Consider the following 55,612-nt stretch of genomic DNA (forward strand, 5'->3'; position numbering starts at 1 on the left):
CAGCTCGGCGATCACCGAGAACCCGGCGAGCAGGTCGCGCTCGATGATCAGCGGGCGCAGCTCCTCGGGCAGCCCGTGGTCCAGGTAGTGCACCCGGAGCAGCTCCTCGTTCACCTCGATCCGCGCACCGCCGAAGGCGTAGCTGAGCTCCCAGTACTCCACCGCGACGCGCAGCGCCGCCCCCACCGTCGCGCTGGTCAAGCAGGCGTAGCCGTACACCCCGAGCGTGCTCACCCCGTGGTAGCGGCCGAGCGCGAGGCCGAGCGCGGGCGGGTTGCCCAACCCGGTCGCCAGGTTGCGCAGCGCCGTCAGCTCCTGCCTGGCCGAGACCACCGAATCCGGCCCGAGCAGCTCCGGGGTGCGCACCCCGGTGCCCGCCAGCACCACGGCCGGCGAAAGCCCGCGCTCCAGCGCGAACTCGACGATAATGGCGATACCGAGCCCGGCGCGCGGGGTCTCGGCGGCGATCTCGCCGGTCGCCCGGTACGGCCGCGGTCTTCCGGTGGGCATGAATCGCACCCTAGCGACTCTTCCGCAACCGAATGGCCGGTTTAATCAATTCGTTGTCCGGCACTATCCTTCTGCCCGGCTCCGGACCGGCTTAGGTTCACCTGAGGTTCGTGGTGTCCCCGAGGAGCAATCGTATGCAGCCCACCAAGGTCGCCGTCATCGGCTCCGGTGCCGTCGGCACCGATCTGCTGATGAAGGTGCTGCACGGCGCCCCCGGCCTGGAGATGGCGGCCCTGATCGGCATCGACCCCGACTCCCCCGGACTCGCGCAGGCCGCCGAGCTCGGCATCCCCACCTCGTCGCGCGGGCTGGCCGGGCTGCTCGCCATGCCGCACTTCGCCGAGATCGAGCTGGTCTTCGACGCCACCACCACGGGGGCGCACCGCGCCAATGTCATCGCGCTGGCCGAGCGCGGCAAGCGGATCGTGCACCTGACCCAGTCCGCGCTCGGTGTCCGGGTGGTGCCGGGGGTCAATCTGGACGCGCATGTCGGCGCGGGCAATATCAACGTGCTGACCGGCAGTGCCCAGGCCACCGTTCCCCTGGTCGCCGCCATCGTCACGGTGACTCCGGTGCTGGAGGCGGTGGTCGACGCCGTGGTCGCCGGGGCAGGCGCCCGGTCCATTACCAGGGACCGGATCGCCGCGGTCACCGATACCACCGCGCACGCGCTCACTGCCGTCGGCGGCGCGCGGAGCGGCCGCGCCTCGGTCAGCCCGGACCGCAGCGACCCGCCGCGCGCCCCCGTGACCACGTTGCGCGCCGCCGTCGGCGAGCTCGACCGGCGCGGCCGGGCCGCGGTCACCGCCGCCGTCCGGGAGGCCGCGAGCCGGGTCGCCTGCTACTCTCCCGGCTTCCGTCTCACCGGGGAGGTCGCGATCGAGCAGGTCCGGGCGCGCACCGACGAGGTGACCGTGGGGCTGGAGCTCACCGGCGCAGGCGCGCACCTGCCCGTGCACGCGGGCAACCTCGACCTCATGACCGCGGCGGCCGTCCGGATCGCGGAGCGGGTCGCGGTCAGCGCGGCGCGCTGAACGTCACGGTGACGGGAACGTCGTCCTGCCAGGGCTGGCGCGTCACCATGTCGGCCACGTTCACCTCGCCGCGCTCGAACTCGCCGGTGGCGGCGTCGACCAGCCGGTAGCTCTGGGTCTGCCGCTGAATCGGCTGCGCGTCCAGCAGCACCACCCGCACCTCGCCCGGCTCGAACCCGCAGCGCTCCTGCAGCGCCGCGATGAGCTGTTCACTGTGCATGTGCCCGTCGCCGAAGTTCCAGCCGAGCGCGGTGCTGCAGATGCGCTCGCCGTCGGTGATCACGTACTCGCCCTGCCGCCCCTCCGGCATGGCCCGGTGCACCAGCGTGAAGAGCGCGCGGCCGTGCGTGTTCATGGCACGGAAGGCGTAGCCGAGATATTGCAGGATCTCCGCCCTTCCCTCGCCGTAGAACTTCTCCAGCTGCGCCTGCGGCATGGCCGCGATGGCGACCACGTGCTTCCCGATCTTCGCCGCCCCCGACGGCTTCACGCACCACACCGTGGTGTCCCAGTTCCCGGCGTAGTACCGCATCCCCGGCAGGAACGAGACCCGCCGCGGGAACAGATTCCCGGTGATCACCACCGCCGCGCTCACCGCGGGGAGCAGCAGCACCGCCGGATGCTCCAGATCACCGAGCCCGACCTCGGCGTTCCCCACGAACAGCGTCACGATCCCGATGATCATGAACACGTTCCACTCCAGCGGCACCCCCATCGGGATAGCCGTCAGGATCACCAGGTGGAAGCTCACCATGATGGCCGCCGCGACCGCGGTGACCCAGCTGCCCGTCGCGAAGAAGAGCACCACCGGCACCAGCAGCTCCACCGCCGTCCCGCCGTGCGCGAAGAACCGCGCCCGGCGCCCCGGCCGCAGATCGTCCGGGAAGTCCTCGAAGAACGAGCGCTTGAGCCGCTTGGAGCGGACCATCGGGCTGTTCGACATCATGGTCGCCACCACGAACGGGAAGTGCTTGTTCAGCTTCGAGGTGGCGGCGCCCATCCAGATCACCACGAAGATCAGCTTGGCCGCCACGATCAGGTCGGCGCCGGTGAAAAGGAATGTGACGGTGAGGGTTCCGTACACCTCGCCGCGGGCGGCGAGGAAGATCACCTTGTCGCGCAGCGCGAGCACCGCGAGCAGGGCGAGGACAAGCGCGATCTGCCAGACCGGCAGCAGGCCGACGCCGTACCCCGGATTCGGGCGCGTGCCATCGCTGCACAGCGCGATCACCACCGCGATCAGCAGCGCCGCGTACAGCGCCACATCCACCGGCGTCCGCGCGGTGCCCTCGGTCAACGGGATCCGCGGCCACGGCGGCAGCCGGATCGTGCGCGGCCGCAGCCAGTACAGGATCGACCCCATGGGCGGGTTGTACCGATTGTTCAGCGGTCCGAACCCGCAGCCCAGCCCGACCACCTCGAACAGCAGGGTGAACAGGACGACCTTCTGGAAGACGATCGGCTCGGTCCACCACTGCGAGATCGGGCCGTCGATGCCCTCCGTGGACAGCGCGATCAGGTACAGGGCCAGCAGGTAGGCCAGGATCTTGCCGACGTAGAACAGGTGCAGCACCACCGGCGTGCCGAATCCGACCTCGGCCCAGTGCCTGGCCATGGGGCGGATGCGCTCGGCCCTGGTGCCCGCGCGCCAGCTCTCCAGGTCGACGACCGGCAGGTCTGGGGTGCGAAAACCCATCGGGAACCTCCGCGTCGCGCATCCGGGCCGGGTGGCCCCGGTCACGGTGACACGTGTTGCAGTTTGCTGTCAATCGTTTGATTGGATTCCGGTCGGCCGTGACCGAGATGCGCCAGACCCGGGAGCGTGTTCAGCGGGTACAGGGCGGCATCGGCGAAGACCTCCGCGCGCGGACGTGGGCGCACGCTCTGTGCTCAGAGTGCACGCGGGCCGCCGAGGGCTCCGGCACGATCTACATTCGGGAACCGAACGGTTGGAAACAGGTGAGGAGGCAGCGATGGCCGTCGTGTTCCGATCGAGCGACTACGCGCCGGAGGATCGAGCGGACGCCACGCGCGTCGCGATGCAGGAGCAGTCGGTGCCGTCCTGGGTGATACTGCCCGACCCGGACGCCGTCGACTCGCTCATGCAGGTCTGGATGTACGGTCAGGCCTGCATCTTCCGGGCCGAGGTGACCGGGTTCCGGCTGCTGCGCTCGCCACGGCAGGTGCGGACCGGGCCCGCCGAGATGCTGTCGATGACCGTGCAGGATGCCAGCACCGGCCTGCTCGGGCAGTACGGAAACCAGCAGGTGCTGCGCCCCGGCGAGCTGTTCCTCACCGACCTGAACGCGCCCTACGACTACGGGCAGCCCACCTACGGCAGCTCCTCCTGCCTGCAGGTGCCGATCGAATCGCTCGGGCTGCCGCACGAGGTGGTGCGCGACGCCGCGACCCGGCTGACCGCCAGCCCGCTGTACACGCTGGTCACGACCCATATCGGCGAGCTGACCCGGCGCGCGGAGGAGCTCTCCGCCGAGCCGGCCGCCGCCGCGCTCGGCACCACCGCGACCGACCTGGTCCGCACCCTGCTCGCCTCCGCCTACGACATGGCCTACGCGCGCGGGCTGATGGCGGAGATGCTGCTGCCGCGCATCCGCGGCTACGTCCGCGGGCACCTGGGCGACCCGGAGCTGACCCCGGCCCGGATCGCGCGGGCGCACGACATCTCGGTGCGCAGGCTGTTCCAGCTCTGCGCGGAGGCCGGGTTCAGCCTGGAGCAGTGGATCATCGAGGAGCGGCTGGCCCGCGCCCGCGACGACTTGCTGCGCGATCCGAACGCGCCGGTCGCCGCCGTCGCCCGCCGCTGGGGCTTCGTGAACCACGCGCACTTCAGCCGACGCTTCCGAGCCGCCTACGCGTTCTCCCCCGGGAGGCGCGCCGCGCCGCGCGTGACGCCGAGGGCACAGAACCGTGCGCTGGGAGTCGGCCAGGGCAGCCGCACCCGGCTTAGCGTGTGCGCGTCGCCCCCTTCGAACCGGAGAACCCGCCATGAGCAACAGCCCCGACACCATCGTCCTCGTGCACGGCCTGTGGATGACCCCGCGCAGCTGGGAACACTGGGTGGAGTACTACGGAGCCAAGGGCTTCACCGTCCTCACCCCCGGCTACCCTGGGTTCGAGATCGAGGTGGAGGCGCTGCGCGCCAACCCGGAGCTGATCGCCGAGCTCACCGTCCGCGACACCGTCGACCACCTGGCCGCGGTGATCGAGGCGCTGCCCGCGGCGCCGATCATCATGGGCCACTCCTTCGGCGGCACGCTCACCCAGCTGCTGGTCGACCGCGGGCTCGGCGTGGCCGCGGTGGCGATCGACTCCGCGCCGACCGAAGGTGTCCGGGTAACGCCGCCCTCGCAGGCCAGGTCGCTGTTCCCGGTGCTCAAGAGCCTGTCCAACCGGCACAGGGCGGTGGGGTTCACCGCGGAGGAGTTCCACTACGCCTTCACCAACACCATCGACGAGGCGGCCTCGCGCGCGGCCTGGGAGCGCTACCACATCCCCGCGCCGGGCAACTGGGTGTGGACCTACGGCGTCTTCGAGAACTTCCGGCCAGGTCATCACGAGACCTGGGTCGACTACGCGCGCGAAGACCGGGCGCCGCTGCTCTTCATCGCCGGCTCCGAGGACCACATCATGCCGCCCTCGGTGAACCGGTCGAACGCCAAGCTCTACCACAAGTCGAAGGCGGTGACCGACTTCCACGAGTTCCCCGGCCGCTCGCACTGGATCTGCGCGGAGCCCGGCTGGCAGGAGGTCGCCGACCACGCGCTGGAGTGGGCGCTCGCGCAGGCGGCCCGGCCCGCTCCCGCCGCCGACTGACCCGCGGCACCGGGGGTAGAATTCCTACTCCGCGATCATGGTCTGCCCCGGGACGTCCCGCACCGGGCGGTGCGGCGGCTGCGGCCCGGCCACGCGCTCACCGACGTGGTGCGTATGTACCTGCTGCAGCTTGCCGCCGTCGCAGGCACCGCCCCCGAACTATCGCGGTGCGCCAGCTGTACAAGGTGTGGGCGGGCACCGGGACCGGGCTGGCGGATCACATCATCGCGCTCCGCCTCGCCCGGGCCAGGGAGACCCTGCGCACCCACCGCCACCTCACCATCACCGCCGTCGCGCACCGCCACGGCTTCACCGACGCCACGCACTTCGCCCGCTGCTTCCGCGCCGCCTACGCCATGAGCCCGACGGAGTGGCGCAGGGCTCCCGCCTCGGCGGGCGGGTGATCAGGGCAGGCCGGTGACGAAGGCGTGGAGCGCGGCGACGAACTCCGGCCCGCCCATGATCGAGCCGCCCACGGCGCCGCCGATCAGCACGCCGAGCGGAATGCTGACGCCCCAGATCAGGAACAGGCAGGCGCCGAGCAGGCCGCCGAGTATGGCGCCGCCGACCACGCCGGGCAGATTCCTGTTGATCTGTTCCACGAGCCGGTCGTAGGAGCTGATGTCCTGCGCCCGCGCGACGTCCGCCGGTGGTGTCAGCGTCAGGGTGCGGCCGTCGGCGCCGATGTGGTGGGCCAGGGTGATCTCGCGGCCGTCGGCGGCGTACCGGCGTGGCACCTCGAGCACCGGCGCGCCGTCGCTCGTCGCCAGGAGTACCGCGCCGGTGTCGGCGAGCTGGAACCGGCCGTTCTCGACGGTCGCGGTGACGGCATCGCCGATCGGTGACACGGCGATCCGGTAGCCGATCCCGTGGTCGATTCCCGTTGTGCTGCTTGCTGTTCCACTCGGAATGTCCGCGTGGGCGGTCGCCGAGGTAATGGCCAAGGCCGAGGCTGTCATGAGAACAGCGGCGGTCGTCTTCCCGAACGTCATGCTTCGAACCCCTCTACGCGGTGTGCCCTGATAGGTGGATCGAGTCGGACCGTGAGCGGTCGTCGGCGTGCAGGAGTGTACCCAGGGGGTCGCTGTTCCCCGGCGTGCAGGGTCGTACCGCTCCCGGCGGTATCCGGGGTGGTCGTGGCTCTCCGGGGCGCCGTCCAGGAAGCGGCGTGCACCCGCAGCGGATCAGGCGGCGATGGCGGCGCCGCAGATCCCGCAGGACTCGAACTGCTTGCTACCCCAGCGCAGCACCGGGATGAAGAAGATGGTGAGCTGGGTGTACTCACGCAGCCGGGTCCACTGGGTGGTGTTGTGGCAGCGCGGGCAGGTCCGGGTGGCGCCCGGGCCGATGGGCTTCTGTTTGCGGCCGTATCCGAAGAGGAGGAACACCCCTCTCAGCGTAGCCGGGCGTGGCAGGCGGCCACGGGCACGGCGACGAGGATGCGGCGCGGGCCGGTGCGGAAGCGGCGGGCGTGCGCGGTCGCGACATCGTCGACCGGGGTCGGCACTGCGCCTCACCGGACAGCTGCCCGCGGCCGCTGCGGGAGATCTGCCCGCTAGAAGCCGAGCCGCTCGGCGACCTCGGCGACGCCGGCGTCGGTGAGCGAGCGGAGCAGGAGGTCGGCGCCGGAGAAGTCGAGTTCCGCGGTCATGGCATTGGGCACAGCGACGACACGCAGCCCGGCCGCCCCGGCGGCGGCGATGCCGTTGGCCGAATCCTCGACGGCGATGGCATCGGCCGGGTCGATGTCGAGGCTGTCCAGGGCGAGCCGGTACACGGCTGGGTCCGGCTTCGGTCGCGTGACCCGGTCCCCGGTGGCGAGCACGGCGAAGCGCTCGAGCAGCCCGAGCCGCTCCAGGTGCTCGCCGACCCACTTCCGGCCCGAGCTGGAGGCCAGCCCGACGGCGAGCCCGAGCGCCTCGGCCTCGTCCAGCCACCCGACCACGCCCGGACGCACCACCTCGTCCGCGACGAGCGCGAGGTGCCTGGCCAGCCGCGCGGCGCGCAGTTCCTCGTGGTCGACGGGGTGGCCGACGAGCTCCTCCAGGTGCCGGGCGGCGTCCCAGCCGTGGGTGCCGATATTCGCGGTCCAGAGCGTCCGGTCGAGCTCGGCGCCGAGGCCGGTGTAGGTCTCCTGCCAGGAGGTGTAGGCGGGGGTCTCGGTATCCAGGATCAGGCCGTCGAAGTCGAAGATCACCGCACGGAGTGCCACCGCTTCACCGTACGCGGGCGACCCGGTCTTCCGCGCGCATCGCGTGCCGACGCAGGCTGCCCGACGGCGCTACAGGCCGAACTGCCGGACCAGCCCCGGGAGCTGATCGGGAGTCAGCCCGGCGGCCACCACGATCCCGGCGTCGTCGAAGATCGTCCTGGCGCGGGCGATATGGTCGGCGGAGGTCACCACGACGGCATCGCGGGCGCCGATATCGCGCAGGATCTGTGCGGTGTATTCGGCGTTCTGCACGGTGGATGCGGCCTCGGATTCGATATATATGCGCCCCGGCGCGATTCCGTGTGCGATCAGCCAGTCGGCCATCGCCGCGGCCTCGGTGACGCCCTGCTGCGGATTGCCGCCGGTGACCACGACCGGCGAGGCGGGCGCGAGCAGCGCCTGGACATAGCCGGCCTGCAACCGCTCCACCAATTCCGGCCGCATGGTGCCGTCCGGAAGTAGCCCGTAGCCGAGAATAACCACCGCGGTCTCCGGTCCGCGCACCGCGGGCGGCCCGGCCACCGCCGTCGCCCCGCTCGGAATCACCGCGCTGAGCAGCGATTCCAGCCCGGCGGAGCCGGAACTGGCGCCGGCGGTGGCCGGAATGGCGACCGCGGCGGCCAGCCCGGCGAGCGCGCCGCCCGCCTTGCGTAGCGGACGAGGTGCGGGTTTGCGATGCCTACCGGCCATGGAATTCCCCTGAACTGCGCGCGGACGAATACCTCCATGGTCGGGTGCGGGCACCGCGGAATTCACGGATCGCCGCGTTGTCTGGACGGATCACGAACTCCGCACCCCGGCATTGACACTGGGACGGTGACGTTGTGAGGTGCTACCGGGCCGGTCGGAAGAAGTTGTGACGGTAGGGTGGGCGCATGGGCGAACAGCGCGACGGGGTCGAGCTGACCAATCTGGACCAGCCGCTGAGCCAGGACGCGGCGGCCACCAAGCGCGACCTCGTCGACTACCTGGATGCCGTCGCCGACCGTATCCTCCCCGGCCTCGCCGACCGCCCGCTCACCGTGCTGCGGGTACTGCGCGGGCGGGCGCCGTTCATGCAGAAGAACGTACCCAAGTACACCCCGGAGTGGGTGCGCACGGTGCCGATGTGGGCGGAGTCCTCGCACCGCGAGGTGCGGTACGCGCTCTGCGACGACCGGCGCACGCTGCTCTGGCTGGCCAATCAGCGCGCCATCGAATACCACCCCACGCTCGGCCTCGCCGCCGACATCTATCGCCCTACCCACCTCATTCTCGACCTCGATCCGCCGGCGGCCAGCGATTTCGCCGCCGTGGTCGCGGTCGCGCACCTGGTGCGGCGGGCGCTGGCGGACTGCGGGCTCGCGGGCGCGGTGAAGACCAGCGGCGCCAAGGGTGTGCACGTCTTCGTCCCGGTGGACGACAGCGCCCCGGTCGACGATGTCGCGGCCGCCACCCGCGCGCTCGCCGCCAGGGCCGAGGCGCTCGACCCGGACATCGCCACCACGGCGTTCATCGTCGAGGACCGGAAGGGCAAGGTCTTCGTCGACTCCACCAGGGCGGGCGGCGCGACCGTTGTCGCCGCCTACAGCCCGCGCTTCCGGGCGGGCACCCCCGTGTCCTTCCCGCTGGACTGGTCCGACCTGGACCGCGTCACCCCCGCCGACTTCACCGTGCGCACCGCGCTCGACGCGCTGGCCGGGCGCGACCCGTGGGCGGCGGCCATGCCCGCGCCGCAGCGGCTGCCCGCCGAGCTGATCAAGCACGGCCGCACCATTCCGGTGGCGAGGGTGGCCGCCATGCACGAGGGCAAGCGCAGGGCCAAGGCCAAGCGCGAGGCCGGGTAACGATCCGGACAACCACCCGGAAACCGCACCTACACTCGCAATCATGAGTAGCTGGGTGCTTCCGCTTTTCCTCGGGCTCGGCCTCGCGGCCGCCTGCGGGTTCCGTGCCTTCCTGCCGCTGCTCATGCTGAGCGTCGCCGCCCGCTTCGACCTGTTCGGCGTGGATCTCAACGAGTCCTTCGCCTGGATCGGCTCGACCGGCGCACTGGTGGCGCTGGCCGTCGCGGCAGGCGCCGAGCTGCTCGCCGACCTCATCCCCTACGTGGACAACCTGCTCTCCGTCGTGGGCAACGTCACCGGGCCGATCGCGGGCGCCATCGCGGCCGGGTCGGTGTTCCAGACCGCGGATCCGAGCACCGCCGCCATCGCCGGGATCATCGTCGGCGGCCCGACCGCGCTGGCCTTCAGCACCACCCAGACCGGGGTGCGCGCGGCCAGCACCGCGACCACCGGCGGGCTGACCAATCCGGTGGTCTCCATCGTGGAGAACATCCTGACCTTCTGCACGGTCCTGCTCGCCATGGTCCTCCCGGTACTGATTCCGGTGCTGCTGGCCGGGCTCTTCTACCTCATGTGGCGGGTCACCCGCCGGTTCCGGCGGCGCCGCGCCGAGGTGGCAGCGCCGGTCTGACCGGGCGGCCCCGGCCGGTAGAACCGGCAATTCGCCGTTCACCCCCCGCCCTGTACCGTCGCTGAGGACATCGCGGGCGAGAGAGTGTGGAGGGTGCGTGGGCGAGTCGATGACCTGGGTCCAGGCTTTGGTACTCGGGCTGGTGCAGGGGCTCACGGAGTTCCTGCCGGTCTCCTCGTCGGGGCATCTGCGGATCGTCTCGTCGGTCTTCTTCGGCGACGACGCGGGCGCCTCCTTCACCGCCGTGACCCAGCTCGGCACCGAGGCCGCGGTGCTGGTCTACTTCGCCAAGGACATCGCGCGGATCATCGTGGCCTGGTTCGCCGGGGTCGGCGCGCGGCTGCGCGGCAGGCGGAAGCCGATCGAGCGGACGGTGCCGATCACCGACCAGGTGACCACGAAGCTCCCGGTCTACAACCCGAACGAGCCCGCGACGATGAAGCTGCCGGTGGTCACCGAGACCGCGGACGCGCAGCGCGATCTCGACTACCGCATGGGCTGGTACGTCATCATCGGCACCATTCCGATCGGGCTGCTCGGCTTCGTCTTCAAGGACGAGATCCGCACCGGCGCCAGGAACCTGTGGCTGGTGGCGATCATGCTCATCGTCTTCGCGCTGGTGATCGCCGCGGGTGAGCACTACGGCCGCAAGCTGCGGCCGCTCGAGCAGCTCAGCACCAGGGACGGCATCATCATGGGGCTGGCCCAGTGCCTGGCGCTCATCCCCGGCGTCTCGCGCTCCGGCGCCACCTCCACCGCCGGGCTCTTCCTCGGGCTGGAGCGCGCCGCCGCCGTGCGGTTCTCCTTCCTGCTCGCCATTCCGGCGGTCACCGCCTCCGGGCTCTTCAGCCTGCCGGACGCCTTCGAACCCGCCGGTGAGGGGCTCAATGCCTCCGGCCCGCAGCTGCTCGTCGCGACCATTCTCGCCTTCTTCGTCGGCTACGCCTCGATCGCGTGGCTGCTCAAGTTCGTCGCCAACCACTCGTTCTACTGGTTCGTCGGGTACCGCATCATCCTCGGCTTCGTCGTCATCGGGCTGCTCGCCACCGGCGTCGTCGCCGCCACCTGACGCATGACGAATCCCGCTCCCCCGGATACGAGGGAGCGGGATTCGATCACCCGCGGGCGAAGTCGGCCAGCAGCGCGGGCACCGCCGCGTCGAAACCGGCGACGTCGAGCATGCCGGCGTCGGACGGGTCCGCGATGCTGAAACCGGTCGCGGTCATGCCCACCACCACCAGCTTCGCGGCCGGATTCACCTCCCGCCGGTACTGCTTCAGCGCCTGGAAGGGGTGCGTCTGCCCGGCCCAGGTCTCGTTGTCGGTGTACACGGAGAACACATCGACCTCGAGGCCCGTGCGCAGCGCGTGCAGCATCGGCAGCGAGCAGTCGGTCGCGCCGAACGGCAGGTTCGCCGTGCCGGCGAGCACGTCGTCCAGCCGCTGCCGCGGCCCGATCGCGAGCGGCCGCAGCCCGGAGCCGTCCTGCCGGCGCTTTCCGGCGGCGGTGAAGCCGACGATGGTGTGCTCCCGCTCGGTGGCCGCGGTGACCATGGCGAGGGCGGCCGATGCCTCCCGCGCGCTGATCGGCAGCCCCGCGATCATCGCCCCCATCGAGCCGGAGACGTCGAGCGCGAGCAGGTGCCGCTTCCCGGTGGGCCGGACCGCCTCGAATGCCGCGTAGAACGCGGCGTCCAGTGCGTCCACCACCGGCCGCGACGGCTGCCAGCTGCCGCCGCCGCGCACCCCGCGCCCGGAGGCGTAGGTGCGCAGCGCGACCAGCACCGCGATCGGGTGCACCCGGCCGCGCCGCAGCCGCTCGGCGTCGGTGAGCTGCGCGCACACCGCCGCCGTGCGGTCGCCGAGCGGGTCGAGCAGCCCGAGCCCGGTCAGCCGCGGCAGCTGCCGCAGCAGCGCCGTCTGCGGAATCCCGGTGTCCAGCAGCGCCTCCCACACCGCGCGCTCGCTCAGCGCGTGGTCGGGCAGCATCTCCCAGGACAGCCGGTACTCCCGAACCAGCTCGGGCAGCGCGGCGACCGGAGCCGTCCGCGCCCGCTCGAACCCCTCGATGATCCGCAGCCCGTCCAGCGCGGGCTCGCGCCCGCAGATCCAGTCGAAGAGCCGCTTGCGGTCGTCCTCGGTGGTCACCGGGTGCGCCAGCCGCAGCAGGTCGCGGTGCGACCAGCCCTCGCGCTGCCGGTACTTGACCACCTGGAACGCGAGGGCGTCGACGCTCTTGGCGGTGTACCAGTGCGCGACGCCACGGCGCAGCCCGCGGCCCCAGCCGCGGAACTGCTCGATGTAGCGCGCGAACAGGAACAGGTGCGTACCCGTCCGCGCCACCAGCGGCAGCGCCGCAAGCGCGGTGCGCCTGCCGTCGGCATCGCCGAGCGCGGCCGCCGCGGCGAGCGCGAAGAGCGCCGGGTTCGGCTTCGGCGCCCGGCCGGAGGTGGAGATCTCGACGATCTCGCGCACCAGGCCGTCGGTGCGCTCGCTCGCGAAGTGCAGCACGACCTCGGCATTGTCCGCGGTCAGCTCGGGCGCCCGCACGGAGAAGGTGCCGCCGTCGGTGCCGAGCGTCAGGAATCGGCGAAGCCGCACCTCGGGCGTCACGGCGAAGACGAAGCCGCCCGCGGAGTTCGGCACCTGCTCCGGCCGCGCGCGCTCGCCCTGTGGGGTCTTGCGGCGATTGATCTTCGACAGCACGTCCATTGTGGTTCCTCCTCCCGTGCGGTCACGGCGATCCGGGTGGGCGGTCGTGGGGTGCCGACCGGCAAAGTGCTCTACCAGCTGAGCTACGGGAGCCCGCGCTCCCGGCAGGACTCGAACCTGCGACCGCTCCAGTGAAAGTGGTAACCGATCAACTCCGGCCCGCCCACCTCGGATTGCCTGGAGAGAACTGTAGGGAACGAGCACCGGACGCCGCCAACCATTTTCGGCGCGATCCGGGACGCGGTCTTCGAGGCGCTGCGGACCGAGCCGGCCGCCGGAATCGGGATCGACCGGCCCGGATCAGCTCCGCTTGCGCCCCGGCAGCGGGTGCGGCAGCACGCCGTCGGCGAAGTAGAGCAGTGAGCCGCAGCTGTCGCAGCGGTAGGCGTGCTGCTTGTCGACCAGCTGCCCGAGCTCGCTCGGCGCCTCGGTCATGAACCCGGTGTGGCCGGTGACGAAGCCGATCTGCCCGAGGTAGCGGCGCGGCTGCTCGCACCACGGGCAGTCCAGATCGATCCGCGCGGCCCTGCGCTCGAACTCGGCCGCGCGCTCGGCGATCCGCTGCTCGGCCTGGCGCACGTAGTACTGCCCCTCGGAGACGGTGATCCGGCTCGGCGCGCTCCACGGGCTCTCGTAGCCGCTCTCCAGCGCGGTACGCAGCTGCGCGAACTCGGCCCGTGACACCGGCACCACCCGGCTACCGCGCAGCCCGCCCGCCACCCGGAAGGTGACCTCGGCGCGCGAGATCCCCTCCGGCAGACCATCGTACAGCCGGACCCGCTGCGGGTCCGACCTGTCCGGGCTGTACTCGATCCCTTGCTTCGCCACGCGGCCACGCTAGCGGTGCCGGGTTACCGGCCAGGCAACTCCGGGAACATTCAGTCCCCGTTGTTCTTGGATACTATGGCGGCACGGCTCGACGGAAGGACATCCGATGCCAGCTCCACGCAGGGCGGCACTGCTTGTGCTCGCCGTATTACTCGGCGCCGCAATATTTCTCGTTCCCGCCGCGCCGGCGTCGGCGACCGGGATCGTGCGCTGGGAGAACCGGGTCAGCGACCGCATCCTGGACATCGGCATCTCCTCGCCGAACCTGGAGGGGCCGGACTGGTCGGTCAAGGTGGTGCGGCTGTTGCTCCCGCCCGGGTGGTCCAAGGACGCGAATCGCACCTGGCCGACGATCTGGGTGCTGCACGGGGGGTTCGACAACCACAGATCGTGGAGTGACAACGGGGATCTGGCGGCGCTGACCGCGGGGCGGGAGGCGATCTTCGTGCTGCCCGAGACCAGTTGGTGCAGTGCGTACACCGACTGGTACAACGGCGGCAACTGGGGGGCTCCGGCCTGGGAGAAGTATCTGCTCGAGGATGTGCGGACGACGCTGGAGTCCGGATACCGGGCCAATACGACGCGCGCCGTCGCGGGCAACTCCATGGGCGGGCTCGGCGCCATGAAGTTCGCGGCGAAGTACAGCGGGATGTTCCAGTCGGCGGCGTCGTTCAGCGGGAATGTCGATCCGCTGCACGAGTCCGGCGCGCCGGGCGGCCCGGACCGGCCGGGGCAGGGCTGCGGCGCGGACTGGCGGCGGGTGTGGGGCGACCTGCCCGCGCAGCGCGACATCTGGCGGGCGAACAATCCGTACAGCCAGGTGAACCGGCTCACCGGCATCCCGCTCTTCGTCTCCTACGGGCAGGCCGACGGGATCGAGGCGCAGTTCTACGAGCAGAACTACCGCTTCGTCGACGCGCTCCAGGGGGCGGGCGCCCAGGTCGACGAGCGCTACGTGCCCGACCAGGGCCACAACTGGGACGCCTGGAGGATCCAGATGGGCAATGCCCTGCCCATGCTGCTCTCCTCGGTCGGCGCGTAGCTCGTCCCGGCAACCTAGGCCAGCACCTCGCGGACGACCGCGCCGATGGTCCGCGCCTGCACCGCGTCGGCGGCGATCAGGGGCGGGCGAACCGCGGCCGGAAAGCCCGGGAGACGTTCCGCGAGAGCGGCTTTGGCGGCGGAGATGTCGACGAGCGGCAGCGCGCGGCGGCAGGTGCCGTAGCGGTCGAACAGCTCTTGCACCCGGGCCGCCTCGAGCACGGCGCGGCGCTCGGCGTCGGTGCAGGCGGCGAACTCGCCGGTCGTCCCGTTCACCAGCAGTGCGCGCACCCTGGCCGCGCCGAGCAGGTGCAGCTGGTCGCGCACCGCCGCCGGGTCGACCGCGCCCGAGCGCTGGAACGGGGTCAGGGCGGCGGCGACCGGGGAGAGGGCGCGGGCGGACATCTGTCCGGGACTAGGTAATGTCGATCTTCGCGGCACAGGAGGTTCGATGGTCAGCTTTTTCACACCGGACGGCGATGCGATGATCCCGGAGCCGATCGCGCGCAGCAGCTGGGGCGGCGGGCACCTCGGCGGCCCCGCCGTATGCGGGCTCATGGCGCGCGAGGTCGAGCGGTACTGCCCGGAGGGGTTCGTGCCCGCCCGGATGACCGCCGACCTCTTCCGCCCGGTGCGGGACCTGCCGATCACCGTGCAGAGCGAGGTGGTGCGCACCGGAAGGCGGATCACCGTCGCGGACGCCAGGATCGTGCAGGACGGCGCGGTGCGCGCCCGCTCGACCGTGGTCTTCCTGAGCACCGGCGCTCCGCCGCCGGGGCAGCTCTGGCGCCCGGAGCGCGAGCTGCCGGTGCCGCCGGTCGGCATCGTGCCGCCGGAGGGCGGGCCCCCGCTCTTCCGCAGCGGCGCGTCGGAGTGGTCGGGCGAGTACGCCGACCACCAGAACGCCGAGCGCAAGATCTCCTGGCACGCCATTCCCGCGCTGGTCGCCGGGGAGAAGCTGACCCCGTTCCAGCACGCCGCCATGGTCGGCGACACCGCCAACCACATCTGCCACTGGGGCTCCGCGGACGCGGCCTACATCAACGCCGACATGACGCTCACGCTCTCCCGGCTGCCCATCGGCTTCGAGCTCGGGCTGCGCGCCGAGGACTCGCTCGCCTCCGACGGCGTCTCCATCGGCACCGCCACCATGTACGACCGCATCGGCCCGCTCGGCACCTGCGTGGTGAGCTCGCTCTCGAACGCGGACCAGCTCATCCACCACAACGCGCCCGGCGCTGAATGATGCACTGATCGATATCTCGATAACCGACAGCTTCGGACGCGGGCGCCTTCCTGGCTGCCGGGGCGGCGCGCGGCTCGGCACCGATCTGTTCCCGCTCGGTACTGTCGTCCCCACCGAAGTGGTGGCGGCTCCGAGCACTCCGGTTAACAACGGGCGCGCGCGCGGATATCTTCGGGCGGAACCCGCCGTGCGCCCGGACCCGGACCACGCCGGACGGGTTCGCGCTCCCTGGAGGCAGCCGTGCCAACTCCCCTCGTCCGGATCTCCGCAACTGCGGCGGCGCTCGCCCTCGCCGTCCTCTCCCTGACCGCCTGCGACGACGAGACCGGCACCGCGACCCCGGCCGCCCCGTCGTCGGCCGCCCCGGCCGCGGGCGTCCCGGCGCCGGGTGGCCGCTCGGGGCAGTCCACCGTGCGCACCATCGGCAAGACCGGCTGGTACGACGATTTCACCATCACCGTGGACCGGGCCACCGTGGTCCCGGACCAGTACGGCGGGGCCGCGGTGACCATCGACCTCACCTACGCCAATACCGGCCTCACCGACCGCATGCTCGGCCTCACCCCGACGCTGCTGGTCAACGGCGAACTCGACGGCGGGGCGACCTTCGACAGCCCGACCGTCGCCGCGGGCGGCAAGGGCAAGGGCAGGGCCGAGACCCCGGTGCAGTCGCTGGACGACGCCGAGCACCTGATCGACACCCTGACCATCGTCTACGGCACCGCCACCGACAACCAGACCATCATTCCGCTGGACGCAGGCGAGCAGGTGCAGAGCGTGCAGCCGCGCAGCTTCCCGATCACCGCCACGCTCACCCAGGGCGACACCACCGCGACCGTCACCGAGGCCACCCTGCACCCCAGCTACAGCACCGGCGACCGCGGCAGGTCCGATCTCGCGCTGCACGTGACGCTCACCGGCGGCGGCGGAATTCCGGCGGGCGGCGCGAACATCTACTACCAGTACTTCAGCGTCCGCACCCCGGACGGCCGCACCGTGCCCGCCGATTTCAAGGGGCCGATCAACGAGCTGCTCGCCGCGAACCAGACCATCGACAAACCGGACAACTTCGCGGTCTTCGTCGTCGACTCCCCCGGCACCGGCACGTACACCCTCTCCTACAACGCGCTCGGCGCCGAGGGCGAGGGCTCCGCACCCACCGCGGCCTTCACCCTGAACTGACCCCCGGAAACGCCGACGGCGGCCCCGCACCTCATCGTGCGGGGCCGCCGTCGCCGGTGACCGCTACCTGGCGGCCGAACCGGAGCCGATCAGGTTGCCGAGTCCGGTGAGCAGGTTCGACGAACCGGCGCTCCACCCGTCCAGGTAGGGGTTCGGGTAGCCCTCGACGACCGGCGTCGGCAGCGGCTTCACCCCGCCCGAGCCGGTGACAAGGAGCCGGGTGAGGCCATCGGCGAAGTTGGCCGAGCCGGTGCCGACATCGGTCTGCGCCGACGCCACGCCGGAGCCGCCGAGCACGATGCCCGCGGCGATCGCGGCCACACCGAACGCACGAATTGTGCTCATACATTCCCTCTTCTCGAAAATCGCGCCGGTAGCTCAGCTACCGCCGGCCAATGTCTAGGCAGCCGATGCCGCCATCGCGCGTCCGGCGGATGAACGCGGGGGCAATGGCCGGTGACCACCCGCTCCGACCCCGCTCAACCGGACAATTCCGGCGCGCACGGAGCGGTGGCGTGCGGTTACGCTCGATTCCGTGCGACTCTCGCGACGGCAGCTGTACCTCGGCGCGGAGTTCGCGCTGCTCTTCGGTGGCGGCGCCGCCCTCTACAACGCCAGGTTCCGCGGCACCTCACCGATTCCGGTGCTGATCGCGCTCGGGGCCGGGGTGACCAGGCAGCTGCGCCGCTCGGCCACCTTCGACCGCAGGGCCTTCTGGCGCGCCGGCGCGCTGCGTCCGGAAGCCGGGTCGATGGCGCTGCTGGCGGGGGCGAGCGCGGCCGCGCTCACCGGGGCGGTGGCGGCGGTGCGCCCGGCCGATCTCTTCGAGCTGCCGCGCAGGCACCCGGGGCTGTGGGCCGCGGTCATGGTACTGTACCCGGTGCTCAGCGTGTACCCGCAGGAGCTGGTGTTCCGCGCCTTCGTCTTCGACCGCTACGCCCCGGTCTTCGGCGACGGCACGGCGATGATCGCGGCCAGCGCGGCCGCGTTCGGCATCGTGCACATCGCCTTCGGCAGCTGGATCTCGGTGCTGCTCAGCGGGGCGGGCGGGGTGCTCTTCGCGCTGCGCTACCGGCGCACCGGCTCGCTCTTCGCGGCCACCGTCGAGCACTCGATCTACGGCGTGCTCGTCTTCACCGTCGGGCTCGGGCGGTACTTCTACCACGGCGCGGCGGAGGCCACGCTCGCCGCCGCGGCGCCGGCGGCGGCGCGCACCACGGCGGCCCCGTCCGGGGACGGGGCCGCTGCTGGCTCCGCGCTCAGCGCGCGCCGGTCGTGGTCGACGTCGGCGATTCGGTCGTGGTGGCGGCGGATCCGGTCGTCGTCGCCTGCGGCGTCGTGGTCGGCGGCGCCGCTACCTGCGGGGTGGTGACCGGCGCGGGCGTCGTGGCCGGCGCCGCGCTCTCCGTGGTCGTGGCCCCCGCGGCGCTGCTCGACGCCGAGCTGCCCGGCGTCCCGGTCGCGGTGGTCGTCGCGGTCGGCTTCGCGGTGGTGGTGGCCGTCGGCTTGGCCGTGGTGCTCTGCACGGCGGCCTGCACGGTGGCGTAATCCTCCGCCTGCGGCTTGGCCTTGGTATCCACCGGCTCCCCGGCCTGCGCCTGCTTGGCCAGGTGGGTCAGCCAGGCGGCGGCGTACTGCGCCGAGGTGAGCGGCCGGTCGTTGCCCGGGTCGGCGTCGTCCCAGTAGTCGAAGTGGTGGCCGGTGTGGTCGGGGCCGAGGGTGAGCTGGTACGGGTCGCTCATGACGACCGGGATGGTGTTCTCGTTGGTGACGATCAGCCCGACGATCTCGTTCAGGATCTTCTGCGGCAGGTAGGCCAGCGGCGAGAGCTCGTCCGCGGCGATGGTGTCGGCCTTGGCCGGCTTCTGCGGCGCGGCCGCCGGGTCGTACTGCGGATCGGAGACCCGGAGCAGCACGTCCAGGAAGGTCTCGTCGCTCTGCATCCAGTTGCCGAGCCCCTGCGCCTGGATATCGGCGAAGGCGGCGAGCGCGATCCGGCCGAGCGCCACCGCGACGTCGGCGCCGGTGGCCGGGGTCAGCCCCTCCGCCTGCAGCCGGTCGACGTCGAGCTGCCTGCCCACGTTCACCACGAGCTGCAGCAGCGAGATGTTCTCCGGGGCGGCGCAGGTCAGGTCGCCGTCCGAGCAGAAGGAGGCGATCTTGCCGTCGAGCGCGCCGAAGCCGCCGCTGGTGCCTGCGACCGCGCCCTGCCCGGAGGCAGGCGTGCAGGTGGCGCCCTGGTACTTCTGGTCGAAGCCGTCCGGGTTGCTGCAGGCGTTGGCGGCGCCGATGAACGGGCCGTCGCCGGGCGAGCGGCCGGAGTCGGCGAGGATCACCACGCCGACCACGTCGTCCGGGTCGACGATGCCGTACTCGCCGTCGGCGCCGGGCTGCTGGTTGCCGATCTCCATCGCGACCCGGCGCACCACGTCGGCGCCCTCGCTGTACCCGACGATGGCGAAGCGGGTGTCCGGGCAGGCCGCGCTGATCTCGCTCATGACCTGCTTGGTGTTGGCGACGCCGGTCTCGACCGCGTCCTCGTAGCTGGACATGTTCGCCGGGTAGGCGATGTAGACGGCGGCGTAGGAGTCCGGGTCGACGGCGCCGTCGGGCGCGTTGACCACCGGGTCGACCCACTCGCTGTTGTGGTCGCCCGCGAGCGCGGCGGGCAGCGGCTTGCCGTCGGCGTCGACCAGCAGCTTGGTGCTGTCCTGGGCGGGCGCGTCGTTGCGGCCGGCGACCGAGATGGTCACCATGTCGTGGCACTCGGTGACCGAGCTGGTGAGCTGCGTGGCATCCTCGCGCCCCGGCGCGCTGATGGCCCAGGTCGCGGCCACGATGGCCACCACCCCGAGCGTGGCGGGCGCGACCACCGCGGCGGCGATGCGGTGGCGCGCGAAGAAATCCCGAAGAGGCATCCCGGTATCCGTTCCTGATTCGACAAGCGGACGGACAGGCCCCCCGACGGGCCGTATGTCACCAGGCACGTCGGGATTCGAGGGGTTGGTGTTACGGGTGGTTCTCCACTGATCTTCCGTCGCGCGGATCACACCCGTATAGTCGAACTCGGTTATTCGACTTCGACTGATGGGCCCCGATGCCGCCTCGCGCCGCCCGCACCCCGCTCACCCTCGCGGTGCTGAGCCTGCTCGCCGAGTGCCCGCGGCACCCGTACGAGATGCAGTCGCTGATCCGGCAGCGCCACGTCGGCGACGTGGTGCGGCTGCGCGGCGGCTCGCTCTACGACGCCATCGCCCGGCTGGTGCGCGTCGGGCTGATCGAGGCGATCTGCTCGGCCCGCAACGGCGCCCGCCCGGAGCGCACCGTCTACGCCGTCACCCCGGCGGGCCGGGTGCAGCTCACCGAGCAGCTGCGCGAGTACCTGGGCGAGCAGGCCGAGGAGTTCCCGGTCTTCCCGGCCGGGCTCGCGCACGCCCTGCACCTGCCCGCCGCCGAGGTGGCGGCGCTGCTGCGCCGCCGGGCGGCCGCGCTCACCGCCCGGATCGCGGAGGTGGACGCCGATCTGGGAGTCGCGACCGCCGCGGCGGTCCCGCGCGCGCTGCTGCTCGAAGCCGAGTACGCCCAGATCCTGCGCCGCGCCGAGCTGGCGTGGCTGAACGGGATCGTCACCGAACTGGAGTCGGGCGCGCTCGCCTGGCCGGAACTGGAGGAACAGTGAATCGGGTCGCCCTGCCGCGCAAGGTGCGGTTCTTCAACGTGGTCATCAAGGGGTTGCAGCGGGTGGGCATCGCGCTCGGCCCGGTCACCGTGCTGACGGTGCGCGGCCGCAAGAGCGGGCAGCCGCGCAGCACGCCGGTGACCCCGTTCGGGGTGGACGGCGCCGAGTACGTGCTCAGCGGCATCCCCGGCTCGGCGTGGGCGCACAATGTGCGCGCCGCGGGCACAGTCGAGCTGCGCAGCGGCCGCCGCACCCGCACCGCGCGCATGGTGGAGATTCCGGTCGCCGAGCGGGGGCCGATCCTGCGCGCCTTCGTCGAGCAGGTGCCGCGCGGGGTGGAGATGATGCGGGACGCCGGGGTGGTGCGGACCGGGGCGGTCGAGGAGTTCGAGGCCGCCGCCGACCGGCTGGCGCCGTTCCGCATCGACCCGGTCTGAGCGCGGGCCGGGCGGAGACCGCCGGGCGCAGCCGCCCTGCGCCCTCCTCCGCGGTGCGGCGGGTCGATTCTCGGGGTCAGCCCGGCGCCCGGCGCCGCCCCGCCCCGCGTTCGCGCCGCGCGGAATCGTAGGCCGCGCGGGCCCGCTCCACCTCGGCCAGGTTCGGCGACCAGTCGGCCAGCGCGGCGAAGAGCGGCGCGAGACTCGTTCCGAGCGCGGTGATCTCGTACACCACCCGCGGCGGCACCTCGGCGAAGTAGGTGCGCGAGACCAACCCGTCGCGCTCCAGGTGCCGGAGCCGCTCGGTGAGCACCTTCGGTGTGATGCTAGAGGAACGACCATGATCGTGGTGACCGGAGCGACCGGCAATGTGGGACGGCCGCTGGTGCGGGCGCTGGCGGGCGAGCGGGTTACGGGGGTGGCCCGCGGCGTGCCGGCCGCCCCCGTCCCCGGCGTGACCTACACGCAGGGGGATCTCGCCCGTCCGGAGACCCTTCCGCTGACCGGCGCGACCGCGCTCTTCCTGCTCACCGGCCCCGGCTTCCTGGCCAGCGGTGTCGGCCTCACCCCCGTGCTGAAGCGCGCCGCGGACGCCGGAGTGCGGCGGGTGGTGCAGCTCTCCTCGCAGGGGGTGCGCACCGGCAGGCACCCGGCGCGACTCGAGGAGGAGGTCCTCGCCTCCGGGCTGGCGTGGACCATCCTGCGCCCCGGCGGTTTCGCCTCGAATGCCATGCAGTGGGCGGAGGCGGTGCGCGCGCACCGAACCGTCGCCGCGCCGTTCGCGGATACCGCGCTGCCCGTGATCGACCCCGGCGATATCGCCGCCATGGCCGCCGCGGCGCTCCGCACCGACGACCACAGCGGAAGCGCCTACGACCTGACCGGACCGGCCGCGATCACCCCGCGCGAGCAGGCGGCGGCCATCGCCACCGCGCTCGGCGAGCCGATCCGATTCGTGGAACTCTCCCGCGCCGAGGCGGCGAGCCGGATGGCCGCTTCCATGCCGCCCCCGGTGCTCGAGGCGACGCTGGACATCCTCGGCTCCCCCACCCCGGACGAGCAGCGTCCGAGCCCCGACTTCGAGCGAGTCCTCGGCTGCCCCGCCACCCCCTTCGCCGACTGGGCGGCCCGGACCGTCGACGCCTTCCGCTGACCCCTACGCGATCCGGTGCTCGGTGACCGGCGAGCTCAGATCGGTGCCGTTCAGCGCGAGATACAGCACGTCCTCGGTCACCGACACGCTCAGCGTATTGCGCCGCTGCACCAGCCCGGCGGCGGCGTCGACGAACTCGCGGTCGAAGGCGCGCACGGGGATCTCCGCCGCCCGGTGCACCTTCTTGCCGGTGAGCTGGGCGAGCACCTTGGCCGGGTCGCGGTGGGTGTAGACGGCGACCCGCTCGGCGAGTTTGCTGCCGCGGTGCACCCGCTCGGCGTCCGGGGCGCCGACCTCGATCCAGGCGGTGATCTGCCCGGTGTGGTCGCGGGCGAGCACGGCGGGCTCGTCGGTGGCGGAGACGCCGCCGTCGCTGAAGGCGATCCCCTCCCGGTACTCCAGGCAGTAGGCGAGCAGCCGGGTGATCATGAACTCGGCGGTCTCCGACGGGTGCCGCGCCACCCGCGTCTCCCATTCCTCGTAGACGCCGCGGTCCACATCGGCCAGGTGCACCGCGAAGGTGTGCAGGGTCGCGCTCAGTGCCATGAACGCAGCAGCCTAGCCGAGGGTGACGGCGCGGTGCCTGCCGATCAGGAGCGGCGGCGGTCGCGGGCGCCCCTGCTCGCCCCCCGACCCGCGAAAACGGCCCCGGCACGGATGCCGGGGCCGCCGCCGTCCCGTCGGATCAGGCGTTCGCGCGCTTGGGCAGCTTCCACCCGGGGCGCGGGTAGTGGCAGGTGTAGCCATTGGGGTAGCGCAGCAGGTAGTCCTGGTGCTCCGGTTCGGCCTCCCAGAACTCGCTCGCCGGGGTCACCTCGGTGACGACCTTGCCGGGCCAGAGCCCGGAGGCGTCCACGTCGGCGATCGTGTCCAGCGCGACCTGCTTCTGCTCGTCGTCCAGGTAGAAGATGGCCGACCGGTAGCTGGTGCCGATGTCGTTGCCCTGCCGGTTCCTGGTGGACGGATCGTGGATCTGGAAGAAGAACTCCAGCAGCGCACGGTAATCCGTCTGCGCCGGGTCGTAGACGATCTCCAGCGCCTCGGCGTGGCCGGGGTGGTTGCGGTAGGTGGGATGGTCGTTGCTGCCGCCGGTGTAGCCGACGCGGGTCGACAGCACCCCCGGCTGCTTGCGGACCAGGTCCTCCATGCCCCAGAAGCACCCGCCTGCCAGAATCGCCCTACGCGTGTCGGTCACGCCTCCTCCTTCGTGAACAGAGCGGTGTACTGCCCGTAGCCCTCCGCCTCGAGCCGGTCGAGGTGGACGAAGCGCAGCGCCGCCGAGTTGATGCAGTACCGCAGACCGCCCTCGGCGCGAGGGCCGTCGGTGAACAGATGGCCGAGGTGGCTGTCGCCGTGCGCCGAGCGCACCTCGGTGCGAATCATCAGGTGGCTGAAATCCTTCTTCTCGACGATATTGTGCACGTCGACCGGACGGGTGAAGCTGGGCCACCCGCTGCCACTCTCGAACTTGTCGACCGAGGCGAACAGCGGCTCACCGGAGACGACGTCCACGTAGAGCCCGGGCTCGTGGTTGTCCCAGTACTCCCCGGTGAACGCACGCTCGGTGCCGTTCTCCTGGGTCACACGGTACTGCTCCGGCGAGAGCGCCGACAGTGCCGCGGGGTTGCGGTTGTACTCCTGTGCCACACGACCTCCTCGTTCAGGCTCCCCGTACAACCAGGGGGCGGCCGGGAAAAGTCCCGTCACGCCCGGCCCGGCCCGGCGCGGCTACTGTTGCGGGGGTGACTGCGCCGACGCCGTGCCTCGATCCCGGAGAACCCGCGCTGAACTGGTCATATCGGACTCGCCACGGCGGTCGCGGGACCGCTCCCGGCGCGTGAGCGGGGCGGCGGGCCGGCTCCGGGTGCTGACCAATCCGGGCGTGGCGATGTCGATCGCCCGGTTCCATCTGCGGCCGCTGCGCCGCCTCGCGCAGGCGGCGGGCGGCGTCGGCCTCGCGCTGGACGCCGCCGAGGTCGCGCCGTCCGGCAGCACCGTGCGCGTGCGGCTGCCCCGGCTCACCGACGCGCCCGCGTGGCGCTCGGCCCGACTACGCAACCGGGAGGCGATCGAGCCGTTCTGGGCGAGCACCGGCCGCGGCTGGGGTTCCCAGCACACCGACCGGGCCTGGGCGGGGCATTGGCTCACCGCGCGCTGGGGCGCCCGCCTCGGCACCTTCCTGAGCGTGGTGATCGAGGTGGACGGGCGGTTCGCCGGGCAGTGCGAACTGCGGATCGAGGAGCACGACCGGCGTGGCGAGGCCGGGATCTGGCTGGACGCCGGGCTGGCCGGGCCGGGCACCGCGCTGGTCGCCGGGCGGCTGGTGCTGGCCTATGCCTTCGGCCCGCTCGGGCTGGTCCGGGTGGCGGCGCCGGTGAGCACCGAGAACCAGCGCGCCGCCCGGCTCGCGGCCCGGCTCGGCTTCGTCCGCGAAGGCACCATGGCCGCGTACATGACGGTGGGCGGGCAGCGCCGCGACCACGACCTGTGGGCCCTCACCGTGGACAGCTGGCGCCCGTAAACCATTGGCGCCGCGCCGGTGCCGCTCTCTACCGTCGTCGTATGGAGCTGGAGTTCACCCCGGACGCGGCCACCTTCCTGGCCGCGGCGGGACCCCACCTGGCCGCGGCGCCGGTGCTCTCGACCGTGGTGGCGACGCTCGCCGACCGTCAGGTGACGCAGCGCGCCGACGGTATCGCGATCCCGGACGACCAGTGGTTCCTGACCGTCCGGACCGGCAGCGGGGTCGTCGGCGCCGGAATGCGCACCGCCACCTTCGGCCGCCGCCCGGCCTACCTGCTGCCCATGCCCGGCGCGGCCACGCTGGAGCTGGCGCGGGTGCTGCACGAGCGCGGCGAGGGGCTCACCGCCGTCCACGGTGTGCTGCCGGTGGTGTCGGACCTGCTCTCCGAGCTGGCGCGGCTGGCGGGGCACGGCACCGTCGAGGTCCGGGTGCGGACCCGGCTCTTCGAGCTCGGCACCCTGGTGCCGCCGGTCGGCGTTCCCGGCGCGCTGCGGGCCGTGCGCCCCGGGGAGGCGGGGCTGGCCGCGGCGTGGCTCGCCGCCTTCGACGCCGAGAGCCACGACGACCGGCACGACGCACCCGACCGCGACGATGTCGGCTACCGGATCGCCAAGGGCAGGCTCTGGTTCTGGGAGCACGACGGGCAGCCGGTCCACCTGACCGGCACCAATCCCCCGGTCGCCGGGGTGGGCCGGATCGGCCCGGTCTACACCCCGCCCGAGCAGCGCGGCCGCGGCTGGGCCTCGGCCGCCGTCGCCGAGGCGTCCCGGCTGCTCGCCGCGACCGGCGCCGGGGTCTGCCTCTTCACCGATCTCGCCAACCCCACCTCGAACAAGATCTACCGCCGCATCGGCTACCGGCCGGTGACCGATATGGCCGAGCTGGTCCTGGTGTAGCGCGGCACACCGAACCGGAGGACGCGCTGCGCGCCGATCCCGCCGCCCGCGCCGAACTCACGTCGGCCGAATCCGGCTGGCGTAGAAGACGAAGTCGCCGTTACAGCCGCGCGGGACATCAGCAGGTGAGCGCCAGCGTGGCGACGGGCAGGGTGACCGCGACGGCGGACAGCGCGATTCCCCGCGCCCGGAGCCGGACCGATTCCCACACCAGGGCAATGTTTTTCGCGAACCGCGACGGCTTCCCGCCGGACCGCGCCCGGCGCAGCAACCCGAGCACCGCGATGACGATGGCGGTGACGATCACGCCGGCACCAGCCCGCTCGCGGGCGCCAGCCCGGCCCGGATCAGGCTCTCGGCGGTGTCGACGATCGACTCCCGCACCGGCCGCATGCTCCATCCCAGCTCGGCGCGGGCCTTCTCGGCGCTGACCCGTTCGCGGATACCGAGATTCGGCACCGTGAGCCGGACCCCGCGGTCGAAGATCGCGACGGTGCGCACCACCAGATCCGGGATGGTCCGGCTCGGAATCCGGTACCCGCGCGGCCCGAACTCCTCGTCCAGCACCCGCGCGATCTCGGCGAAGGCGAGCGAATCGCCCGCGCAGATGTAGCGATTGCCCGCGGCGGCGGGGGTCTCCAGCGCGAGCCGGTGCGCGACCGCGAGATCGCGGACGTCGACCGGCACCCAGCTCACCCTGGGCATCCCGGGCATCTCGCGGTTCAGCAGCCTGCGTACCGGCTCGTGCGAGGTGCTGGTCGCGGCGCCGAGCAGCGGGCCGAGGATCATGCCGGGGTTGAGCACGACCAGTTCGGGGCTGTCCGGGTGCGCGGTGGCGAAATCCCAGGCGGCGCGCTCGGCCAGCGCCTTGCTCTTGGGGTAGGCGGTGGCCTTCTCCACCACGGTCCAGTCGGCCTCGGTGCGCACCCGGTCGTCGCCGTGGCCGTAGACGACGGCGGCGGTCGAGGAGGTCTGCACCACCCGGCGCACCCCGGCGGCCGCGGCGGAGCGCAGTACCCGCAGCGTGCCGTCGACGGCGGGGCGGATGAGGTCGTCCTCGTGCTTCGGCGGCGCGGCGGGGAACGGCGAGGCGACGTGCAGCACGCCGTCGACCCCGGCCATGGCCTCGGCCCAGCCCGCGTCGGCGAGCAGGTCGGCCTCGGCGAACTCGAGGTCGCCGCCGAGCGCGGTGAGGTGTTCGCGCCTGCCGGTGGCGGCCGCGTCGCGCACCGTGGCGCGGACCGCGTACCCGGCGCGGAGGAGTTCGGCGATGCAGTGTCCGGCGACGAATCCGGTCGCGCCGGTGACGAGGATGCGGGGGCTCATCGGGGGCTCCTTCGGTACGCTCGCGACGTCGATCTGAGCGCCGCTCAGTTAATCTAAGCATCGCTCAGACGAGCTGTCCACTACGCTGACCGGGTGCCCCGGACCACCTACCACCACGGAGCGCTCCGCGATGCCCTGATGGCGGCCTGCCTGCGGCTGCTGGAGTCGGAGGGGCTGGCGGCGGTGAGCCTGCGCCGGGTCGCGCGCGAGGCCGGGGTGAGCACCGGCGCTCCCTACCACCACTTTCCCGACCGCTCGGCGCTGCTGTCGGCGCTCTCGGTGCAGGGCTTCCAGCTCCTCGCGGGCGAACTCGCGGCGGCGCGCGACACCGCCCCCGACCCGCTGGCCGCGCTCACCGCACTGGCGAGCGCCTACGTCGGCTTCTCCCGCGACCACCCGGCACACTTCCGGCTCATGTTCCGCCCCGAGCTCTCGCAGCCGGAGAAGCACCCGGACGCCACCGTCGCGGGCGACGCCGCCTTCGCCGTGCTCACCGAGACCATCGCCGAGTGCGTGGCGGCCGGGGCCCTGCCCGAGCGCGGCGCGGAGGTGCTCGCGGTGACCTTCTGGGCGCTGGCGCACGGCCTCGCCTCGCTCTGGCTGGACGGGCAGCTGGCCAAACGCAGCGACCAGCTCGGCACCAGCGCCGACCAGCTGGTCGCCGAGATCCTGCGCACCTTCACCGCGCTCGCCACGCCCGCCGAGGGCTGACTACAGTCGGCGCCGTGCTGCTCACCCCCCGCTACGGCGCAGGCGCGCTCTCCGACCTGCTGCCCTCGGTCCTCGCCGCGCTCGGCGTTCCCGGCGAGACCGGCCCGCTCGCACTGGGACTCGACCCCGCCATCGACCGGATCTGCGTGCTGCTGGTCGACGGCCTCGGTAGCCATCAGCTCGCCGCGCACGCCGCCGACGCCCCCACCCTGACCGCGCTGCCCCGCCGTACCCTCACCGCGGGCTTCCCCAGCACCACCGCGACCAGCCTGGCCTCCCTCGGCACCGGGCTACCGCCCGGCGAACACGGCGTGGTCGGCTACCTCATCCGGGTGCCCGGCTTCGACCGCGCGGTCAGCACCCTGCGCTGGACCCTGCACGGCGACGGCCCGAAGACCGACCTGCTGCGCGCGCTGCCGCCGGAGGAATTCCAGCCGAGGGCAACGGCTTTCGAGCGGGCGGCGGCGCACGGGGTCACCGTGACCCAGGTGGCGCCCGGCTACCAGAACGGCTCCGGGCTGAGCCGGGCGGTACTGCGCGGCTGCGAATTCCGCCTGGAGGTGTCGGTCGGCGACCTGGTGGACGGGGTGCTCACCGCGCTGGAGGCGGGCCCGCGCGCCCTGGTCTACGCCTACCACGCCGACCTGGACAGCACCGGCCACCTGCGCGGTCCGGGAACGCGGGCCTGGCGCGGGGAGCTCGCGCACACCGATCGGATCGTCGCCGAGATCGCCGAGCGGCTGCCGCCGCGCTCGGCGCTGCTGGTCACCGCCGACCACGGCATGGTCGCCCACACCGGCAGCGTGGACGCCGACACCGAGCCCGCGCTGCGCGCAGGCGTGGAGCTGCTCGCCGGTGAGCCGCGCGCCAGGCACGTGTACACCGCCGACGGCGCCACCGCCGACGTCGCCGCGGCCTGGACCGCCACCCTCGGCGCCGATTTCGCGGTGCTCACCCGCGACGAGGCCGTCGAGCGCGGCTGGTTCGGCCCGCGCGTGGCCGACGTCGTCCGCCCCCGGATCGGCGACCTGGTCGTGGTCGCGACCGGCGCCCGCGGAGTGGTGCGCACCGGCGCGGAGCCGATCCAGTCGGCCATGCTCGGCCACCACGGCTCGCTCACCGCGGCCGAGCTGGAGATTCCGCTCGCGGTGGCCACCGCGCTCTAGGCTCACCCCATGCAGACCATCCCGGCCGCCGCGCTCGCGGCCGCCGCGCTCGCACTCGCCCTCACCGGTTGCACCGACGTGGAGCGCTTCCTGAACAAGGGCGGCGACACGCCGTGCAGCGAGTACATCCGGCAGGATCAGGACACCAAGCGCACGACCATCACCAAATTCGTGCAGCAGCAGCAGAAGACCGACGCCCAGCCCGCGGGCACCGCGGTCGACGCCACCATGATCTCGGTCGACCTGCTCTGCGGGGCCCAGCGCGACGCCGAGACCCCGATCAAGAACGCCGATATCGCCGGGATCTTCCTGCAGCGTTAGCGCCCGGGCAGGAAGCGAAGCCCGCGCGCGATGCTCATCAGCACCCGCTGCCAGACCGCGGCGGGCACCAGCGGCGGGGTGTCCAGATTCAGGAACCGGGTCACCACCACCGTCTGCGGCTCGGTGTACTTGAGCAGGCCGTCGGCGCCGTGCCTGCGCCCGACCCCGGAGCTGCCCATGCCGCCCATGGGCGCGCCGGTGGTGCCCCAGGCAGGCGCGTACCCCTCGTCCACGCAGACCGTGCCTGCCCGCAGCCGGGCGGCGATCCGCTCGCCGTCGGCCTTGGTGCGCGCCCAGACGCTGGCATTCAGCCCGTACTCGGTGTCGTTGGCCAGCCGGACCGCCTCGTCCACGCCGTCGACCGGGTAGATCGAGACCAGCGGGCCGAAGGTCTCGGCGCGGCCGCACTCCATCTCGTCGGTGACGTCGGCGAGCACCGTCGGCTCGAAGAAGAGCGGCCCGAGATCGGGGCGGGCCTTGCCGCCCGCCAGCACCGTGGCGCCCTTGGAGGTGGCGTCGGCGACGTGCTTGGTGACCGTCTCCAGCTGCGCGGCCGAGATGAGCGAGCCGATCTCGGCGGTGAAGCCGTACCCGGCGCCGAGCCGCGCGGCGCCGACCGCGCGCAGGAACTTCTCGGTGAACTCGTCGGCGATCGAGCGCTCCACGTACAGCCGCTCGATCGAGATGCAGAGCTGCCCGGCATTGGAGAAGCAGGCGCGCACCGCGGCCCTGGCGGCGCGGTCCAGGTTCGCCCCGCGCGCCACGATCATCGGGTTCTTGCCGCCGAGCTCGGCGGAGAAGCCGATCAGCCTGCGCCCGGCCCGCTCGGCCAGGATGCGGCCGGTGGCCGAGGAGCCGGTGAACATGAGGTAGTCGCAGCCATCGGCGATCGCGGTGCCGACCTCGCTGCCCGGCCCGGGCACCACCTGCAGCAGGCCGCGCGGCAGCCCGGCCCGGTAGAGCAGGTCGGCGGCGGCCAGCGCGGAGAACGGGGTCTGGCTGTCCGGCTTGACCACGACGGCATTGCCCGCGAGCAGCGCCGGGACGGCGTCGCCGACCGAGAGCAGCATGGGGTAGTTCCACGGCGCGATCACCCCGACGACGCCCTTCGGCTGGGTCCGCACGCTCGCCCGGTTCAGCAGCGGGAACGCGCCGGGCACCGACCGCGGGCGGAGCAGCGCGGGAGCGTTGCGGGTGAACCAGCGGGCCGCGAAGAGCATGCCCATGATCTCCTCCTGGGCCGCCCAGCGCGCCTTGCCGGTCTCGGCCTGGACGATGTCCATGAGCTCCTCGCGGTGCCGCACGAGCAGCCCACGGAACCGGTCGAGCACGGCGGCCCGCTCGCCCGCGTCCCGTGCGGCCCAGCGGGACTGCGCGGCCCGCGCGGCGCCGAAGGCGGCCTCGACATCGGCGGCGGTGCCGACCGGGACGGTGCCGAGCGGCTCGCCGGTGAAGGTCTCCGGGATGGCGCTGGTGCCGCGCGCGGCGGGATCATCGATCGCGGCGAGATCGCTGAGGCGGCGGAACACAGCGGGGGCGGGAGCGGGCATCGTCGGCCTCCTACTAGTCGGTAACCCCGGATGACCAGAATCTACGCCGCACCGCGCGGGATGCCCAGCCGGAGCAGGAGGCCGACCGGTCTGTCTCCGAATGTCAACTCGAGTCCCGTTCACCGGGACAGAATCGGACTACGAGTAGGTAACTGACTAGTTTTAGCGGATGTTCACTGCGAGACTCGGTGTCCGAACCAGGGTGTTGGCAATCGCGCTCGTCCCGAGTCTGTCGCTCCTGGCGGTCGGTGTCGGGACCACGTCCTACCTGGTGTCGGAGTCCAACCGGACCCACGAGTGGGCGGTTCAGACGCAGGCCGCGCTGGCGGGCACCCGCGATCTGGTCGAGGGCGCGCAGGCCGAGCGGCTGGCCTCGATGGCCCGGCTCACCGGCGACAACGAAGCCGCCGCGGGCCTGGCGGCCGCGCGCGCGAAGCTGGACGGCTCGGTGCGCGCGCTGGAGTCGGCGAAGACCTCGCTCGGTGCGGTCGAGGACGACCTCGGCGATGTCGGCGGCATCGACGCCATGATGAAGTACCTCTCCCAGCTGCGCACCGCCATCGACGCCGGCCAGCTGCCCGCCGCGGACGCCTACAACTTCTTCAACCAGGTGATCGACGGCATCGTCCTCGGGTCGCAGATCTCCCAGACGCTCGCGCCGGACGCCGAGATCGGCGTCGAGCTGGCCGAGGCCATGCAGGTGCTGAAGTCGGCCGAGGCCATGTCGCGGGCGACCGCGCTCGCCGTGGCGCTGGAGTCCGGGCAGGAGACGCCCGCGGTCCCGGTCGAGGAGTTCGCCCGCCAGGTCGGCTACTACCGCATCGAGATCGGCAACCTGAGCCGGGACGTCGATCCCGAGCAGAAGGAGGTCGCCGCGGCGCTCACCAACAGCGTCTCCTGGCAGAAGCTGGACGTGGTGGAGAACGTCATCGGCTGGCGCGCGGTCACCCGCGCCGCCGCGGCGGCCGAGGGCGGCGCGAGCCCCTCGGCCCGCCCGGCCGCGCTGCCGCCGCTGCCCATGCCGAACGCCGAATGGCAGGCCGCCGCCGCGGACGTGAACCGGCAGCTCATCGACATGTGGATCGCGCAGAGCGCGCGCACCAACGGCCTCGCCGAGAACAAGGCCGACGAGGACTCGCAGAACGCGCTGCTCGCCGGCATCGGCGTCGGCACCATCAGCCTGCTCGCCATCGGCGTCTCGGTGCTGCTCGCCAACCGGATCATCCGCCGCCTCGAGCGGCTGCGCTCGGAGACGCTCACCCTGGCCGACGTCACGCTGCCGGAGATGATGCGCAAGCTGGAGAACAACGAGCCGGTCGACCCGGCCTCGGCGACCCCCCGGCTGGACTTCGGCACCGACGAGATCGGCGAGGTCGCCCAGGCCTTCGAGCACGCCGCCGGTGCGGCGGTCACCGCGGCGGTGGCCGAGGCCCGCACCCGCGAGGGCGTGAAGGCGGTCTTCCTGAACATCGCGCACCGCAGCCAGGTGGTGGTGCACCGGCAGCTGGAGATCCTGGACGAGGCCGAGCGCAAGCAGGAGGATCCGGCGCTGCTGGACACCCTGTTCCGCCTGGACCACCTCGCCACCCGCGAGCGCCGCAATGCCGAGAACCTGATCATTCTCGGCGGCGGGCAGGTCGGGCGGCAGTGGCGCAACCCGGTCGCCATGATCGATCTGGTGCGCTCCGCCGTCGGCGAGACACTGGACTACTCCCGGGTCCGGGTCGCGCGCATGCCCCAGGTGCACGTCCTCGGCGGCGTGGTCGCCGACCTCGTGCACCTGCTCGCCGAGCTGGTCGACAATGCCACCAGCTTCTCCCCGCCGCAGTCGCGGGTCGAGGTCACCGGCAATGTCGTCGGCCGCGGCGTGGTCGTGGAGATCGAGGACCAGGGCATGGGCATGACCACCGGCGACATCGTGCGCACCAACCAGATGATGGCCGACCCGCCGGACTTCGGCGTCGCCTCGCTCTCCGGTGATTCCCGGCTCGGGCTCTTCGTGGTCGCCCGGCTGGCGGCGCGGCACGACATCTCGGTCAAGCTCGTCGAGTCCGATTACGGCGGGATCAGGGCCATCGTGCTCATCCCGTCGGCACTGCTCGCGGGCGCGGTGCCGGACGGCCAGGCCACCAGTACGCCCGCCGTCGGCCGGCCGGCCCCGGTGGCCGCGCTGGAACCGCCGGCGCGGCACGCGGAGCCGGCGGCGAGCGCCCCGCTCCCGGCCGCCACGCTGGTCGCCGACCCACCGATGGAGACGCAGACCTTCCGCCCGCCGGTCGAGTCGCAGCCCTACCGGCCCCCGGAGGCGCCCGCCTACACCGGCGAGCGGCCGCGCCCGTACACCCCCGCGCCGACCCCGCCGCCGGTCTCGCAGCCCCCCGCCGCCCAGCCGCTGCTGCAGGACGGCAGGCCCGCGCTGCCGCGCCGCAACCGGCAGGCGAATCTGAACCCGCAGCTCGAACGCGACCCGGAGCCGACGACGCAGACCCGTGCGCCGGAACGCCCTCGGCTCACCGCGGAGCAGGCCCGAGATCTGATCTCGGCCATCGAGAACGGGACCCGACAGGGACGCAAGCCGCTCAGCGGTGACGCGTCCGGTAACGACAGACAGGAAGGCTGAGGTGAACTCTCCCAACCCCGGCGATCTCAACTGGCTTCTCGACGACCTCGTCGACCGACTGGCCGGTGTCCGGCACGTGGTGGTGCTCTCCACCGACGGCCTCCTGCTCGGTCGCTCGAACGCGCTCACCCAGGAGGACGCCGAGCACTTCGCCGCCATGTCGTCCACGCTCTACGGCCTGGCCCGCAGCGCCGGGGCCCGCTTCGAGGGTGGCGGAGTCCGCCAGGCCATGATCGAGCTCGACCGGGCCGTTCTGTTCGTGACCTCGGCGGGCAGCAACGCGTGTCTCGCGCTCCAGGCGAATGATTCCGCGAATCTCGGTATGGTCGCCTACGAGATGAACCTCACCGTCCAGCGGGTCGGCAACTACCTGTCGACCACACCGCGCCATCGATTGGCCGAGCTCTAGGACCGCGATGACACGACAGGGCGAGCACTGGTTCGACGAAGCGGCCGGTCCGCTGGTCCGCCCGTACGCACTCACTCGGGGTCGCACCATGGGTGCGGCCCACGACCTGGACATGCTGACGGTCGTGGTAGTCACCTACCCGGCCCCGGTCCTGCGCCGGGTCGAGCCCGAATACGCGGAAATCGTTCGCCTGTGCGCGGTTCCGCAGTCCGTGGCCGAGGTCTCTGCAACACTGAAGCTACCTCTGGCTGTGACGAAGATCCTCGTCGGTGATCTGATCAGCGAGAACCACCTGATCTTCCGGGCGCCGGTTCAAGCAGACGCCGGGCCCGGCGACATCAACATTTTGCGAGCGGTGCTGGATGGAATCCGAAGAATTTGACCCGAACCGGCAGGGCGCCGGCGTCCCCAACCTGGCGGCCTCCGTCAAGATCCTGATCGCGGGAGGGTTCGGCGTCGGCAAGACGACGATGGTCTCCGCGATCAGCGAGATCGCGCCGCTGCGCACCGAGGAGCTGATCACCGAGGTCAGCACCGGGGTGGACGATCTGTCCGGGGTGGAGCAGAAGTCGACCACCACGGTGGCGCTGGACTTCGGCCGCATCTCGATCGACCGGGATCTGGTGCTCTACCTGTTCGGCACGCCGGGGCAGGACCGATTCTGGTTCCTCTGGGACGAGCTGGCCCGCGGCGCGCTCGGCGCCGTCGTGCTGGCCGACACCCGCAGGCTGGGCAACTCGTTCGCGGCGATCGACTACTTCGAGCGCCGCGGGCTGCCCTTCATCGTCGGCGTGAACTGCTTCGACGGGGCGCCCAGCTACAGCGAGGACGAGGTGCGCGACGCGCTCGACCTGGATCCGGGCACCCCGGTGCTGCTCTGCGACGCGCGCTCACGGCAGTCGTCGAAGACGGTGCTGCTCACGCTCGTCGAGCACCTGATCGCGCGGGCGAACCGGGCCCCGGTCCCGGGCTGAGCGTTCGTCGCGTCGCGCGGGCCGCACGGCTGTGCCCGCCGCCGCGCGAGCCCGGCCTGCGCGGACCTGCCGGGTCAGAGCAGCCCGCCCCCGGCCGCCAGGTCGTCGAAGAGAAGCTGGTCGACCGGGGGCACCCGCGGCCGGTCGGCGTAGCCGAACCAGGCCACCTCGTCGATCTCCGCGCTGGCGGTGATGGTGCCGCGGTAGTCGGCGGTGTAGCAGGCCATCCGCACCAGCGCGGCGCCGTCGGGCGCCTCGTAGGTGCCGACGTGCCGCAGGCTCTCCGGCAGCAGCGCGACGGTGAGCTCCTCGGTGATCTCGCGCAGCAGCGTCTGCTCGTCGCTCTCCCCCGCCTCGCGCTTGCCGCCGGGCACGTAGAAGACGTCCTTGCCGCGTGGCCGCGCGCAGAGCACCCTGCCCTCGTGCACCCGCACCCACGCCACGGTGTCGATCAGTCTCCGCTCCGCCACCGGCGCAGCCTATCGGCCGCCGGCCGGTGCCGGTGGATCCGGGCGGCGGGGACGAATTCTCCCGCGCGCTCGAACAGCTCGCTTCGAAGCCCCCGGAATTCGGGGCACAGCTCTTATTCGGTGCCGCGGAATACAATTCCGCGGCTCCTCCGCTTCCGATGCGGCGGTTTTCCCGGGTACCATTTTCGCAGATCCACGGGGAGGCGGGTGGCGCACGATGGCGGAATCCGGCGGCGGCTGTACCGCACTGCGCGCTGAAATCGCCTCCTTCTACAGTGGTTTCGGCGAAGCGAACAGCTTGATGTCGGCATTCCGATCGGCGGCGCTGCTGATTCCGATCACCGCCGATGATCAGCTCGTGACCAGCAGGTTCGGCGGCATCGACTGGGTGTGCGCGTTCACCAGCGAACACGAATACGCGCGCTATGTGCTCAGCCGCGGTTACGACGACGCGACGACGTATCGGTACCACACCCTGCTCGGCGGGCGCGTCGCGGATTGGTTCGATTCCCGGGCCGCGCATCCGACCGGCGTCGTCGTCGATATCGCGGGCACGGCGCCGATGGCATTTCCACCCGAAATCCAGGAGGGGGCGGAGTAGGTGACGACCGTACAGGCCGATCCGGTCGCGCTGCAGCAGACCGCGCAGGGCATCACCGGCATGATCGGAGTGCTGACCGATCTCGGGATCAAGGAGACCGCCGCCTCCGGCCGCGGCTTCTCGCTGCTCACGATGGCGCCGCTGGAGGCGGGCAGTGCCGAGGTGCAGGAGAGCTTCGAGAACTACTGCTCGCGCTGGTCGTGGGGAGTGCGGTCCCTGGTGCAGGCGGGCAACGAGATCGCCGTGGCGCTCGGGCTGGCGGCCGGGCGTTACCACATGATGGAGTCCAAGACCTCCGACATGTTCAAGACCATGTGGACCCACACCATGGGCAACCCGCACCTCACCAGGGACGAGATCGAGCAGCGCTCCTGGGAGGAGACGCTCGCCGACAACCCGGTGAACCAGGTACTGAACGCCGACTACAGCCGCGAGTCCTTCGAGGACGCCGCCGTCACCGTGGATCGGAACTGGCGGGTGGTGCAGGAGGTGGGGCCGCAGGCCGCGGCGAACCTGTCCGTGCTCGGCAATCCGCTGCTGGTCCCGGTGGTCTCCGACGCCACCGGCGAGACCCCGGCCTGGGACACCGACGCCACCGAAAGGGCCGCCGAGATCATGGCACCCGAGACGCCGCAGGGGTGACCGCCGCGTGGGCTGGAATCCCATCGATGCCGCGGGCGATTTCGTCAACAACGCCGCGGAGGTCGTGGAAGGCGCCTGGGAGGAGGGCACCGAGACGCTCGGCGAACTCACCGACGACGCGCTCGACGTGCTCGCCGACGGCGCCGAACTCGTCGGGCTGGACGGCGCCGCCGAGGCGCTCGACGACTTCGGCGACCAGATCTCGTCCGCGCTCGGCGGCGAACTCGAGGAGCGGCAACTCGGCGAGACCAGCGACCCCAGGGAGCTGATCCGCGGCGAGCCGGAGACCATCGGCGAGACCGCGACCACGCTCGGCACCATGGCCGACGCGGTCGAGCAGACCGGGACCGGGCTGCGCTCCATCGACGCGGGCGACTGGACCGGCGAGGGCCGCGACGGCTTCGACGCCGCGTTCGACCCGCAGCCCGGGCTCTGGTTCGAGGCCGCCGACGCCTTCACCGACGCCACCGCCGCGCTCGTGGCGTGGGGCTACGCGGTGGAGACCGCGCAGCGGCTGGCCGCCGACGCCATCGCCGAGTGGGACGCGGCGATCGCCGAGGAGCGGAGCCGGAAGGAGTGGTGGAACGGGCTGCCCACCGACACCCGCGCCGTCACCCCGCTGGTCGACACCTGGTCGAGCCGGTACCGCGCGGCGCTGGACATCCTGCAGCGCGCCCGCACCGACCGCGATATCGCCGCCGAGCGCACCGGCTCGGCGATCGTGACCGCCATGGAGGCGGCGCCGACCGAGCCGCCGTTCACCTCCCGGATGGGCGCGAACATCGAGGACGGGTTCGATATCGCCAACTACGCCGGGCTCAGCTTCACCGACGGGCTGCTCACCGGCTTCACCGGCATCGTTCAGTTCGTCCGCCAGGTGAACCCGACCGACACCTACAACCTGACGCACCCCGCCGACTACATGGCGAATATGAGCACCATGGCGACCGGGCTCGTCGTGCTGGCGGCGGATCCGGCGGGGGCGGTGGACGCCATGCTCACCGAGGCGCGCGCCAATCCGTTCGAGTTCACCGGTGCGCTCACCAGCGAGCTGATCCTCAGCGCCGCCACGGGTGGGGCGGGGGCGGCACGGACGCCGCTCTCGCTGCTGAACCGGGTGCGGAGTGCGATTCCGGGGCGGGGGGTTCCGGAGCTGCCGGGGCCGGGGATCCGGCCGGGTGGGTTGCCGGATGGCGGGGGGCCGCCGCCGCGGGCCGGGTTCGGGGATCGGCGGCCGGGGTCTCCTTCAGCCGATTCCCCGCTCCCGGATTCGCGTTCACCGGATGGTGGTTCGGGGCCCGAGGGGCGGGCGGGCGCGCCGGAATCCGCTCGGCCGGAGTCGCCGGTCGAGGCGGGGCCGAGTGATCGGCCTGTTCGCTCCGAGCCGGAGGGGCAGGATCAGCCCGCCGATGCCGCTCCGGGTCTCGGTGACACCGGGTCGCCGCCCGATCGCTCCCCCGATGCCGATGCCGGTGGCGGCGGGCCGGATCCGCGGCCGGATCCGCCCGCGCAGCCGACGCCCGATCGTGGTGATGCCGGTGCCGGATCAGGGCCGGATCAGGGCGGGCGGGGTGATGATCCGCCCGATCCGGAGCCGGATACGTATACGCCGCCCGAGCGGCCGGATCCGCCCGAGCGGGTGGATCGCCCGGCGGATCGGGCGGACACGGAGGGTCCGGGTTCCGATGCGCCCCGCGCGGATCCCCCCGATTCCCCCGCCGCCCGTCCGGATTCGGATGGTCCGACGACCCGACCGGATGGGGACACCCCGGCCAGGGGTGATACGGATAGTCAGGCAGACGGACCTGATTCGGACGCGCCGGCGCGATCCGGCCCGGATTCCGATGGGACCCAGCCGGCTCCGGAGGGAACCTCCCGGCCGGACGCGGACGCACCGGCCAGGTCCGACCTCGGCGATCAGGTGACCCGTCCGGATCCGGACTCCGGCGCACCGGCACGAGCGGACGCGGATACCCGAACCACCCGATCCGACCCGGACACCACCGGCACCGCCCCGACAGCGGTGCACTCCCCCGCCACCACCGCCAACACCCCGCCCGCCGGCCGGCCGGACACCCCCAACACCCCGCACGCCGCCCGGCCGGACACCCCCAACACCACGCAACGCTCCCCGGTCGACCCGGATCCGCCACGCCGCCCCGACCCATCCCCCGCGCGCCCGGAGCCCGACCGCACCCCCCGAGCCGGCGCGGACCCCACCCCCCGCCGCCCCGACATCACCGCCGACAACCGGAACTCCCCTGCCGGATCCCGCCCCCCGACCGCCGATTCCCACGCTCCGCGCACGACTGATCCCGACAGCCCGCGCACCACCGATCCGGACGCCCCCCGCACCACCGATCCGGACGCCCCCCGCACCACCGATCCGGATACCCCCCGCACCACTGATCCCGATACTCCCCACGCAACGGAACCGGAACCCCCCGCCCGCGACACCCCGGGCGACCCGGTAACCCAGCGCGCCGCCGACGACGCCGACATCCCCGACAACGCCCGCTCCGGCGACCCCGCCGACAACCGCGACCCCTCGCAGACCACCGAGTGCGGCGACCCGGTGGACGTGGCCACCGGCGAATTCCTCCTCCCCACAGTCGATCTCGACCTCCCCGGCACACTCCCCCTCACCCTCACCCGCAGGCACCGCTCGAACTACCGCCACGGCCGCTGGTTCGGCACCTCCTGGTCCTCGACCTTCGACATGCGGCTGATCGTCGACACCGACGGCGTCACCGTCGTCGCCGAGGACGGCATGCTCCTCGCCTTTCCGCACCCCGCCCCGGACACCCCCGCTCGCCCCCGGCACGGCGGCTCCCGCTGGACCTGCAGCCGCGCCGAGACCGGCACCTACCGCGTCCACGACCCCGGCCGCGAGATCACCTGGCACTTCGCCCCCGAACCCACCCTCGCCGGTCTCGACGCCCGCCACGGCAACTACGCCGTCTCCGCCCGCACCGACCGCCACCGCAACCGCATCCGCTTCCACTACGCCCCCGACGGCGCCCCGGCCTGGGTGACGCACTCCGGCGGCTACCGCGTCCGCGTCGTCACCGACCCGGCGCTCGCCCGGATCACCGCCCTCACCGTCGAAGGCTCGGGCGACGGCTTCCCGGACGAGGTCGTGGTCCGCGAATTCGCCTACGAGGCAGGAAATCTGGTCGCCGAGACGAACAGCACCGGCGCGACGACCCGCTACACCTACGACGGCGAGACCCGCCTGCTGTCGTGGACGGATTCGCGCGGCACCGCCATGCGCAATGTCTACGACGAGCGCGGCCGCGTCGTCACCCAGCACGGCACCCACGGCATCCGCTCGGCCGCCTTCGCCTACCATGACTACCCGGACGGCACCGGCCACGCCACCGTGCACACCGACTCGCTCGGCGCCGTCACCACGTTCGGCTTCGATGCGGATCTGCGCCTGCGCGATCTGCGCGACCCGGTGGGCGGGCGCACCCGCATCGAGTACAACGCCGCGCGCGATCCGCTGGCCGTCACCGACCCGGACGGCGCCGTGACCCGCTACTTCTACACCGCGGGCGGCGATCCGGTGCGTGTGGTCCGCCCCGACGGCCGCTCCATCGACCTGGTCTACGCGGACCGCAACCGGCCGGTGCGGATCACCGGTCCGGATGGCGCGGTGCGGCAGCAGGAGTGGCACGCGGACGGCACCCTGGCCGCCACCATCGACCCGGCCGGCGCCCGCACGGAGTTCACCTACCACCCCGGCGGCGCGCTCGCGAGCGTCACCGCGGACGACGGCACCCGGACCGGCGTCGAGGTCGATGCCGCGGGGCTGCCGGTGGCCGTCACCGACCCGCTGGGCGCGGTCACCCGGGTCCGCCGGGATCGGTTCGGCCGCCCGGTCGAGGCCACCGACCCGCTCGGCCGCAGCACCCGCTACCGGTGGTCGGCCGAGGGCGCGCTGCTGTCCCGCACCGACCCCGGCGGCGCGGTGGAGTCGTGGGAGTACGACGGCGAGGGCGCTCTGCTGCGAGAGCGGAACCCGGCCGGTGGCAGCACCGAATTCAGCTACGGCAGCTGGGATCTGCGCACCGCCCGCACCGACCCCACCGGCGCCGTGACGCGCTATGGGTACGACTCGGAGGGCCGCCGCACCGCGATCGTCGACCCGCTGGGCCGGGCGTGGCGGTACCACTACGACCCGGCGGGCAGGCTCGCCGCGGAGACCGACTACAACGGTGCGGAGACGACCTACACCCGCACCGCGTCCGGCCGGATCGCCACCGCCACCCCCGCGACCGGCGACACCCGCAGCCACAGCTACGACGTCCTCGGCAGGCTCACCGGCATCCGCGCCGAGTCCGGGGCGTGGCGGCGCTACACCTACGACGACGCCGGGCGCATGCTCTCGGCGACCTCGGGGCACGGTGACGACCTCGGTCACACGCTGGAGTTCACGTACTCCGCGGCCGGGCACCCGGAGTCGGAGACGGTGGACGGCAGCCGGATCCGGCGGTCCGAGTACGACCGGCTCGGCCGCCGCGTGCGCGGTACCGACGCGAGCGGCGCGGAGACCCGGTGGAGCTACGACGGGGGCGGCAGGCCGAGCACCGTCGGCGCGGACGGCCGGGTGATCGGCTTCGCGTACGACGCGGCCGGGCAGCTCACCGCGTGGACGGTGGGCGAGGTCGCCGTCGCCCGCGCCTTCGACCCGGCCGGGCGGCTCACCGGGCAGACCGTCGTCGCGCACCCGGAGCCCCTGCTCGATCTCGGCGGGCCCCGCCCCGGCCCCCGGGAACTGCGCACCGATCGCTACACCTGGCGCGCCGACGACTACCCGCTCACCCACGAGACGAGCGGCGGTGGCGGACGGGTGCACCGCGAGTTCGAGCTGGACCCGGTGGGCCGGGTGACCGCGATCAGCCGGGACGCGAGCCCCGCCGAGCGCTACGGCTACGACGCGCTCGCCGATATCGTCGTCGCGGAGCGCGCGCCCGGCGCGGTGCGCCGCCGGGAGTACCGCGGCACGCTGCTGATCCGCGACGGCCGTACCCGCTACCACTACGACGCCGCCGGGCGGCTGATCCGCAAGGTGACGACGAGGCTCTCCCGCAAGCCCGACGTCTGGTTCTACCGCTACGACGGCTTCGACCAGCTCACCGACGTCTGGACCCCGGAGCGGCAGTGGTGGCACTACACCTACGACGCGCTCGGCCGCCGGACCACCAAGCAGCGGCTGGCCACCGACGGCACCGTGCTGGAGCACACCGGCTACCACTGGGACGGCACCCGGCTCACCGCGCAGACCACCGCGGACGCGGTCACCCGCTGGCACTACCATCCCGGCAGCCACACCCCGATCACCCAGACCACCGACCAGCCCGCGGTCGACCGCGAGTTCTTCGCCATCGTCACCGATCTCGTCGGCACCCCCACCGAACTGGTCGACCCCGCCACCGCCCGCACCGTCGCCACCGCCGACGCCGACCTGTGGGGCCGCACCCGCTGGACCGGCGCCGCCGCCACCCCGCTGCGCTTCCCCGGCCAAGTGCACGACCCCGAGACCGGGCTGCACTACAACCTGCACCGGGTCTACGACCCGGACACCGGGCGCTACCTCACCCCGGATCCGCTCGGCCTCGCCCCCGCCGCCAACCCCGCCACCTACCCGCACAATCCGCTGGTCTGGAGCGATCCACTCGGTCTGGCGCCACAGGCATGCGATCCGCGCAATCAGCCGGGAACGGCGACCGGCGGGGAGAATCTGCCCCACGTGCAGCCGGGCGAGCAATGGCTACGCGGAACGCACGGCAATGCCGGACGGATACCGGGGCAGATCGCCGATGTGCTGCGCGGGCAGCATTTCGAGAACTTCCGGGAATTCCGGGAAGCCTTCTGGCGGGCGGTCTCCGAACATCCGGAGCTGCGCGACCAATTCAACCCGCGCAACCAGACGCTGATGGCGCGCGGCAATACCCCCTTTGCCGCACAGACCCAGCGCGTCGGCGGAAACGGCCAGTACAACCTGCACCACATCGACCCGATCCACCATGGCGGCGGAGTGTACGACTTGGACAATCTGCTGGTGGTGACCCCGCTGTACCATTCACAGATTCTCGATCCGGATTTCCACTACAACCGTTGAGAAGGAACGTCATGGCCATGCTCGACCGCGGGCAGATGCTCGAACTCGTGACGAAACTGTGCGAGGGCCGGGGCACCGACGAGCAGCACCAGGAATGGCTCGACACCCTCGAGGCCGGGGTCGCCGATCCGCAGATCGGCGACTACATCTTCTGGGACGAGTCCGACCCGCCGCTGACCCCGGAACAGATCGTGGACAAGGCGCTGGCCTATCGGCCTATCGCCCTGGGCGGACCGGAGTAGCCACCGGTCCGGCGGATGCCAGCGCTGCCAGCGCCCGCTCCACATCGGCGGCGGTGTTGTAGAGGTGGAACGAGACCCGCAGCCCGCCGCCGCGCACGGAGGCGACCACGTTGTCGGCGGCCAGCGCCTCGGCGTACCCCTCCCCGCCCGGAACCGTGACGATCGGCGAATCACCGGGCACCGCATCCACTCCCAGCTCCGCGAGCCCGCGGCGGAACGCGGCGGCCAGGCTGCGGTCGTGCGCCCCGATCGCCGCCACCCCCAGCTCGTGCACCAGATCGAGCCCGGCGATGGAGGCGGTGACCCCACCCCAGTCGGGGGTGTCGTCGAGGCGGTTCGCGGTCGCCGCGAGCGGCCCGAACCGGTACATGTCGCCCCAGCGATCGGCCCCGGCGTACCAACCGGCACCGAGCGGGACGGCGCCCTCGGCGGCCTCGGGCCGGACGGCGAGCAGGCTCACCGAGCGCGCGCCGAGCAGCCATTTGAAGGTGGCACAGACCCAGTAGTCGGCGTCGGCGAAGCGCAGCGGGAGCCAGCCCGCGGCCTGGGTGGCGTCGAGCAGCAGGCGGGCGCCGTGCGCGTGCGCGGCGGCGCGCAGGGCGGCGGGGTCGACGGTGCGGCCGTCCGCGGACTGGGTGAGGCTCACCGCGATCAGCGCGGTCTCCGGCCGCACCTCGACGGCGAGCCGCTCCAGCGGCGCCGCGCGCACGGCGAGGTCGCCGCGGAAGCGGAACGGGTTCGACACCGACGCGAATTCGCCCTCGGCGACCAGCACTTCCGCGCCCGCGGGGAGTGCGGCGGCGACCCGGCCGATGAGCCCGGCGACGGTGCCGCCGATGGCGATATCGGCGGCGGTGGCGCCGGTGAGCAGCCGGGCGAAGCCGGCGCGCAGCTCCGGGACCAGGTCGTCGTAGCTGTTCGGGACGGTGCGGCCGGAGCTCCAGCCCGCCTGCACGGTCTCCAGCACGGCGCGGCCGCGGGCGGGGAGCAGCCCGTGCGAGGCGGTGTTCAGGTAGGTGACCTCCGGGGCGTACTCACCGGGAGCCAACGGATCGGCGGGCGTCATGATGCCCAGTGTCCGGGCCGGGCCGGACGCGGGTCCATAACCACCTGTGCGGCGCTGGCCCGATTTCGCCCGGTTCCCCGCGCACCCGGCGCCCCGCTGAACCCTCCTGAGGGCGCTCGTCGAAATATGCGCCGTCGCGGCGACCGGGAGTAGCGAGCCGCCGTGTGCCGCGGAGCTCGGGCCTCGCCGCGAGCTCGTGGCCGGCCTCCTCGGCGCGCGTCAGACCACCCGCGCGCGCAGCGTCGCGCCCGCGGCGCCGGACAGCCGCGCGGCGGCCGCGTTCAGCGCGCGCGCCGCAGGCGGTGTGCCGAACGGGCTGACGACGATGTCGTCACCGTCGCGCTCCCAGGTGCCGGTGACCCGCCCGCGCTCGACGAGCACCGGCGAGATCCACCCGCCCGGGCGGCTCACCGCGGCGCGGTGCGCGGCGGGCACCAGCGCGGTGTCGGTGGTGCCCGGCCCGAGCACGTACTGGTCGAAGCCGCCGAGCAGCAGCGGCCGGGTACGGGCGCCGCGGCGGCGAGCTCGTCCAGGTCGGCGGTGCGGGCGTAGCAACCTCGGCCGTCCACCTCGACCGGGGTGAGCACGTCACCGAGCTCGGCGAACCAGCGCCGGAGCACGGTCTTGCGCAGCGCGTTGCGGCTCAGCCAGGCATCGAAGGTCTCCGGCGCGGCCGGGCCGTAGGCGCCGAGGTAGGCGGGGATGAGGATGGCGGCGGCCGCGTCCGGCTCGGGCAGCCCCTGCCACCCGGTGACGGCCCGCGCGGGCGTGGTGAAGGTGACCCGGCTCCCCTGCGCCCGCCCGTGGCACAGAATGCCCTGCCAGGCCAGCGGCTTGAGCACCGCGCCCCAGCCGGAGCGCAGCTGTTCGTCCAGGTGCGCGAGCCCGGGCCGGGCGACCACGGCGGCCACCAGCTCCTCCCGGGAGAGCGCGGTATCGGCCAGGATCTCGGCGACCGCGGCGCCGAGCGCGGTGATCTGCTCCGGGGTCGCGCCGAAGTTGCGGGTCCACACCGGCTTCTCCCAGGTCCGCGTCGACGCCAGCAGCGCGAGCGCCGCGGCGGCCAGTTCGGGGGTGAGCACGTGCAGCGTCCCGCGCATGGCCCAGGTGCGCAGTGCCTTCCCTGCTCGGAGCGTGCCGGCGAGCGCGTCGGCGGCAGGCTCGGCGGAGCGCACGGCGACCGCGAGCTCGGCGGCGGAGGCGACCTGGGCCTGCACCCCGGCCAGCCGCCGCACGACCTCGAGCGCGGAGCCGGCGGGCTCGACGAGGAACTGCCTGCGCAGCCGCCACCCGAAGACCTGCTCGGCGCTCAGCCGCAGCGGCGCGCCGCTCACGGGAGCCCCGGCGTCCGGCGCGCCGCCAAGCCGCGCAGCGCGGCCCGCAGCCCGGCGCTCTGCTCGGCGCCGATCAGCTCGACGAAGTGGCTGAAGACCAGGTCGGCCCGGCCGCCTGCGCCGAGCGCGTCCGCCATCACCCTGGCGCTGTGTTCCTCGCGGGTGAGGGTGGGCCAGTACCGGTACGCCTTGCCCGCGCGCTCCCTGGCCAGCCAGCCCTTGCGGTGCAGGTTGTCCATGGTGGACATGACCGTGGTGTAGGCGATGTCGCGCTCGCGGGCGAGCTCCTCGTGGATCTCCCGCACCGTGGTCGAATCGGTATCCCGATCCCAGAGCCGATCCATGACGACCGCCTCCAGCTCGCCGAGACCCCGCACCGCTGTCTCCTCCCGCCGGGCCGCTCCGATGCCGGCTCAGCGTACCGGGCAGCGGCACCGGTTCAGCCCGGATACCGGACATCAGACCACTCAGTATGCGAACATATGTTCGTGTCCGGTGACGGCGGTACTCCCCCCGCGGCGCCCCGGCAGCGGATCGGCACCCGCGCCGAGGCGTCGATCCTGCACGCGGACCTGGATTCCTTCTACGCCTCGGTGGAGCAGCGCGACGACCCCGCGCTGCGCGGCAGACCGGTGATCGTGGGCGGCGGGGTGGTACTCGCCGCCAGCTACGAGGCCAAGGCGCGCGGCATCCGGACCCCGATGGGCGGCGCGCAGGCGCGCAGGCTCTGCCCCGAGGCGATCACCGTGCCGCCGCGGATGGCGGCCTACGCCGAGGCCAGCAGGCGGGTGTTCGAGATCTTCCACGACACCACGCCGGTGGTCGAGGGCATCTCGATCGACGAGGCGTTCCTCGACGTCGGCGGATTGCGCCGGATCGCGGGCGAGCCGGTCGGCATCGCGCGGCGGCTGCGGGCCAGGGTGGCGGACGAGGTGGGGCTGCCGATCTCGGTGGGGATCGCGCGCACCAAGTTCCTGGCGAAGGTGGCGAGCGCGGTCGCCAAGCCGGACGGGCTGCGCGAGGTGCCGCCCGGCACCGAGCTCGAGTTCCTGCACCCGCTGCCGGTCACCCGGCTCTGGGGCGTGGGCGAGGTGACCGCCCGCACGCTGCGCAAGCACCGCATCACCCGGGTGGGCGACCTGGCCGAGCTCGGCGAGCGCGGGCTGCGCGGCATTCTCGGCCCCGCCGCGGCCCGCCACCTGCACGCGCTGTCCATGGCACGTGACCCGCGCCGGGTCGAGACCGGCCGCAGGCGCCGCTCGATCGGGGCGCAGCGCGCGCTCGGCTCCCGCCCGCGCCCGCCCGAGGAGATCGAGGCCTACCTGCACGGCCTCATCGATCGGCTGGGCCGCAGGCTGCGCGGGGCGAACCGGGTGTGCCGGACGGTGGTGCTCCGGCTCCGCTTCGCCGATTTCACCCGCGCCACCCGCTCGCACACCCTGCCCGCGGCCACCGACGACGGCGCGGTGCTGCTGCACGCGGCCCGGCTGCTGCTGCACGCCGCCGCCCCGCTCATCGCCGACCGCGGCCTCACCCTCGTCGGCCTCGCGCTCACCAACCTCGGCGACGCCGAGACCGTGCAGCTCGCGCTGCCCTTGGAACCCCGTGCCGGGCACACCCTGGACGCCACCCTGGACGACCTGCGCCGCCGCTTCGGCAGCGCCGCCGTCACCAGGGCGGCGCTGCTGCACCGCGGCGAGGGGGTCTCGGTGCCGATCCTGCCGGACTAGAGCCGCTCGACGACGGTGGCGGCGGCCGGTCGGCGGCGAGGTCGTGCCGCCGGACCAGCGGAGCCGATGCCTCGTTGCCGCCGGGCGGAAGGGTGCTCAGGACTGGTGCGGGGAGTCGAAGGTGCAGACCCGGCCGCCGAGCAGGAGCTGGGTGCCCGGCGCGAGCGTCATGGGGTGGCCGGGGACCGCGCGGGTCCACTCGTGGCGCCCGGCGGCGCGCAGGTGGGTGCCGTTGGTGGAGCCGCCGTCGACCACGGTGACGTCCCAGTCCACGAGCCGGATCTCGGCGTGCGCCCGGGACATGCCGCCGGAGGGGTCGGCGATCCGGATGGGCCGTGCGCCGCGCGCCACGGCCTCGTGGTGCTCGGGTTCGCGGCCGAGCACCAGGTCGCCGTCGAGCACCAGGGTCTGGCCGTCGTCGAGCAGCAGGATGCCGAGCGGGGGGCGCAGGCCGTCGGTGAGGGTGCGGCCGGGGTGGTGCATGGAGAGGCCGCACACCGCGCAGTAGGAGACCCGGGGATCGTTGAGGTGGCGGCGCGGGCACGGGAAGCCCTGCACCACGACGCCGCCGATCCGGTCGGCGGTCGGCGCGGGAGGAGCGGGGTTGCGCACCGCGTCGGCGGCGCTCGGGACGACGGTGTCCTCCAGGTCGGCGGCGATCACGGGGCGCGGGGCGGTGGTGCGGCGGGGGTCACGGGGTGGCTCCGGGCGCCCGTCCGGGGCATTCGCGGGTTCCCGGTCCGTGCCGGTACCGCGCGCCGGCGCGGCGGCTTCCGCTGACAGCAGTGCGCCCGCGCCGGTGTCACGCGGCGGGGCGGCGACGTCGAGGGCGCGCCGCTTGTCCAGCACCACACCGGTGCGGTGCCGCGTCTCGCTGGGCCGGAGCAGCGCGGGGCCGTGCCCGTCGCCGTCGGTCCACAGCACCGCGGCGGCCCCGGGGACGGTGCCGCCGCTCAGCCCGAACACTCCGCGCACCGGCAGGTTCTCGACCTCCCGCTCGGGCCCGTCGACGTAGAGCCCGATGCCGACCGCAGGCACCGGGGTGATCAGCCGGTCGACGGTGAACCCGGCATCGCGGCCGCGCAGGATCTCGGTGTGCCGCTCGGCGTCGAGCACCGCGCGCACCCCGCCGTGCAGGAATACCGCGACCCCGGCGCCGACCGGGGTGAGCACCCCGAACTCGACGCTCTCCTCGTCGGCGAGGCCCATGAGCCAGGTGGTGGCGAGCCGCGCGAAGGCGCGGCCGGGATTCTCCGGATCCTCGGCGGCCGCGGCGGTGACCAGCTCCAGCACGGCGTTCGTGTGCCGCCAGGCCCGGGAGATCGCGGTCACCGGCGTCTCCGCGCGGTGCGCGACCACCGCGACCACGCCGTCCGCGACGGCCACGATGTGCCGCCCCGGCACCACCTCCACCTGCGCGGTTCCCGGGAGGCCCCGCATGCGCGCCCCCTCGCCGACGACGGTCCGGCGGTGCCGGAGCTGTTCTGGGGCAAATGCTAGAGCACCGGCGGGGTTCGCACCCGGCGCGCTGGGCGATCCGGGCGAACCTGCCACGCGCCCGGGGTCCGCGGACGTACCATTCCGGCGTGGTCGATACCGCTCGCCCGCTTCGGGTCCTGGTCTACAGCAACGATGCCGACACCCGGCAACAGGTGATCACGGCTGTCGGGCGGCGGCCCTCCGGCGAGCTACCCGAGTTCGAGTATCTCGAGGTCGCCACCGGGCCCGTCGTGCTCGAGCGGGTCGATGCCGGTGCGGTGGATCTGGCCATTCTCGACGGTGAATCGGCGCCGACCGGGGGGCTCGGGCTGGCCAAGCAGCTCAAGGACGAGGTCGCGGAGTGCCCGCCGGTGCTCGTGCTCACCGGGCGGGCGGACGATGCGTGGCTGGCGACGTGGTCGCGGGCCGAGGCGGCGGTGCCGCATCCCATCGATGCGTTCCGGTTGGTCGATGCCATCGTCGCGGTGCTGCGGGGGCGCAACGCCGCGTGACGCGTGCGGCGCGCTCGACGTAATCGTCCGGTACCGAGTCCGGTCGCGCCGCCGCCCGGGTCACCTGATTCGCGCCCGTGACGAGGTGGCGCGCGTCCACCGGGTCCGCCCGCGCCGCAGCGCGCGAGGTCGTGCGCCAGCGAACGCCTAGCGATCCATTCATGCGTGATCGACATGACTCCGTCGCCGTGGGCGATGACCGGCGGACCCGCCGTATCCGTCGATGACGATCACGCCCCCACCTTGCGGAGCACGAAACATTACCCCCGGACTGCTCATGAATCGCAGTCCCGAATTCGATCAAACCGCACCCCGCGAACCGGACCCGGCACCGCACCCCGGTTGTACTCTGTGCCCTAGCTCACAGAGACGTGGTGCCCCGCATAGCGGGCGAGCCCGGCAGCCCCCGGACCCGGCCCCTCGGGTTGGCGCGCCCCCGAGCCGCCGGGCGGTTCACCCCGCCGACCCCAGCTCTCGAGGAGGGGAAGTGCCGTCGTGAACACCGAATTGCCCGCCCTGATTCTCGGCGGCCTCGCCGCAGGCTTCGCCGTCTTCTCCATCGCGCTCGCCGCCGTGATCGGCCCCAAGCGCTACAACCGGGCCAAGCTGGAGCCGTACGAGTGCGGGATCGAGCCGACCCCGCACGCCGTCGGCGGCGGCCCGGGAAACGCGGCGGGGCAGCGGTTTCCGGTGAAGTACTACCTGACCGCCATGCTCTTCATCATTTTCGACATCGAGATCGTCTTCCTCTACCCGTGGGCGGTGCACTTCGACGCGCTCGGGGTGTTCGGGCTCGCGGCGATGGCGCTGTTCGTGCTGAACGTCTCGGTGGCCTACGCCTACGAATGGCGCCGCGGCGGGCTCAGCTGGGACTGAGCGGCGCACCCGACAACCGAGGACACACCATGGGTCTGGAAGAGAAACTGCCGAGCGGGTTCCTGCTGAGCACCGTCGAGGATCTGGCCGGGTACATGCGCAAGGGGTCGCTGTGGCCTGCCACCTTCGGGCTGGCCTGCTGCGCGATCGAGATGATGGCGACCGGCGGCGGCCGCTTCGATATCGCCCGGTTCGGGATGGAGGCGTTCCGCGCATCGCCGCGGCAGGCGGATCTGATGATCGTCGCCGGGCGGGTGAGCCAGAAGATGGCGCCGGTACTGCGCCAGGTCTACGACCAGATGACCGAGCCGAAATGGGTACTGGCCATGGGGGTCTGCGCCTCCTCCGGCGGCATGTTCAACAACTACGCCATCGTGCAGGGCGTGGACCACGTGGTCCCGGTCGACATCTACCTGCCCGGCTGCCCGCCGCGCCCGGAGATGCTGCTCAACGCGATCCTCGCGCTGCACGCCAAGATCCAGGAGACGCCGCTCGGGGTGAACCGCGAGGCAGCGATCGCGGCCGCCGAGGCGGCCGCGCTGGCCTCGACGCCGACCATCCGGATGGAGGGGTTGCTGCGATGAACGCGCCACGCTCGGAATCGGATTCGGGTGGCCGGGACGACGCCGCACCCGCCAGCGACCGGGTCTCCCCCGGCACCGGGCCGGACGGCCCGGATGCCGCGCACACCGCGGCCGCACCGGCGGACCGGCCCGCGACACCGGAGGCCGAACCCGCAGAACCGGGCACCGGACCCGCGACATCGGGCACCGGACCCGCCGGCCGCACCCTCACCGCCGGCGCCACTCCGACGCCCGAGGGCATCGACGCCGCCGCGACCGCGGGCCCCGAGGGCACCATCCCCGAGGACCGGCAGGGCGACCCCGAGGTGATCGGCGTGCGGCACGGCATGTTCGGCGTCCACGGCACCGGCGACACCTCCGGCTACGGCGGGCTGGTCCGCCCGGTGAGCCTGCCCGGCGGCACCGGCGGCCCGTTCGGCGGCTGGTTCGACGGCGCCATCGCGACGCTGCGCGCCGCGCTCGGCCCGGTCGCCCTGGAGCAGGCGCTGGAGAAGGTGATCGTCTTCCGCGGCGAGCTCACCCTGCACGTGCACCGCGAGCACCTGCCGCTGGTGGCACTGGCACTGCGCGACGACGAGGGGCTGCGCTTCGAGCTCTGCCTCGGCGTGAACGGCGTGCACTACCCGGAAGACGAGGGCCGCGAGCTGCACGCGGTCTACCAGCTGTCCTCGATCACGCACGGCTACCGGCTGCGCGTGGAGGTCTCGGCGCCGGACGCCGACCCGCACATCCCGTCGCTGTTCGAGGTCTACCCGACCACCGACTGGCACGAGCGGGAGACCTACGACTTCTTCGGCATCGTCTTCGACGGGCACCCCTCGCTGACCCGCATCACCATGCCGGACGACTGGCGGGGCCACCCGCAGCGCAAGGACTACCCGCTCGGCGGGATCCCGGTCGAGTACAAGGGCGCGCGCATCCCGCCGCCCGACCAGCGGAGGGCCTACAGCTGATGAACCACACCGATACCGAGAACCGCCCCAAGCACGCCAGGTCCGAGGCCGAGCCACCGATGGTGACGCTCGCCGGGCAGGACTGGGATCAGGTCGGCGCCGTGCTGGAGAGCGTCGCCGAGGAACGCATCGTGGTGAACATGGGGCCGCAGCACCCCTCCACGCACGGCGTGCTGCGACTGATCCTGGAGATCGAGGGCGAGACCGTGGTCGAGGCGCGCTGCGGCATCGGCTACCTGCACACCGGGATCGAGAAGAACCTGGAGTTCCGCACCTGGACCCAGGGCGTCACCTTCGTGACCCGGATGGACTACCTCTCGCCGTTCTTCAACGAGACCGCCTACTGCCTCGGCGTGGAGCGGCTGCTCGACATCACCGAGGCGATCCCGGAGCGCGCCACCGTGGTCCGGGTGCTGCTCATGGAGCTGAACCGGATCTCCTCGCACCTGGTGGCGCTGGCCACCGGCGGCATGGAGCTGGGCGCGCTCACCGCCATGCTCTTCGGTTTCCGGGAGCGCGAGCTCATCCTCGACGTCTTCGAGACGGTCACCGGGCTGCGGATGAACCACGCCTACATCCGCCCCGGCGGGCTGGCCCAGGACTTCCCGGACGAGGCCGCCACCTTGGTGCGCGACCTGCTCACGCTGCTGCCGAAGCGGCTGCGCGAGATGGAGCTGCTGCTCAGCAGCAACCCGATCTGGAAGGCGCGCACCAAGGGCGTCGGGTACCTGGACCTCACCGGCTGCATGGCGCTCGGCATCACCGGGCCGGTGCTGCGCTCGGCCGGGCTGCCGCACGACCTGCGCCGCGCGCACCCCTACTGCGGGTACGAGAGCTATGAATTCGACATCCCGACCGCGGCGGGCTGCGACTGCTACGGCCGCTACCTGATCCGGGTCGCGGAGATGAAGGAGTCGCTCAAGATCGTCGAGCAGTGCCTGGACCGGCTGCGGCCGGGCCCGGTCATGGTGGACGACCGGAAGATCGCCTGGCCCGCCGATCTCGCGGTCGGGCCGGACGGGCTCGGCAACTCGCCCGCGCACATCGGCAAGATCATGGGGTCGTCGATGGAGGGGCTGATCCACCACTTCAAGCTGGTCACCGAGGGGATCCGGGTGCCCGCCGGGCAGGTGTACTCGGCGGTGGAGTCGCCGCGCGGGGAGCTCGGGGTGCACATGGTCTCCGACGGCGGGACGCGGCCCTACCGGGTGCACTACCGCGACCCCTCGTTCACGAATCTGCAGGCGGTGGCGGCGATGTGCGAGGGCGGGCTGGTGGCCGACGTGATCGCCGCGGTCGCCAGCATCGACCCGGTGATGGGCGGGGTGGACCGATGACCGAGATCCTGCTGCGGCTCTCCACCCGCCCCGGCCCGTACCCGGACGCGGTGCGCGAGCGGCTGTCCCGCGATGCCGAGGTGATCATCGCCCGGTACCCGCAGCCCCGCTCGGCGCTGCTGCCGCTGCTGCACCTGGTGCAGGCCGAGGAGGGGTTCGTCTCGGCCACCGGCATCGACTTCTGCGCGCAGCTGCTCGGGCTGACCGCGGCCGAGGTGACCGCGGTCGCGACCTTCTACTCCATGTACCGCCGCACGCCGACCGGGGATTACCACGTCGGGGTGTGCACCAATACGCTCTGCGCGGTGCTGGGCGGGGACGCCATCCTGGCCCGGCTGCGCGAGCACCTCGGGATCGAGCACGGGCAGACCACCGACGACGGCGCCGTCACCCTCGAGCACATCGAGTGCAATGCGGCCTGCGACTACGCGCCGGTGGTCATGGTGAACTGGGAATTCTTCGACAACCAGACGCCGGATTCGGCGCAGGCGCTGGTGGACGCGTTACGCGCAGGCGACCAGGTGGTACCGACCCGCGGCGCCCCGCTCTGCCGCTTCCGTGACACCGCGCGCATCCTCGCCGGGTTCCCGGACGAGCGCCCCGGCGCGCTGGACGGCATGGCGGGCGAGCCGACCCTGGCGGGGTTGCAGGTCGCGCGCGAGCAGGGGCAGGCCGCACCCGAGCCGCCCGCTCCCGGCGCGGAGGCCGACCGGTGACCGCCCGGCCGCCCGCCGCCCGCCGCACGCCCGCCCCGCGCCACCCCGCCGCCATCGAGGAGTGTCCGGCATGACCGCACTGACACCGGTGCTGAGCCGGTACTGGGACTCCCCTCGCTCCTGGACCCTGGACACCTACCACGAGCACGGCGGCTACGACGCGCTGCGCACCGCGCTCGCCATGACCCCGGACGCGGTCATCCAGCTGGTCAAGGACTCCGGCCTGCGCGGCCGCGGCGGCGCGGGCTTCCCGACCGGAACCAAGTGGAGCTTCATCCCGCAGGACCCCGGCCCCGACGGCACCGTGCCCCCGCACTACCTGGTGGTGAACGCCGACGAGTCGGAGCCGGGCACCTGCAAGGACATCCCGCTCATGATGGCGACCCCGCACGCCCTGATCGAGGGCGCGATCATCGCCGCCTACGCCATCCGCGCGAGCCACGCCTTCATCTACGTGCGCGGCGAGGTGGTCCCGGTGCTGCGCCGCCTGCAGGCCGCGGCCGCGCAGGCGTACGCCGCCGGCTACCTGGGCCGGAACATCCTCGGCTCGGGCTTCGACCTGGAGCTGATCGTGCACGCGGGCGCAGGCGCCTACATCTGCGGCGAGGAGACCGCGCTGCTCGACTCGCTGGAGGGCAGGCGCGGCCAGCCCCGGCTGCGCCCGCCGTTCCCCGCGGTCGCCGGGCTCTACGCGCGCCCGACGGTGGTCAACAATGTGGAATCGATCGCGAGCGTGCCACCGATCGTCGGCAACGGCATCGACTGGTTCCGCTCGATGGGCAGCGAGAAGTCGCCCGGTTTCACGCTGTACTCGCTCTCCGGGCACGTCGCACGCCCCGGCCAGTACGAGGCGCCGCTCGGCATCACCCTGCGGGAGCTGCTCGGCTACGCGGGCGGGGTGCGGGCCGGGCACCGGGTGAAGTTCTGGACCCCGGGCGGCTCGTCCACCCCGCTGCTCACCGACGACCACCTCGACGTCCCGCTGGACTACGAGAACGTCGCCGCCGCCGGCTCCATGCTCGGCACCAAGGCGCTGCAGATCTTCGACGAGACCACCTGCGTGGTGCGCGCGGTGCTGCGCTGGACCGAGTTCTACGCGCACGAATCCTGCGGCAAGTGCACGCCCTGTCGCGAGGGCACGTACTGGCTGGTCCAGCTGCTGCGGCGGCTGGAGGCAGGCGAGGGCACCGACACCGACCCGGACACCCTGCTCGATCTCTGCGACAGCATCAACGGCAAGTCGTTCTGCGCGCTCGGCGACGGCGCGGCGAGCCCGATCCTGTCCTCGCTGAAGTACTTCCGCGACGAATACCTGGAGCACCTGCGCCGCGGCGCCTGCCCGTTCGACCCGGCCGCGGGCACGGCCTGGGCGGACGGCGGCTGGCAGAAGGCGGGCGCGGACCCGGAGGAGACACCATGACCGCCACCGTCCCCGGCACCGGCCGGGAGCAGGCCGTCACCGACCTGGTGACGCTCACCATCGACGACACCGAGATCAGCGTGCCGAAGGGAACCCTGCTGATCCGCGCCGCGGAGCTGGTCGGCATCCAGATCCCGCGCTTCTGCGACCACCCGCTGCTCGACCCGGTCGGCGCCTGCCGCCAGTGCCTGGTGGAGGTGGAGGGCCAGCGCAAACCGGTGGCGTCCTGCACGGTCGCCGTCACCGACGGCATGGTGGTGCGCACCCAGCTCACCTCGGCGGCGGCGAACCGCGCCCAGGAGGGCGTGATGGAGCTGCTGCTCATCAACCACCCCCTGGACTGCCCGGTCTGCGACAAGGGCGGCGAATGCCCGCTGCAGAACCAGGCCATGTCCTCGGGGCGCGCCGAATCCCGCTTCGACGGGGTGAAGCGCACCTACCCCAAGCCGATCCCGCTCTCCACCGCCGTGCTGCTGGACCGGGAGCGCTGCGTGCTGTGCGCGCGCTGCACCCGCTTCTCCCAGCAGGTGGCGGGCGATCCGTTCATCGAGCTCATGGACCGCGGCGCGCTGCAGCAGGTCGGCACCGCCGAGGCCGAGCCGCTGGACTCCTACTTCTCGGGCAACACCGTGCAGATCTGCCCGGTCGGCGCGCTCACCGGCACCGCCTACCGGTTCCGGGCGCGCCCGTTCGACCTGGTCT

Annotated in this window: 58 protein-coding genes and 2 pseudogenes (2 of these 60 cut by a window edge); 36 read left to right on the forward strand and 24 right to left on the reverse strand. The window is 72.7% G+C overall.

Annotated elements, in window-relative coordinates; translation table 11 throughout:
• A protein-coding gene (locus NH2_RS09755) for an AraC family transcriptional regulator (protein ID WP_067651473.1) crosses the window boundary here: on the reverse strand, positions 1–510 show its 5' end (the start). 570 nt of this gene lie to the left of the window's left edge; the window shows 510 of its 1,080 coding nt (coding positions 1–510); its start codon is at positions 508–510; the stop codon falls past the left edge of the window.
• Positions 511–644: 134 nt separating this feature from the next.
• Between NH2_RS09755 and NH2_RS09760 the strand changes: the two genes are divergently transcribed.
• Entirely contained in the window at positions 645–1,544 is a 900-nt protein-coding gene (locus tag NH2_RS09760; protein WP_067651478.1) for a Gfo/Idh/MocA family oxidoreductase, read from the forward strand.
• Here NH2_RS09760 and NH2_RS09765 read toward each other — a convergent pair.
• Both NH2_RS09765 and NH2_RS29700 read right to left on the reverse strand, forming a co-directional pair.
• Positions 1,528–3,240, reverse strand: coding sequence for a DUF3556 domain-containing protein (locus tag NH2_RS09765; RefSeq protein ID WP_067651481.1), 1,713 nt, complete (start codon positions 3,238–3,240; stop codon positions 1,528–1,530). The genes NH2_RS09760 and NH2_RS09765 overlap by 17 nt on opposite strands.
• A gap of 636 nt (positions 3,241–3,876) precedes the next feature.
• On the reverse strand, positions 3,877–4,086 hold the full coding sequence (locus NH2_RS29700) for a hypothetical protein (protein WP_067651484.1): 210 nt from the start codon (positions 4,084–4,086) through the stop codon (positions 3,877–3,879).
• Positions 4,087–4,138: 52 nt separating this feature from the next.
• Here NH2_RS29700 and NH2_RS29705 point away from each other — a divergent pair.
• The 3 genes and pseudogenes from NH2_RS29705 to NH2_RS29710 form a co-directional block, all read left to right on the forward strand.
• Positions 4,139–4,420, forward strand: a pseudogene (locus NH2_RS29705) (helix-turn-helix domain-containing protein); the annotation flags it as partial.
• Between the two features lie 130 nt (positions 4,421–4,550).
• Entirely contained in the window at positions 4,551–5,378 is an 828-nt protein-coding gene (locus tag NH2_RS09775; RefSeq protein ID WP_067651487.1) for an alpha/beta hydrolase, read from the forward strand.
• Positions 5,379–5,545: 167 nt separating this feature from the next.
• On the forward strand, positions 5,546–5,782 hold the full coding sequence (locus tag NH2_RS29710) for a helix-turn-helix domain-containing protein (RefSeq protein WP_067651492.1): 237 nt from the start codon (positions 5,546–5,548) through the stop codon (positions 5,780–5,782).
• On the opposite strand, the gene NH2_RS09785 is transcribed toward NH2_RS29710, so the two are convergent.
• The 4 genes from NH2_RS09785 to NH2_RS09800 all read right to left on the reverse strand — a co-directional run bounded on the left by NH2_RS09785 (position 5,783) and on the right by NH2_RS09800 (position 8,280).
• The gene (locus NH2_RS09785; RefSeq protein WP_501193505.1) at positions 5,783–6,370 is read right to left on the reverse strand and encodes a DUF8020 domain-containing protein; all 588 of its coding nucleotides are present in this window, start codon (positions 6,368–6,370) and stop codon (positions 5,783–5,785) included.
• A gap of 192 nt (positions 6,371–6,562) precedes the next feature.
• A complete protein-coding gene (locus tag NH2_RS09790; RefSeq protein WP_067651503.1) occupies positions 6,563–6,766 on the reverse strand; it encodes a zinc-ribbon domain-containing protein in 204 nt (67 codons plus the stop codon).
• A 167-nt stretch (positions 6,767–6,933) separates the two neighbouring features.
• Positions 6,934–7,590 carry an HAD family hydrolase gene (locus tag NH2_RS09795; protein WP_067651506.1) on the reverse strand — a complete coding sequence of 219 codons (657 nt, stop codon included), beginning with the start codon at positions 7,588–7,590 and terminating at the stop codon, positions 6,934–6,936.
• A gap of 69 nt (positions 7,591–7,659) precedes the next feature.
• Positions 7,660–8,280: a YdcF family protein gene (locus tag NH2_RS09800; protein ID WP_067651509.1), complete on the reverse strand. Its 621-nt coding sequence runs from the start codon at positions 8,278–8,280 to the stop codon at positions 7,660–7,662.
• A gap of 185 nt (positions 8,281–8,465) precedes the next feature.
• Here NH2_RS09800 and NH2_RS09805 point away from each other — a divergent pair, with 185 nt between their 5' ends.
• From NH2_RS09805 to NH2_RS09815, 3 genes are all read left to right on the forward strand, one after another.
• A complete protein-coding gene (locus NH2_RS09805; protein WP_067651512.1) occupies positions 8,466–9,416 on the forward strand; it encodes a DNA polymerase domain-containing protein in 951 nt (316 codons plus the stop codon).
• 43 nt (positions 9,417–9,459) lie between these two features.
• Positions 9,460–10,047, forward strand: a complete 588-nt coding sequence (locus NH2_RS09810; RefSeq protein WP_067651522.1) for a DUF4126 domain-containing protein — start codon at positions 9,460–9,462, stop codon at positions 10,045–10,047.
• Positions 10,048–10,144: 97 nt separating this feature from the next.
• On the forward strand, positions 10,145–11,116 hold the full coding sequence (locus NH2_RS09815; RefSeq protein ID WP_245650491.1) for an undecaprenyl-diphosphate phosphatase: 972 nt from the start codon (positions 10,145–10,147) through the stop codon (positions 11,114–11,116).
• A 46-nt stretch (positions 11,117–11,162) separates the two neighbouring features.
• Here the strand turns inward: NH2_RS09815 and NH2_RS09820 are convergent, their stop codons facing one another.
• A complete protein-coding gene (locus NH2_RS09820) occupies positions 11,163–12,758 on the reverse strand; it encodes a TROVE domain-containing protein (RefSeq protein WP_067651525.1) in 1,596 nt (531 codons plus the stop codon).
• Positions 12,759–13,058: 300 nt separating this feature from the next.
• Positions 13,059–13,586, reverse strand: a complete 528-nt coding sequence (locus NH2_RS09825) for a hypothetical protein (protein WP_067651529.1) — start codon at positions 13,584–13,586, stop codon at positions 13,059–13,061.
• Positions 13,587–13,692: 106 nt separating this feature from the next.
• Here NH2_RS09825 and NH2_RS09830 point away from each other — a divergent pair, with 106 nt between their 5' ends.
• Complete coding sequence (locus tag NH2_RS09830; RefSeq protein WP_067651532.1) at positions 13,693–14,628, forward strand: alpha/beta hydrolase; 936 nt, start codon at positions 13,693–13,695, stop codon at positions 14,626–14,628.
• 14 nt (positions 14,629–14,642) lie between these two features.
• Here NH2_RS09830 and NH2_RS09835 read toward each other — a convergent pair whose 3' ends face one another.
• Positions 14,643–15,032 (reverse strand): dihydrodipicolinate synthase family protein, encoded by a 390-nt coding sequence (locus tag NH2_RS09835; RefSeq protein ID WP_067651534.1) that lies wholly within the window; start codon positions 15,030–15,032, stop codon positions 14,643–14,645.
• A 46-nt stretch (positions 15,033–15,078) separates the two neighbouring features.
• On the opposite strand from NH2_RS09835, the gene NH2_RS09840 reads away from it, so the two are divergent.
• Together NH2_RS09840 and NH2_RS09845 are read left to right on the forward strand one after the other, a co-directional pair.
• Positions 15,079–15,873 (forward strand): thioesterase family protein, encoded by a 795-nt coding sequence (locus NH2_RS09840; RefSeq protein WP_067651535.1) that lies wholly within the window; start codon positions 15,079–15,081, stop codon positions 15,871–15,873.
• Positions 15,874–16,113: 240 nt separating this feature from the next.
• Positions 16,114–17,055: a hypothetical protein gene (locus NH2_RS09845; protein WP_067651537.1), complete on the forward strand. Its 942-nt coding sequence runs from the start codon at positions 16,114–16,116 to the stop codon at positions 17,053–17,055.
• A 63-nt stretch (positions 17,056–17,118) separates the two neighbouring features.
• On the opposite strand, the gene NH2_RS09850 is transcribed toward NH2_RS09845, so the two are convergent.
• Positions 17,119–17,400 carry a hypothetical protein gene (locus tag NH2_RS09850; protein ID WP_157103672.1) on the reverse strand — a complete coding sequence of 94 codons (282 nt, stop codon included), beginning with the start codon at positions 17,398–17,400 and terminating at the stop codon, positions 17,119–17,121.
• A gap of 190 nt (positions 17,401–17,590) precedes the next feature.
• Here NH2_RS09850 and NH2_RS09855 point away from each other — a divergent pair, with 190 nt between their 5' ends.
• A complete protein-coding gene (locus tag NH2_RS09855; RefSeq protein ID WP_157103673.1) occupies positions 17,591–18,427 on the forward strand; it encodes a CPBP family intramembrane glutamic endopeptidase in 837 nt (278 codons plus the stop codon).
• Here NH2_RS09855 and NH2_RS09860 read toward each other — a convergent pair.
• Positions 18,315–19,973, reverse strand: coding sequence for a cutinase family protein (locus NH2_RS09860; RefSeq protein WP_067651549.1), 1,659 nt, complete (start codon positions 19,971–19,973; stop codon positions 18,315–18,317). The two genes, NH2_RS09855 and NH2_RS09860, sit on opposite strands and share 113 nt — an antisense overlap.
• 179 nt (positions 19,974–20,152) lie before the next feature.
• On the opposite strand from NH2_RS09860, the gene NH2_RS09865 reads away from it, so the two are divergent.
• Positions 20,153–20,734 (forward strand): PadR family transcriptional regulator, encoded by a 582-nt coding sequence (locus NH2_RS09865; protein WP_067651551.1) that lies wholly within the window; start codon positions 20,153–20,155, stop codon positions 20,732–20,734.
• Complete coding sequence (locus tag NH2_RS09870; protein ID WP_067651554.1) at positions 20,731–21,171, forward strand: nitroreductase family deazaflavin-dependent oxidoreductase; 441 nt, start codon at positions 20,731–20,733, stop codon at positions 21,169–21,171. The genes NH2_RS09865 and NH2_RS09870 overlap by 4 nt, the downstream gene beginning before the upstream one ends.
• A 76-nt stretch (positions 21,172–21,247) precedes the next feature.
• Here NH2_RS09870 and NH2_RS28020 read toward each other — a convergent pair whose 3' ends face one another.
• A complete protein-coding gene (locus tag NH2_RS28020; RefSeq protein ID WP_157103714.1) occupies positions 21,248–21,541 on the reverse strand; it encodes a winged helix-turn-helix transcriptional regulator in 294 nt (97 codons plus the stop codon).
• Between NH2_RS28020 and NH2_RS09880 the strand changes: the two genes are divergently transcribed.
• Positions 21,512–22,324 (forward strand): NAD(P)H-binding protein, encoded by an 813-nt coding sequence (locus NH2_RS09880; protein ID WP_067651556.1) that lies wholly within the window; start codon positions 21,512–21,514, stop codon positions 22,322–22,324. The two genes, NH2_RS28020 and NH2_RS09880, sit on opposite strands and share 30 nt — an antisense overlap.
• A 3-nt stretch (positions 22,325–22,327) precedes the next feature.
• Here the strand turns inward: NH2_RS09880 and NH2_RS09885 are convergent, their stop codons facing one another.
• The 3 genes from NH2_RS09885 to msrB form a co-directional block, all read right to left on the reverse strand.
• The gene (locus NH2_RS09885; RefSeq protein WP_067651558.1) at positions 22,328–22,870 is read right to left on the reverse strand and encodes a YaeQ family protein; all 543 of its coding nucleotides are present in this window, start codon (positions 22,868–22,870) and stop codon (positions 22,328–22,330) included.
• Positions 22,871–23,009: 139 nt separating this feature from the next.
• Positions 23,010–23,519: a peptide-methionine (S)-S-oxide reductase MsrA gene (gene msrA / locus NH2_RS09890; protein WP_067651563.1), complete on the reverse strand. Its 510-nt coding sequence runs from the start codon at positions 23,517–23,519 to the stop codon at positions 23,010–23,012.
• Complete coding sequence (gene msrB, locus NH2_RS09895) at positions 23,516–23,971, reverse strand: peptide-methionine (R)-S-oxide reductase MsrB (protein ID WP_067651569.1); 456 nt, start codon at positions 23,969–23,971, stop codon at positions 23,516–23,518. Before msrB ends, msrA begins: the two co-directional genes overlap by 4 nt.
• Positions 23,972–24,161: 190 nt before the next feature.
• Here msrB and NH2_RS28025 point away from each other — a divergent pair, with 190 nt between their 5' ends.
• Together NH2_RS28025 and NH2_RS09905 are read left to right on the forward strand one after the other, a co-directional pair.
• Entirely contained in the window at positions 24,162–24,845 is a 684-nt protein-coding gene (locus NH2_RS28025; RefSeq protein ID WP_245650493.1) for a GNAT family N-acetyltransferase, read from the forward strand.
• A 41-nt stretch (positions 24,846–24,886) separates the two neighbouring features.
• Positions 24,887–25,744, forward strand: coding sequence for a GNAT family N-acetyltransferase (locus NH2_RS09905; RefSeq protein ID WP_067651571.1), 858 nt, complete (start codon positions 24,887–24,889; stop codon positions 25,742–25,744).
• Between the two features lie 118 nt (positions 25,745–25,862).
• On the opposite strand, the gene NH2_RS09910 is transcribed toward NH2_RS09905, so the two are convergent.
• Positions 25,863–26,051, reverse strand: a complete 189-nt coding sequence (locus tag NH2_RS09910; RefSeq protein ID WP_067651576.1) for a hypothetical protein — start codon at positions 26,049–26,051, stop codon at positions 25,863–25,865.
• On the reverse strand, positions 26,048–27,070 hold the full coding sequence (locus NH2_RS09915) for an SDR family oxidoreductase (RefSeq protein ID WP_067651579.1): 1,023 nt from the start codon (positions 27,068–27,070) through the stop codon (positions 26,048–26,050). The genes NH2_RS09910 and NH2_RS09915 overlap by 4 nt, the downstream gene beginning before the upstream one ends.
• 93 nt (positions 27,071–27,163) lie before the next feature.
• On the opposite strand from NH2_RS09915, the gene NH2_RS09920 reads away from it, so the two are divergent.
• From NH2_RS09920 to NH2_RS09930, 3 genes are read left to right on the forward strand one after another with little or no spacing between them, the layout of a single operon-like run.
• Positions 27,164–27,781, forward strand: a complete 618-nt coding sequence (locus tag NH2_RS09920) for a TetR/AcrR family transcriptional regulator (protein WP_067651581.1) — start codon at positions 27,164–27,166, stop codon at positions 27,779–27,781.
• 14 nt (positions 27,782–27,795) lie between these two features.
• Complete coding sequence (locus tag NH2_RS09925) at positions 27,796–28,947, forward strand: alkaline phosphatase family protein (RefSeq protein ID WP_174552814.1); 1,152 nt, start codon at positions 27,796–27,798, stop codon at positions 28,945–28,947.
• A 9-nt stretch (positions 28,948–28,956) separates the two neighbouring features.
• Positions 28,957–29,268 (forward strand): hypothetical protein, encoded by a 312-nt coding sequence (locus tag NH2_RS09930; protein ID WP_067651584.1) that lies wholly within the window; start codon positions 28,957–28,959, stop codon positions 29,266–29,268.
• Here the strand turns inward: NH2_RS09930 and NH2_RS09935 are convergent.
• Positions 29,265–30,818: a succinic semialdehyde dehydrogenase gene (locus tag NH2_RS09935; RefSeq protein WP_067651587.1), complete on the reverse strand. Its 1,554-nt coding sequence runs from the start codon at positions 30,816–30,818 to the stop codon at positions 29,265–29,267. The genes NH2_RS09930 and NH2_RS09935 overlap by 4 nt on opposite strands.
• Before the next feature lie 169 nt (positions 30,819–30,987).
• Between NH2_RS09935 and NH2_RS09940 the strand changes: the two genes are divergently transcribed.
• The 4 genes from NH2_RS09940 to NH2_RS09955 are packed head-to-tail and all read left to right on the forward strand — an operon-like array spanning position 30,988 to position 34,821.
• Complete coding sequence (locus NH2_RS09940) at positions 30,988–33,438, forward strand: sensor histidine kinase (protein WP_067651590.1); 2,451 nt, start codon at positions 30,988–30,990, stop codon at positions 33,436–33,438.
• A 1-nt stretch (position 33,439) separates the two neighbouring features.
• Complete coding sequence (locus NH2_RS09945) at positions 33,440–33,847, forward strand: roadblock/LC7 domain-containing protein (protein ID WP_067651593.1); 408 nt, start codon at positions 33,440–33,442, stop codon at positions 33,845–33,847.
• 7 nt (positions 33,848–33,854) lie between these two features.
• Complete coding sequence (locus tag NH2_RS09950; RefSeq protein WP_067651594.1) at positions 33,855–34,229, forward strand: DUF742 domain-containing protein; 375 nt, start codon at positions 33,855–33,857, stop codon at positions 34,227–34,229.
• Positions 34,210–34,821 (forward strand): GTP-binding protein, encoded by a 612-nt coding sequence (locus NH2_RS09955; protein ID WP_067651598.1) that lies wholly within the window; start codon positions 34,210–34,212, stop codon positions 34,819–34,821. Before NH2_RS09950 ends, NH2_RS09955 begins: the two co-directional genes overlap by 20 nt.
• A 74-nt stretch (positions 34,822–34,895) precedes the next feature.
• Here the strand turns inward: NH2_RS09955 and NH2_RS09960 are convergent, their stop codons facing one another.
• Complete coding sequence (locus NH2_RS09960; RefSeq protein WP_174552815.1) at positions 34,896–35,291, reverse strand: NUDIX hydrolase; 396 nt, start codon at positions 35,289–35,291, stop codon at positions 34,896–34,898.
• A 217-nt stretch (positions 35,292–35,508) separates the two neighbouring features.
• Between NH2_RS09960 and NH2_RS09965 the strand changes: the two genes are divergently transcribed.
• From NH2_RS09965 to NH2_RS09980, 4 genes are read left to right on the forward strand one after another with little or no spacing between them, the layout of a single operon-like run.
• A complete protein-coding gene (locus tag NH2_RS09965) occupies positions 35,509–35,892 on the forward strand; it encodes a hypothetical protein (protein ID WP_067651601.1) in 384 nt (127 codons plus the stop codon).
• The gene (locus tag NH2_RS09970; RefSeq protein WP_067651605.1) at positions 35,893–36,534 is read left to right on the forward strand and encodes a hypothetical protein; all 642 of its coding nucleotides are present in this window, start codon (positions 35,893–35,895) and stop codon (positions 36,532–36,534) included.
• Positions 36,535–36,541: 7 nt separating this feature from the next.
• Positions 36,542–42,661 (forward strand): putative T7SS-secreted protein, encoded by a 6,120-nt coding sequence (locus tag NH2_RS30145; RefSeq protein ID WP_067651608.1) that lies wholly within the window; start codon positions 36,542–36,544, stop codon positions 42,659–42,661.
• Between the two features lie 11 nt (positions 42,662–42,672).
• Positions 42,673–42,903: a bacteriocin immunity protein gene (locus NH2_RS09980; protein WP_067651612.1), complete on the forward strand. Its 231-nt coding sequence runs from the start codon at positions 42,673–42,675 to the stop codon at positions 42,901–42,903.
• Here the strand turns inward: NH2_RS09980 and NH2_RS09985 are convergent.
• From NH2_RS09985 to NH2_RS09995, 3 genes and pseudogenes are all read right to left on the reverse strand, one after another.
• The gene (locus tag NH2_RS09985; RefSeq protein WP_067651615.1) at positions 42,878–43,969 is read right to left on the reverse strand and encodes an aminotransferase class V-fold PLP-dependent enzyme; all 1,092 of its coding nucleotides are present in this window, start codon (positions 43,967–43,969) and stop codon (positions 42,878–42,880) included. The genes NH2_RS09980 and NH2_RS09985 overlap by 26 nt on opposite strands.
• A gap of 219 nt (positions 43,970–44,188) precedes the next feature.
• Positions 44,189–45,303 (reverse strand): annotated as a pseudogene (locus tag NH2_RS09990) (winged helix DNA-binding domain-containing protein).
• On the reverse strand, positions 45,300–45,647 hold the full coding sequence (locus tag NH2_RS09995; protein WP_067652537.1) for a BlaI/MecI/CopY family transcriptional regulator: 348 nt from the start codon (positions 45,645–45,647) through the stop codon (positions 45,300–45,302). Before NH2_RS09995 ends, NH2_RS09990 begins: the two are co-directional and overlap by 4 nt.
• Positions 45,648–45,785: 138 nt before the next feature.
• Here NH2_RS09995 and dinB point away from each other — a divergent pair, with 138 nt between their 5' ends.
• The gene (gene dinB / locus NH2_RS10000; RefSeq protein WP_067651617.1) at positions 45,786–47,033 is read left to right on the forward strand and encodes a DNA polymerase IV; all 1,248 of its coding nucleotides are present in this window, start codon (positions 45,786–45,788) and stop codon (positions 47,031–47,033) included.
• A 96-nt stretch (positions 47,034–47,129) separates the two neighbouring features.
• On the opposite strand, the gene NH2_RS10005 is transcribed toward dinB, so the two are convergent.
• On the reverse strand, positions 47,130–48,473 hold the full coding sequence (locus NH2_RS10005; protein WP_067651620.1) for an FHA domain-containing protein: 1,344 nt from the start codon (positions 48,471–48,473) through the stop codon (positions 47,130–47,132).
• Between the two features lie 146 nt (positions 48,474–48,619).
• On the opposite strand from NH2_RS10005, the gene NH2_RS10010 reads away from it, so the two are divergent.
• The 8 genes from NH2_RS10010 to NH2_RS10045 all read left to right on the forward strand — a co-directional run.
• A complete protein-coding gene (locus tag NH2_RS10010) occupies positions 48,620–49,024 on the forward strand; it encodes an Rv3143 family two-component system response regulator (RefSeq protein WP_067651624.1) in 405 nt (134 codons plus the stop codon).
• A gap of 495 nt (positions 49,025–49,519) precedes the next feature.
• Positions 49,520–49,900, forward strand: a complete 381-nt coding sequence (locus tag NH2_RS10015) for an NADH-quinone oxidoreductase subunit A (protein ID WP_067651631.1) — start codon at positions 49,520–49,522, stop codon at positions 49,898–49,900.
• A 29-nt stretch (positions 49,901–49,929) separates the two neighbouring features.
• A complete protein-coding gene (locus tag NH2_RS10020; RefSeq protein ID WP_067651635.1) occupies positions 49,930–50,484 on the forward strand; it encodes a NuoB/complex I 20 kDa subunit family protein in 555 nt (184 codons plus the stop codon).
• A 239-nt stretch (positions 50,485–50,723) separates the two neighbouring features.
• Entirely contained in the window at positions 50,724–51,437 is a 714-nt protein-coding gene (locus NH2_RS10025) for an NADH-quinone oxidoreductase subunit C (RefSeq protein WP_067652538.1), read from the forward strand.
• A gap of 59 nt (positions 51,438–51,496) precedes the next feature.
• Positions 51,497–52,774, forward strand: a complete 1,278-nt coding sequence (gene nuoD, locus NH2_RS10030) for an NADH dehydrogenase (quinone) subunit D (RefSeq protein ID WP_439951746.1) — start codon at positions 51,497–51,499, stop codon at positions 52,772–52,774.
• On the forward strand, positions 52,771–53,490 hold the full coding sequence (gene nuoE, locus NH2_RS10035; RefSeq protein ID WP_067651641.1) for an NADH-quinone oxidoreductase subunit NuoE: 720 nt from the start codon (positions 52,771–52,773) through the stop codon (positions 53,488–53,490). The genes nuoD and nuoE overlap by 4 nt, the downstream gene beginning before the upstream one ends.
• Before the next feature lie 70 nt (positions 53,491–53,560).
• Positions 53,561–54,910: an NADH-quinone oxidoreductase subunit NuoF gene (gene nuoF / locus NH2_RS10040; RefSeq protein ID WP_067651644.1), complete on the forward strand. Its 1,350-nt coding sequence runs from the start codon at positions 53,561–53,563 to the stop codon at positions 54,908–54,910.
• A protein-coding gene (locus NH2_RS10045) for an NADH-quinone oxidoreductase subunit G (protein ID WP_084505375.1) crosses the window boundary here: on the forward strand, positions 54,907–55,612 show its beginning. Its footprint extends 1,733 nt past the window's final position; only the first 706 of its 2,439 coding nucleotides appear in the window; the start codon lies at positions 54,907–54,909; its stop codon lies beyond the right edge, outside the window. The genes nuoF and NH2_RS10045 overlap by 4 nt, the downstream gene beginning before the upstream one ends.

The organism is Nocardia harenae NBRC 108248 (genome assembly GCF_001612885.1).
Classification (GTDB): domain Bacteria; phylum Actinomycetota; class Actinomycetes; order Mycobacteriales; family Mycobacteriaceae; genus Nocardia; species Nocardia harenae.

Excerpts from the sequence above, each read along its gene's own strand:
- NH2_RS09760 (WP_067651478.1), top strand. The coding sequence starts at position 645 with ATGCAGCCCACCAAGGTCGCCGTCATCGGCTCCGGTGCCGTCGGCACC.
- NH2_RS09765 (WP_067651481.1), bottom strand. The coding sequence starts at position 3,240 with ATGGGTTTTCGCACCCCAGACCTGCCGGTCGTCGACCTGGAGAGCTGG.
- NH2_RS09775 (WP_067651487.1), top strand. The coding sequence starts at position 4,551 with ATGAGCAACAGCCCCGACACCATCGTCCTCGTGCACGGCCTGTGGATG.
- NH2_RS09785 (WP_501193505.1), bottom strand. The coding sequence starts at position 6,370 with ATGACGTTCGGGAAGACGACCGCCGCTGTTCTCATGACAGCCTCGGCC.
- NH2_RS09800 (WP_067651509.1), bottom strand. The coding sequence starts at position 8,280 with ATGGCCGGTAGGCATCGCAAACCCGCACCTCGTCCGCTACGCAAGGCG.
- NH2_RS09805 (WP_067651512.1), top strand. The coding sequence starts at position 8,466 with ATGGGCGAACAGCGCGACGGGGTCGAGCTGACCAATCTGGACCAGCCG.
- NH2_RS09810 (WP_067651522.1), top strand. The coding sequence starts at position 9,460 with ATGAGTAGCTGGGTGCTTCCGCTTTTCCTCGGGCTCGGCCTCGCGGCC.
- NH2_RS09820 (WP_067651525.1), bottom strand. The coding sequence starts at position 12,758 with ATGGACGTGCTGTCGAAGATCAATCGCCGCAAGACCCCACAGGGCGAG.
- NH2_RS09830 (WP_067651532.1), top strand. The coding sequence starts at position 13,693 with ATGCCAGCTCCACGCAGGGCGGCACTGCTTGTGCTCGCCGTATTACTC.
- NH2_RS09835 (WP_067651534.1), bottom strand. The coding sequence starts at position 15,032 with ATGTCCGCCCGCGCCCTCTCCCCGGTCGCCGCCGCCCTGACCCCGTTC.
- NH2_RS09840 (WP_067651535.1), top strand. The coding sequence starts at position 15,079 with ATGGTCAGCTTTTTCACACCGGACGGCGATGCGATGATCCCGGAGCCG.
- NH2_RS09850 (WP_157103672.1), bottom strand. The coding sequence starts at position 17,400 with ATGAGCACAATTCGTGCGTTCGGTGTGGCCGCGATCGCCGCGGGCATC.
- NH2_RS09860 (WP_067651549.1), bottom strand. The coding sequence starts at position 19,973 with ATGCCTCTTCGGGATTTCTTCGCGCGCCACCGCATCGCCGCCGCGGTG.
- NH2_RS09865 (WP_067651551.1), top strand. The coding sequence starts at position 20,153 with ATGCCGCCTCGCGCCGCCCGCACCCCGCTCACCCTCGCGGTGCTGAGC.
- NH2_RS09880 (WP_067651556.1), top strand. The coding sequence starts at position 21,512 with ATGATCGTGGTGACCGGAGCGACCGGCAATGTGGGACGGCCGCTGGTG.
- NH2_RS09885 (WP_067651558.1), bottom strand. The coding sequence starts at position 22,870 with ATGGCACTGAGCGCGACCCTGCACACCTTCGCGGTGCACCTGGCCGAT.
- NH2_RS09905 (WP_067651571.1), top strand. The coding sequence starts at position 24,887 with ATGGAGCTGGAGTTCACCCCGGACGCGGCCACCTTCCTGGCCGCGGCG.
- NH2_RS09915 (WP_067651579.1), bottom strand. The coding sequence starts at position 27,070 with ATGAGCCCCCGCATCCTCGTCACCGGCGCGACCGGATTCGTCGCCGGA.
- NH2_RS09930 (WP_067651584.1), top strand. The coding sequence starts at position 28,957 with ATGCAGACCATCCCGGCCGCCGCGCTCGCGGCCGCCGCGCTCGCACTC.
- NH2_RS09935 (WP_067651587.1), bottom strand. The coding sequence starts at position 30,818 with ATGCCCGCTCCCGCCCCCGCTGTGTTCCGCCGCCTCAGCGATCTCGCC.
- NH2_RS09940 (WP_067651590.1), top strand. The coding sequence starts at position 30,988 with ATGTTCACTGCGAGACTCGGTGTCCGAACCAGGGTGTTGGCAATCGCG.
- NH2_RS09950 (WP_067651594.1), top strand. The coding sequence starts at position 33,855 with ATGACACGACAGGGCGAGCACTGGTTCGACGAAGCGGCCGGTCCGCTG.
- NH2_RS09955 (WP_067651598.1), top strand. The coding sequence starts at position 34,210 with ATGGAATCCGAAGAATTTGACCCGAACCGGCAGGGCGCCGGCGTCCCC.
- NH2_RS09965 (WP_067651601.1), top strand. The coding sequence starts at position 35,509 with ATGGCGGAATCCGGCGGCGGCTGTACCGCACTGCGCGCTGAAATCGCC.
- NH2_RS09980 (WP_067651612.1), top strand. The coding sequence starts at position 42,673 with ATGGCCATGCTCGACCGCGGGCAGATGCTCGAACTCGTGACGAAACTG.
- NH2_RS09985 (WP_067651615.1), bottom strand. The coding sequence starts at position 43,969 with ATGACGCCCGCCGATCCGTTGGCTCCCGGTGAGTACGCCCCGGAGGTC.
- NH2_RS09995 (WP_067652537.1), bottom strand. The coding sequence starts at position 45,647 with ATGGATCGGCTCTGGGATCGGGATACCGATTCGACCACGGTGCGGGAG.
- dinB (WP_067651617.1), top strand. The coding sequence starts at position 45,786 with ATGTTCGTGTCCGGTGACGGCGGTACTCCCCCCGCGGCGCCCCGGCAG.
- NH2_RS10005 (WP_067651620.1), bottom strand. The coding sequence starts at position 48,473 with ATGCGGGGCCTCCCGGGAACCGCGCAGGTGGAGGTGGTGCCGGGGCGG.
- NH2_RS10020 (WP_067651635.1), top strand. The coding sequence starts at position 49,930 with ATGGGTCTGGAAGAGAAACTGCCGAGCGGGTTCCTGCTGAGCACCGTC.
- nuoD (WP_439951746.1), top strand. The coding sequence starts at position 51,497 with ATGGTGACGCTCGCCGGGCAGGACTGGGATCAGGTCGGCGCCGTGCTG.
- nuoE (WP_067651641.1), top strand. The coding sequence starts at position 52,771 with ATGACCGAGATCCTGCTGCGGCTCTCCACCCGCCCCGGCCCGTACCCG.
- nuoF (WP_067651644.1), top strand. The coding sequence starts at position 53,561 with ATGACCGCACTGACACCGGTGCTGAGCCGGTACTGGGACTCCCCTCGC.